Origin of the sequence: Pseudomonas sp. Y39-6, from assembly GCF_023651955.1 — a bacterium.
Classification (GTDB): Bacteria; Pseudomonadota; Gammaproteobacteria; order Pseudomonadales; family Pseudomonadaceae; genus Aquipseudomonas; species Aquipseudomonas veronii.
Map to the genome: position 1 here is coordinate 1989999 of NZ_CP069594.1, position 54722 is coordinate 2044720.

Genomic DNA, 54722 nt, shown 5'->3' on the forward strand with positions numbered 1-54722 from the left:
CGGTGCTTTAAGGCCCATAAATTCAAACTGTTCGTCAGCTGTAAAGTGCGAAGAACTCCAGTGCGGTGGATTAGCTAAGCCGAAACTCGTCCGTTTGACAGGTGTGGGGGCAGTAAAAGAACTGATTTTAGCGTAACGGTAATACAGTCGATAGAAAATCTGCTTCATCCGCAACAGTTTTACCGTATGGTAGAGCTTTAGTAGTCGATGCATTAACGTATTGCCCATGAGAACCACTTGAATAGTGAGAAGTCAGATTGATTGATTTTAGTGATGCTCATGGAAAGTTATGTTTTAGCCAGCGTTCGAAGTACAACACCTGCCATAGCTTGTAGGTGTTATTGGCGGTACCCATGAAATGGTTTTTGACCAGTTTCTCTACTTCTTCAGGTCGCAGGTAAGCATAAATACGTTCGAACTCTGACAGCAGGCGTTCTGAGCCAATGCGACGGATAATGCCATCGAGAGGGGGGTTGAATCCGGTTTTTGGACGATCGACAAGTGAGGCGGGTAGCAGGCTTTTTAATAGAGTCTTAAGTGGCGCCTTGGGATTGCCGCCTTTCAACAAATCGGCACTGGAGGTCGCCAAGCCTTTCGCAACGATTCGTTCATCCAGCAGTGGAACGCGCAGCTCAATACTGGCGAGCATGCTGGCTTTGTCAGATACGCTGAGGTTATGACTGAGAAAACCTGTCAGGTCAAAGTGTTGTGCGAATTTTACCTTGTCTGCCGGATCGCCACTGTAATCAAGGAGTACGGCGTTCAAGCGTTGTTTGTAGTGGCACTCCAGCCCCGCAAAATCGCGGAAAAAGCCCTTGAGTTCTTGGCGCGAAAAATATCCCAGCATTCGAGAATAGGCCAGAGGCCAATAGCTTTCTTCGGCATAGGAAACCAGCCGCTCAAATTTCTTGTCAAGTTGCTTGGGGAATAGCTTCAGTTTCAGCAGCGCGTTCAAGACCGGGTAGAGCAGACGGATCAACCGGTGATGCTTCAGGACCTTGTAGCGTGGGTATCCAGCAAATGCTTCGTCTCCGCCCATTCCACTGAGCATCACTGTGTATCCGCTCTTCCTGGCTTCAGCCGATAAGCGGTAGGTGGCCCAGAAGGTGTAATCGGATACCAGCTCTTCTGTATTCGCGGCGACAAAATCGATCGACTCGAAAACATCATCTTTTGAATCAAGAATCTCTGTGACGACCAGCTTTTTGTGCAGGTAATCGGCGATTTCAGCTGAAAACCTCATGTCGATGACGGAGTCATCCGTTGCTTCGTACTTTGCAAAAAAAAGATCTGCTTCACCTGTGAAACTCGCCAGTATGCTCGAATCAGCGCCACCACTGAAAAATACACCGACTGGAACGTCTGCTTCCAATTGCCGCGTGACAGCGGAGCGTACATTTTCTGCAAGGCTCTGTTCTGATGTGTAGCTCGTTATGGTCTGGTGCCGCCGCGTCCTGCAGTCGCCGGTCAATAGATCGAACTCAAGGTAAGTCCCCGGCATTAGCTTTTTGATAGCTTTGTAGCCGGTGTTCGGCTCGTAGAGGAAACCGTTGTTGAAGAACTCAAAAACGTCGTCATTGTCGATCTCAGTTACGACGTCCGAATAACACTTGAGGCCACGGATTTCGGAGCAGGCATAGATGCCATATTCGCCAGTGTAGCAATATACCGGCTTTATCCCAATCACATCCCTTACCAAGAATGTTTTCTGGCGCGGTTCGTCCAGAATGACAAATGTATACATTCCTTGCAGACGTTTGAAGGCGTGGTCCCCGTGCGCTACATACAATTGAAGGATTACCTCGGTGTCGGAGGTGCCATTGAATGTGTAGCCTTGTTCGATCAACTGGTTACGTAGTTCATGATGGTTAAAGATTTCTCCATTGAATACGATGCTAATTCCATTGCCAGTAAACATCGGTTGGCTGCCAGTTGCCGAAAGATCCAAAATGCTGAGTCTATTATGACCAAGTCCAACTTGGTGGTTGGCAATTTCGGCGAAATAGGTGCCGGAAGCGTCTGGGCCACGATGCTTGGTGGCCGCGAGACTCGCTTGCAATTGGTCTCGTAGCGCAGGAGTATCGCGTTTAACCGCAAAAAAACTTAAACCGCACATTAAACTGGTTGCTCCCTATTTTGTTGGTCAGTAACTTTATTTTTTATGGCGTATTCGGTTGCTGAACATTGGGGGGTGTTCAATTCCGTGTTTTTTGCGCTGTCACTGATTTTTTGCATAGGCCATTTTTGCGCATAAATTAATCCCCATACTGTGGCGAGCAGTATGTTGAAAGAGATCAATCGAAAGACCGCAAAAAATAATCCATATATAGCCATGGTCATGACGGTTATGCGAATAACTGTCAAATAGTTGGGCTCGGATTTTAGAGTGGTCAGTTTGTACAGGGCGGGGCCCATGATAATGAGTGTGTAGGTCAGGAGTCCTAGTACTCCACTCACCATTAGCATATACAAAGGCCAGTTGTGTATGTATCCAACAAGTTCTATAAGTGATGAGCCGTCAGGTTTTTCCCAGTGCATCTCATGCTTTACACCTATTCCATTGCCGAATACGGGGCTGCTCAAAAACATGTCCCATGCAATTTCGTATTCTTTGACTCTAGATGCTACGTTGAAATCCTCTTTCTTTTTCGTGATGGTATTTAAAACGATTATTTCCGTGTTCTCTGGGGTATTTGACGAGATGGGGGCGGTAGCCATTGGCAGTGCTGCGTCGGACAGGGAATTCAAGCGCCCCAGCCAAGATTGATCCATACCGGTGGAGAAGATGAATACCAAGCCTAATACCAGTTGAGCGGTAATGTTGGCAGAAATTTTTACACGGAGATTTTTGTGAGTGACAAAAATATAGATTGAGAATAGAGCAATGGTAGCGACGCCACTGATCAACATGCTTCTCGTTAACGTGATCAGCACAGCTGTCAGGCAAAGCAATGATATGAAGGCAGTCACCAGTGCGATATATCGGTTTCGCGTTAATGTGTTGATAACAAAACCTGCGGCCATTCCAGAAGGCAGCAGTGCATCTGTCGCCTGCGGTAACAGCATGGTTATCCGGTCCCGCAGGGGGCCTACGGTATTTGCCATATTCAGTGCGGCTTCCCGTGACAACCTTATCTGTTCTCCATCCACCAACACGGTCCAGTACGGTTGCCATATATCATATTGGAAATAGTACAAAACGATATGGCCTGCGCTCAATAAGACCAGTGCGCCGATCGAGGCGCCAATCCAATAAATGTTTTTTTGCTCACCGTTGATAAGTACGCATACGGGCATGAGCGCAAATATAAATAAAAAGGGTGTAACGCCCCTGATCCAATCTTGTACAGGGACATGATGTTTCATCGCAATCAATAAGTTGAGGCACAGTAACCCAATGCCGATCAAAAGTGGCCAGGCAAAGAAACGAAAAATGGATTTTATGCTTCGGATACGAAGAAGTCTGATAAAGGTGCTGACAAACACCGTTGCCGTGAGTGCGGCAAATATTAACTCTTGGGTACCTACGGATGGCGGCGCGGGGCGCAGCGCAAATACCAGCGGGAATAATGCCAATAAACCGTGCCATGGCGAAGCGACGGCGGCCAGCACTAGGAACAGGCCTCCTAGTATGCCGATATAAAAAAGCACACCGGCATTCTGCGTAAGTAGAATAGCAACGCAGGCTGACATTGCAATCATCAGGCTGCTTTTAAAGTAGTCACTGCCATTCATCGCGATGCTCCAATTGCCATATCAGGGGCGTATTGCCTTGTAGTCTGCGGACGTTTGTCCGACAATTCTGGCCGGAACTCCTACAACGATTGAGTTGTCAGGGATATCCTTTAGTACTACAGCTGAAGCGCCAATTTGACAGTTGTCACCGATTTTTATATCGCCAATGATCTTGGCGCCCGCTCCGATATAGCAGTTATGCCCAATGACCGGGCATCGATTGATCTCACTTGTTACATAACCTTCGGCAGCGCCAATCGTGATTCCCTGACCCAGTACACATCCGTCCCCCACTTTGGCATTCGCATGGAGCACGACCCCAATCGCACCGTAAGCGAAAATGGTGCCCTTTCCGATATTTGCCGAAACCGGGATGTACGAGTTGAACAACAGAAAGATCAGGTTGCGAACAAAGCCCGGCAAGACGGGGATTCGGCGCTGGTAGAACCAATGGCCTATTCGATATAGTTTCACTGCATTCACTGTCAAAACCTCAATGTGCGAAGATCAGCCAGTCGAAGCCGAAGTACTCCTGCTGCGATAATTGTAAGCGAACCCATATAAAGTACGCCCCAGATCAAGCTGATGTCTTTCATGATTACTGCAATTGGCGAAAGTAGTGCTACCCAGAAAACCACTGACAACCGGATTCCGGGTTGGCACATAACATGCAGAAATAACAGGTACGCCGAGAATCCTATAGCGTAAAAGAGCTCTGCCTGCTTAAGACCGTGAACAAAGAGAATCATTCCGGCCACTGCCAGGGGGGCAATGATCAGGTTGACGACGATGACCTTGCGATGAAGTCCGCAGGCCACTAGGTAGCGTTCTGTCACTACAGACCAGTAAAGCACAGGTAAGCAGGGTAGCATCGCTAAGTAGGCGGAATACTGGGGAAATAGCCAGCCGGCTGCGTAACCTGTCAGTCCTGCCAGAGCAAAGTACAGTAGCGCCGTTGACATGATGATTTTATATTGCTCCTGGCGCTGGCTGCCAGAAACGAAAGCGACGAATACTGCCCTGACATTGATGGGAAATAAACTTGTCGCCGATTGAATGATTGATACGATCACCCGGAAAAGTCCCAGATCTCGGACGGGAAGGCTTTTTGAAAGGATAAAAGGGAGGATATTGGTAAATAGATTGAATACCAGAGTGATGGATACCATTCTCGGTAGTAATACCACGACGTTTTTGCAAGTAGACAGTAGCTGTTTCCCCATGGGCAACCGTGCGCCATGACAGACCAGTACCGCAATCGCAAACAAGCAGGGCAGCAGGTTCGTCAGAATTAGCACATCAACGATGTTCAATGGCAATATTTTTTGGTAACTGATGAGAAGCGCCGAGAAAAACACACATAGGAAAATCATCAGATAGCCGACAATCCACCGTTGAAGGCGTAGGCCGAAGAGCGATAACAAGCATGCTGAACTGAGCAGCATCACGCCTAATAACAAAGGATTGCCGATGCTATCGATAAGATTCATCGCGCTGAAAAGTAGAAAAATCAACACCGCCATAAACAGTGAGGTGACGAGTATGTACTCGGCCTCCACGCTGGCAATGAGTTGTTCGTTGATGATGTCTAGAAGCTTCTGAAATAGAAATACCAGTACGTTAGCCTTAATAAAGGCGCCATAAGCTTCCAGGCCATACAGTCCTGGGATGACAAAATTGACAACTAATCCACTTAACAGTGTCAGCGCCTGAATCAGTAGATTGAACATGCTAAGACCTCGTCAACCTTATTACGACAAATGCTATTCCACGAGTACCTGATGACCGCTATTGCGTCATCGCATAAGATCTGGCGGAAACCTGTGTTTTCCGCCAGACCAGTATGTTTGAGCCTGATGCCTTCAGGCCCAGACGCCGCGGGTATCAATGACTTGTCGTGATGACAATTGGTCTTTTGAGATGTTCTTGAACGGACTGTGGTCCACAAGCAGAACAACGACATCAGCCAAGGACAGCGCGTTATCAATGTCGCTCAATGCTGCAAGACCGTTCAGGCGTTCTGGTATTTGTTCGATGTTGGGCTCCACCGCCAGCACGGTACCTGGGTGGTTTTTTGCGATTTGCACCGCAATTTCCAGGGATGGGCTTTCACGAAGGTCGTCGATGTTTGGCTTGAATGCCAGGCCCAGGCAAGCGATTGTCACATCTTTGGCTGTCTTGGAGGGATGCGCCTGCAGGAACTTACCAATCGCAAGCCTTACTTGGTCCAGTACCCATGTTGGCTTACTATCATTCACTTCGCGAGCGGTCCGGATCAGGCGCGCATCATCAGGCGTCTTACTGACAATAAACCAAGGATCGACAGCAATGCAGTGTCCGCCAACACCAGGGCCCGGTTGCAGAATGTTGACTCGCGGGTGGTGGTTGGCCAAGCGAATCAGTTCCCAAACACTAATCTCAAGTTTTTTGCAAATCATCGACAGTTCATTGGCAAAAGCAATGTTCACATCGCGGAAACTGTTTTCAGTGAGCTTGCACATTTCGGCTGTGCGTGCGTCGGTAATGATGCATTCGCCCTTAACGAATGTTTGATATAAGCGCTTTGCGGCTTCCGAGCATTTTCTGGTCAGGCCGCCGATGATCCGATCATTCTCAATCAACTCTCGTAACACGTGCCCAGGCAGGACGCGTTCTGGACAATGCGCAATACGGATATCCGATCCTTCGCCCAGCGTCTGCGGGAAGCTCAGGTCTGGCCGTGCTTGCGCCAGCCACGCGGACATTTGCTCAGTGGCTCCCACAGGAGAAGTCGATTCGAGGATTACCAGGTCGCCTCTCTTCAGTACCGGGGCGATGGATTTACTAGCCGCTTCAATATAAGAGAGATCAGGCTCGTGGTCGCCCTTGAAGGGGGTCGGCACTGCAATCAGGAACGCATCGGCGGGTTCGGCGATGGTGGTCGCCCTCAGATAGCCTTCAGTTACCGCGGTGCGTACGACGATGTCCAAATCCGGTTCGATAATATGGATATCACCGCGGTTGATCGTGGCTACCGCTTGTGCGTTGACATCGACGCCGATAACTTTTTTCTTTCTTGCTGCGAAAACGGCGGCAGTAGGGAGTCCGATGTAGCCTAGGCCGACTACAGAAATAGTTTCAAAGCTCATGGATTAGCCTTTTTTGATTTGGGAAAGAGCTTCAAGGATCCGAGCGGATGCCTTTCCGTCGCCGTAAGGGTTGTGCGCGAAGCTCATCTGGTGATAAGCGTCAGGGTCCGTCAGAAGACTGCGCAGATTATTTGTAATGACCTCAATGTCGGTACCGACCAACCTGACGGTACCCGCTTCGACGGCTTCCGGGCGCTCAGTAGTGTCGCGCATGACCAGCACAGGTTTGCCCAGTGATGGAGCTTCCTCTTGTATGCCGCCTGAGTCGCTGAGAATCAGGTGCGAACGCTCCATCAAATAGACGAATGGCAAATAATCCAGGGGCTCGATCAAATGAACATTTTGAATGCCCGCCAACAATCGATTGACCGGCTCGCGTACGTTTGGATTCAGGTGAACGGGATAGACGATCTGGACGTCAGGAAAGTCTTTGGCCGTTTTGATCAGGGCCTGGCAAATTTTCTCGAAACCGTCGCCAAAGCTTTCGCGACGGTGGCCGGTGACGAGGATGATTCGTTTTTCTTCACCCAGGAATGAAAACTGTTGGTGAAACTTCTGTTGCAGAGCGGGGCTGTTTTTGATTCTTGCCACAACCTCAAGCAGCGCATCAATGACGGTATTGCCAGTCACATGGATGCATCCAGCATCAACCCCTTCTCTCAGCAGGTTCTGCCTGGACGTTTCTGTAGGAGCGAAATGTACAGCCGCGAGTGCGCCGGTCAACTTGCGGTTGGCTTCTTCTGGCCACGGTGAGTAGAGATTGCCGGTGCGCAGACCTGCCTCGACGTGAGCGACGGGGATCTGGTGATAATAAGCCGCTAGTGTTGTCGCGAACGTCGTCGCTGTATCCCCATGCACCAAGACGATATCGGGTTTGAATTTGGCGAAGACACCTTTCATCCCTTGTAAAATGCTGCTGGTGACATCAGTTAGATCCTGGCCCGACTTCATGATATTGAGATCGAAGTTCGGAGCGATCTCAAACAGGTTGAGCACCTGATCCAGCATTTCGCGATGTTGTCCGGTTACGCAGACCTTGGCATCGAAGCGCTCGTCTGCAGCAAGTCTCAGCGCCAAAGGGGCCATTTTAATTGCTTCAGGACGCGTGCCGAACACACACAAGGTTTTCAAGATCATTGCCACACCAGTGTTAAAAATGAATTTCACCACACGCTTCTGTTAATCATGCGGCGGGGGAGTCGTAAATTTTTATAGTTCCTTGAACGTCTAAGCTTTTTTGATAACGTGTTTACTCACTTCTCTTCGCTGCTTTTTACATGACAGGGGGCGAACGCCTGCCTGTATTTTTTTCAAAAGCCCATCTAGAGCCCGTTTTGTGAGTCGACGCTGGATTCGGGGTTGCTGTAAGGGGTTTCTTACAGCTGGGTATTGCATTTGAATCAGCGCCCTCTTGTTGCACCCTTGCTGCGTTGCGCATGGACTGGCATCGTTGGCATGGCTATTCGTACAAAATGACGTTTGAGGTCACGGATGCGTCTACAACGCATGTCTATCATTTTTTTGTGACGTTTCATTGCTGAATTTCTGATGTGATTAAGATTATAGCCTTCTTTTCCAATGGTTTTTCAAGGCCGTGATATTTCTGGCGGTTGGCAGTAGGGATTTGCATGGCGTCATCTTTTTTTGCAGTCAATGTGTTTGGAGCAATCACACTGCGCCTTAGGTGTCTTTGATTAAAGTAATAAAAAATGTAAATATTTCAGTTTTTTAATCTGACCAATTTAGACACTAGCATTACAGAGACTGGGGTGTGAATCCTAGTGCGCCGATTATACTGGTTTTGTGTGACCGTCATCGGCGCGGGGGCGGGGGCGGGTAAGATTGACGAATCTCGCGAGTGTCTCTGAGTTTTCCTACGCATGGATTGGCCTGCCAACAACGTGTACGTGCGCTTCGGGTCAGCCAGTCGGTTGCCCCTGGCTCAGGGAATGCAGAGGATTTGTGGTACAACCTGAGTATCATATCGGGATTGGATCTGTGGTGAGTCGTAAGGCCCCGCCTCGTTTCTGGTTCCCGTGCCGGATGAGCCTTTTTTGTGCTTCGGGTGCCACGCCTGTATGGCGCTTGTTCAGCACCGATCAATCATCGTAAATCGATTTTTGGCGGACTCAAGGGTAGCTGTTCATTTTTTGATTTTGGAAGACTGGAGAGGTGTTCGAGAGGGTCATGGATAAGGTAAGAGTTTTTTTATTGAATCTTCCGCGCCGACACAAGCGCATTCTGCAAGTGCTTGCAGATGTGGTGCTTGTATGGCTTTCGTTGTGGATGGCTTTTGTCGTCCGTCTCGGCATTTTCGAAATGAACGAGCCTGTTCGGCATCACTTGTGGCTGTTTGTGAGTGCTCCTATCGTCGCTGTCCCGCTGTTTATCCGTTTTGGCATGTACCGGGCGGTGATGCGCTATTTCGGCAATGATGCGCTTGTCACAATCATCAAAGCAGTCAGTCTTTCCTCGCTCATCCTCGGTATGTTCGTCTATGTCTATAGCAATCATCAGATAGTTGTCCCGCGCTCGGTTATTTTTAACTACTGGTGGTTGAGCATGATTATGATTGGCGGCTTGCGCTTGGCAATGCGTCAATATTTTTTGGGGGACTGGTTTACCGGAGTGCAGCATGTTCCGTTCACTAGTCGCGATGACGGCTTGACGAAGGTTGCTATCTACGGTGCCGGTTCAGCGGGCAACCAACTGGTTGCAGCATTACGCATGGGCCGAGTCATGCGTCCTGTCGCGTTCATCGACGATGACAGGAGCATTGCCGGTCGTGTGATTTCAGGCTTGCAAGTGTTCAAGCCCAAACATATCGAGCAGATGATCGACGCCACAGGCGCACAGGAAATCCTGCTGGCGGTGCCGTCGGCAAATCGGGGGCGCAGGCGAGAAATTCTGAGCTATCTTGAACGTTTCCCGCTTCATGTTCGCAGCGTTCCGGGCTTCATGGATCTTGCGAGTGGTCGAGTCAAAGTGGACGACATCCAAGAAGTGGATATCGCCGACCTGTTGGGGCGCGACGCCGTACCTGCTCAAGAGGATCTCCTTGAGCGTTGCATCGTCGGCCAGTCGGTGATGGTCACGGGCGCAGGTGGATCAATTGGTTCGGAGCTTTGTCGCCAGATCCTTGCACTAAAGCCCACGACGCTGCTGCTGTATGAGCATAGCGAATTCAATCTTTACAGCATTTTATCTGAGCTTGAGTACCGAGTCGCACGCGAGTCATTGCCGGTTAAGCTGTTACCGATGCTGGGCTCTGTGCGCAACGAGACTAAGTTGCTTGATGTGATGAAATGCTGGCATATCGACACGGTTTACCATGCCGCCGCTTATAAGCATGTTCCGATTGTCGAGCACAATATTGCCGAAGGCGTGTTGAACAATGTCATTGGCACGCTCAATACCGCCCAGGCTGCTCTTCAGGCGGGGGTAGCTAACTTTGTACTGATTTCCACCGACAAAGCTGTTCGTCCTACCAATGTGATGGGCAGTACAAAACGACTTGCAGAACTGGCATTACAGGCGCTCAGCCGTGAGAAAGCGCCGGTTATATTCGGTGATAGGTCGGGTGTTTCCCGCGTCAACAAGACTCGCTTCACGATGGTGAGATTCGGTAATGTGCTGGGTTCATCAGGCTCCGTCATTCCGCTTTTTCACAAACAAATCAAGTCCGGCGGCCCTTTGACCGTCACTCACCCAAAAATCACACGCTATTTCATGACGATCCCCGAAGCGGCACAGTTGGTCATCCAGGCCGGCTCCATGGGGCTGGGCGGTGATGTATTTGTGCTGGATATGGGCGAGCCGGTGAAAATTGTCGAGTTGGCGGAGAAAATGATTCACCTTTCCGGCCTGAGCGTTCGTTCCGACAAAAATCCCCATGGCGATATCGCCATTGAATTCACTGGGCTGCGTCCTGGCGAAAAACTTTATGAAGAGTTGCTTATCGGCGACAACGTAGTCGCCACGCAGCATCCGATGATCATGAGTGCCAATGAAGACTTCCTGTCATGGGATGTCCTGAAAGGCAAATTGAGTGAGCTGCTTGCAGCGGTAGATGCGGATGATTACTCCCGCGTCCGCCAACTCTTGCGTGACACCGTCAGTGGTTACTCTCCCGATGGCGAAATTGTCGACCTGATCTATCAACGGCACCGGCTTGAACCCTGAATTCACACGCTGTAACGCAGCCATTTTTGACTCTCTACGCACATCACCTAAGTTAGAGAAGCAGCTTTGGAAAAGCTGCTTTCACTCATTGATGTCATGGAGCGTCACTCATGCCAAACGCTTGTTTTTCCTCCCTCGTTTTCGCCCTCCTTGCGAGCATCTCGGTAGCAACTACCGCGGCGCCTGCGATCACGCCCGAGCCCGCTACCATCCGCTCTGGCCAGATGAACCCGGTGGAGCAGTCCACCAAGGTCAATCTCAACGCTGCAGATGCTGAAGCCTTGCAACGTGATCTCCTGGGCATTGGCGCCGCAAAGGCGAGGGCTATCGTTGCTTACCGCAACAGCAACGGCCCTTTCAAGGCGCTTGATGAGTTGTTGGAGGTTAAGGGGATCGGCAAGGCACTGCTGGAGCGGAATCGCGACAGGCTAGCGATCAACTAAGGGGGCAATGTTCGCCGAGGAGGCCGGTTATTGACCGGCCTTTTTATAGTGCAATAGCTGCGCCTTCAAACGTTCACGTACCCGCCCATGATGCGCGTCGCCAATTCAGCGCTCTCGACACTTCTGCCCAGCACCCCTTCATCCTTGGATTTGAGATGTGCATAGAACCCGCCATGGGTCAGGTTCAGTGCTTTCATCAAGGGCGGCTGGCCGGTGGCGCCGACGCCATCGCGGCAAAAGCAAACGGAGGCTTCCTTGATGATACGGGTTAGAGCGTTGTGGTCGTGTGAATAGCGCGTAGCCTGCCTCGTAGACGTGCCGACATGTTAACCAAGCTGAACTTTTACCCACGGGGTGGGCGTTGGCATGAAAAGTGATTACTCACACAGGGAGGATTGTTCAACAATCGTGAGGTAACGATGACACTCAGCTTGTCCTTAGCCGACCAGATCGCCCTGGAGCTGCGTGCCGACATCATCGGTGGCCGACTGTTGCCCGGAATGGCATTGGTCGAAGCCGAGCTGGTCAAGGCCTATAACGCGTCGCGTAATACGATTCGTGAGGCATTGCACCGTCTGGGCCAGGAAGGGTTGACGCGCTACGTGCGCAACAAGGGCGTGGTGGTTCGTCGGTTGGAGCGCGAAGAGGTGCGTGATTTATTTGTCGTCCGCCGCACGCTCGAATTACAGGCCATTGCCCAGAGCGGTGCGTTCACCCAGGATCAATCCGAGCGTATGCAAAACGCCATCGAGGCCACCGCGCTGGCCCGGGAGCGTGAGGACTGGCGTGCGGTTGCGACCCACAGCCTGTTGGTGCATCAGCAGATTGTCGGGCTGATGCGCAGCCCGTTGTTCGACGAGTTTTTCGCCCAGGTGGTCGCGCAGTTGCGTCTGGTGTTTTGCGCGGCACCCGATGAGCAACGTTTCCAGGCGCCCTGGCTGGAGCGTGATCGTGAGCTGTACGACCTGCTGGTCCACGGCGACAAATCGGCGGCCGGGGAGGCGATGAGCGTGTACCTGGATGATTCAGAACGGCAGTCGTTGGCCCTGTTTACTTTCCCTTGATCGAGGATTTGCCCCATGTACAAAGACTATCCAGCCGCTTACCAGGTCAGCAAAGGTTCGGCGTTGCAGGTCGACACCGCGTTTTACGAACGTATCCGTGAGCGCAAGGATCAACGCACCTTGGTCGAACAGTTCGAGGTGCCGATTCGCACGGGCAGGGCGTGGAAGGTGCCGGCCGGGCATGTGTTCCGTGTGACTACGCCGGTGGGGCCGCAGGTGGGCGACTTCAATGTGTGGAACGCCAACGACCCGCGCGAACGCCTGTGGGCTGCGCGCACGCGTCAGTTGCAGGGCGCGCATGTCAGCACTCATGACCGGCTGTGGTCGAATCTGCCATTTCTGCGGCCGCTGGTGACGATCACCGATGACAGCCTGGCCAGCTACGGCATTGATGAGCACGGCGGGCGCCTGCATGATTTGCTCGGTACGCGCTGCGATCCGTATGTGAACCGCATGCTCACTGGTGAAGATTTCCATCATCACTGTCACTCGAACCTGACCCGTGCGGTGTTGCCTCACGGTCTGACGGAATTTGACGTGCATGACGTGCTGAACATCTTCCAATGCACCGGCCTCAATCACGACGACATGTATTTCATGAAAGCCTGTCCGGCGCAGAAGGGCGATTACCTGGAGTTTTTTGCCGAGATTGATTTGTTGTGTGCGCTGTCGACCTGCCCGGGCGGGGATCTGTCGCTGCCGATGTGGGGCCCGGATGCACAGGACCCGCTGACGGTGTGTCGTCCGCTGGGGGTTGAGATTTATCGACTGGAAGCCGAGTTGCTGAACGGCTGGAGTCAGCCGGAGCGTGCTGCTTATAAAGGGCAGCACGGTTTGCAGATTGCCAAGGCGGAATGGGAGTAGGGCAGAAGAGGGGCTGCTTCGCCGCCCGACGGGAGCAAGCGCCCTCGCCACATGGGATCAGCGGTCCTGCCCATCCTTGGCATCCGCCTGCGCATTGCGCTCGGCCACGCGTTTGCGTTGTTCGTCGGTGAGTTCCACTTTGTTGGCGCTGTCACGCAGCATCAGCAGCCCGCCGACGATCGACCCGATCGCAACCACCATAATCAACCATGCATACCACGGCATAACGCTCTCCTTGAGGCAGATTGCCGTGGGAGGTTTTTCCCACGGTAATAACTGCTTTGAGTTACAGGCTTTCTGAGTAGTTCAGTGTAGGCCTGTTCCGCCTCAAAACCTTAGAGCCCGGTCAACATTGCATCTGCCGGTGCCGCGGCGCGGTCGTGCGCGGTCATCTGGAAGTAGATGAAGCCGACCACCATGAAGCCGAGGAAGATCATGCCGATCAGCGCGTTGAACCAGGCCATGGCCACCAGGCACACCACCGCCAGCACCAGCGCGATGCCCGGCACGATCGGGTAGCCCGGAGCGCGGAAGGTGCGTTCCAGCAGCGGTTCGGTCTTACGCAGTTTGAACAGGCTGAGCATGCTCATGATGTACATCACGATGGCGCCGAATACGGCCATGGTGATCATTGCTGCAGTCAGGGTCATGCCGCCCAGGTTGATCAAACCGTCGCTGTAGATGGCGGCAATACCGACCACGCCGCCAGCGATGATTGCCCGGTGCGGTGTATGAAAACGCGACAGCTTGGCCAGGAACGACGGCAGGTAGCCGGCCCGAGCCAGGGCGAAGAATTGGCGCGAGTAGCCAAGGATGATGCCGTGGAAGCTCGCTACCAGCCCGAACAGGCCGATCCACACCAGCATGTGCAGCCAGCCGGAGCTTTCGCCTACTACGGTTTTCATCGCCTGGGGCAGCGGGTCGTTGATGTTCGACAGGGTGCGCCAGTCGCCCACGCCGCCGGCGAAGAACATCACGCCCATGGCCAGGATCACCAGGGTCAGGATGCCGCTGATGTAGGCTTTTGGAATGGTGCGCTTCGGATCTTTCGCTTCCTCGGCCGCCATGGCCGCGCCTTCGATGGCGAGGAAGAACCAGATCGCGAAGGGGATCGCCGCGAACATTCCGGCAATCGCCGGGGCCCCGAAGGTGTCGGAGCCGGCCCAGCCATTAAGGGCGAAGTTGCTGAAGCTGAACGCGGGGGCGACCACGCCCATGAACACCAGCAGTTCGGCGACGGCGAGTACGCACACCACCAGTTCGAAGGTGGCGGCGAGTTTCACGCCGAGGATGTTCAGGCCCATGAACACGATGTAGGCGCCGACGGCGGCGTGTTTCGGATCGAGTGCGGGAAACTGCACATTCAGATACGCACCGATGGCCAAGGCGATGGCGGGCGGGGCGAACACGAATTCGATCAGGGTCGCCAGGCCGGCGATCAGGCCGCCTTTCTCACCAAACGCGCGGCGGCTGTAGGCAAAGGGCCCACCTGCGTGGGGAATGGCGGTGGTCAGTTCGGTGAAACTGAAGATAAAGCAGGTGTACATCGCGGCGACCATCAACGAGGTCACCAGGAAGCCCAAGGTCCCTGCCACGCCCCAGCCATAGCTCCAGCCGAAGTATTCCCCGGAAATCACCAGCCCGACCGCGATGCCCCACAAATGCAGGGTGCCCAAGGTGGGTTTGAGTTGTGTGTTCATCGTATTGCGCTCCCTGAACCGGTTGGAATGATTCAAGGTGTTGCAGCGGCCATGCCAGCCTGAGAATCATTGTCGTAAAGCTGCGCTACTGTCGTTTGGGGGATGGTTTGGCGTTTGAAATTTCCTGTTGCTGCACCAGATAAGTGCGGCGGTGACTGTGCCGGTGCTATCGGGAGCAAGCTCCCTCCCACACTTGACCGAGTTGTCACGCCGAGCGCCGATCAACCTGTGGGAGGGGGCTTGCTCCCGATAGCGCCCGCCCAGGCACCGAAACCCCCGGTGTAAACCCCGCATAAACCCACTCTTTACGCCATCTTTACGCCCCACCCAGCCCCTCGCTCTCGTTCCTTTACACCACTCCTGCCGACAATTGCCCCACATGCGGCACTCGCCGCAAAACGGAGAGACTTCCATGAGCGTTCTGGACGGGGTGTCACTGCTATTGGCCGTGGCGCTGTTCATTTATCTGCTGGTTGCGCTATTACGCGCGGATCGGAACTAGGAGCAGGCTATGCACAGTTATGACTATTGGCTGATCATCGCCTTCTTCGCCGTGGTACTGGTGCCGGCCCCGTTCCTGGGGCGGTTCTATTACAACGTGATGGAAGGCCGGCGCACTTGGCTCACGCCGCTGCTCGGGCCCGTGGAGCGCGCGTGCTATCGCCTCTCGGGCGTGGACGCGCAACAGGAACAGAGCTGGCAGAAATACATGTTGGCGTTGCTGGCGTTCAACCTCGCCGGGTTTGTGTTGCTGTTCTCGATCCTGTTGTTCCAGGACTACCTTCCACTGAACCCGCAGAAATTGCCGGGCCAGGAATGGACCCTGGCCTTCAACACCGCGGTCAGCTTCATGACCAACACCAACTGGCAGTCCTACAGCGGTGAAGCGTCCCTCAGCTACCTCAGCCAGATGGCCGGCCTCACCGTGCAGAACTTCGTCAGTGCGGCCACCGGCCTGGCAGTCCTGGTCGCGCTGTGCCGTGGGATCGGTCGCAAATCCACCCAGACCCTGGGCAACTTTTGGGTCGACATGACCCGCGCCACGCTCTACGGCCTGTTGCCGTTGTGCCTGGTGATGGCGTTGTTCCTGGTGTGGCAGGGCGTGCCGCAAACCTTCGCGCATTATGTTGATGCCGTGACCCTGCAGGGCGTCGACCAGGTGATCCCTTTGGGCCCGGCGGCCAGCCAGATTGCGATCAAGCAACTGGGCACCAACGGCGGCGGTTTCTTTGGCGTGAACTCGGCGCATCCGTTTGAAAACCCGACGGCCTGGGCCAACCTGTTCGAGTTGTCGGCGATCATCCTGATCCCGGTGGCGCTGGTGTTTACCTTCGGCCATTACGTGAAGGATCTGCGTCAGAGCCGGGCGATCCTCGCTTGCATGCTGGCCCTGTTCCTGATCGGCGGTGCAACCTCGCTGTGGGCCGAGTACCAGCCCAACCCGACCTTGAACAACCCGGCGGTTGAGCAGACCGCGCCGCTGGAAGGTAAAGAAGCGCGCTTCGGCACCACTGGCACCGTGTTGTGGTCGGTGACCACCACCGCGGCGTCCAACGGTTCGGTCAACGGCATGCACGACAGCCTCAGCCCCCTCAGCGGGATGGTGGCACTGGTCAACATGATGGTCGGCGAAGTGATCTTCGGCGGCGTCGGCGCCGGTATGTACGGCATGTTGCTCAACGTGTTGATCGCGGTGTTCCTCGCCGGCCTGATGATCGGCCGCACTCCGGAATACCTGGGCAAGAAGCTGCAGGCCAAGGAAGTGCAATTGCTGGTCGTGACCCTGATGGTGATGCCGATCGGCGTGCTGGTGCTCGGTGCCATAGCCTCCAGCCTGCCCGGCCCGGCCGGTGCGATCAGCAACCCTGGCCCCCACGGGTTCAGCCAGTTGCTCTATGCCTACACCTCGGCCAGTGCCAACAACGGTTCGGCGTTCGGCGGCTTCAGTGCCAACACGCCGTTCCACAACTTGATGCTGGGCCTGGGCATGTTGATCGGTCGCTTCGGCTACATCCTCCCGGTACTGGCCCTGGCCGGCAGCCTGGCGATGAAGAAGACCGCACCGATTGGCCAGAACAGCTTCCCCACCCATGGTCCGCTGTTCGTGACCCTGTTGACCGTGACCATTTTGCTGGTGGGCGGCCTGACCTTCCTGCCGACACTGGCGCTGGGCCCTATTGCTGAACACCTGAGCATGGGCTTCTGAAGGATATGAAAATGAATATGCCTGCAAAAAACGCGAGCCCGGTCAAAACCCACGAACCCGCCAAAACCGCGATCTCCGCGCTGTGGCGCCCGGCGCTGGTCCAGGCGTTCGTCAAGCTCGACCCACGGCAACTGCAACGCTCGCCGGTGATGCTGGTGGTCGAACTGACCGCCATTCTCACCACCGTGCTGTGCCTGGTGCCCGACACCGCCGTGCCGACCTTCGTCGCCGCGCAAATCGCCGTGTGGCTGTGGTTCACCGTGCTGTTCGCCAACTTCGCCGAAGCCTTGGCCGAAGGGCGTGGCAAGGCCCGCGCCGACAGCCTCAAGGCCGGCAGCGAAGGCCTCAGCGCTCGGCGCAAGGAGGCCGATGGCAGCTTCAAGGTCGTGCCCGCCACCAGCCTGCGCAAAGGTGATGTGGTGCGCGTCGCCGCCGGGGAAATGATCCCCGGCGACGGCGAGGTCATAGAAGGCATCGCCGCGGTCAACGAAGCGGCGATCACCGGCGAATCCGCACCGGTGATCCGCGAATCCGGCGGCGATCGCTCGGCCGTCACCGGCAACACGCGCCTGGTCTCGGACTGGCTGCTGATCCGCATCACCGCCAACCCCGGCGAGTCCACGCTGGACCGCATGATCGCGCTGGTGGAAGGCGCCAAACGCCAGAAAACCCCCAACGAAGTGGCGCTGGATATCCTGCTGATCGGCCTGACCCTGATCTTCCTGCTGGTGGTCGTGACCCTGCAGCCGTTCGCCCACTTCGCCAATGGCAGCTTGCCCCTGGTGTTCCTGGTCGCCCTGCTGGTGACGCTGATTCCGACCACCATCGGCGGCTTGCTCTCGGCCATCGGTATCGCCGGCATGGACCGCCTGGTGCGCCTCAACGTGATCGCCAAGTCCGGTCGCGCCGTGGAAGCGGCGGGGGACGTGCATGTGTTGTTGCTGGACAAGACCGGCACCATCACCTTTGGCAACCGTCGCTGCGCGGCAGTGGTGGCGGCGCCGGGCGTGAGCGGCCGGGAACTGGCCGAGGGCGCGCTGCTGGCGTCCCTGGCGGATGACACGGCAGAAGGTAAATCCATCGTTGAATACCTGCGTGCCCTGCACCCACAGGCCGAGCCGTCGCTGGCGGAACTGACCGCCGTGCCGTTCACCGCCGAAACCCGTTTGTCCGGCGTCGACTATCAGGGCCGCGTATTCCGCAAAGGCGCCGTGGACTCGCTGCTGGCGTTTATCGGTCAGCCTCGCGGCGACCTGCAACCGGCCCTGTCGCGGGAAGTCGACAAGATCGCCCAGAGCGGCGGCACGCCGTTGCTGGTGTGCGCCGATGGCAAGTTGCTCGGTGCGATTCATCTGAAGGACGTGGTCAAGCCCGGCATCCGCGAACGGTTTGCCGAGCTGCGCAAGCTGGGGATCCGCACCGTGATGGTCACCGGCGACAACCCGCTGACAGCGGCCGCGATTGCTGCGGAAGCCGGCGTGGACGACGTGTTGGCCGAAGCCACCCCGGAGAAAAAACTCGCACGGATCCGCCACGAACAGAACGACGGCCGACTGGTGGCGATGTGCGGCGACGGCGCCAACGACGCCCCGGCGCTGGCCCAGGCGGACGTCGGCATGGCGATGAACGACGGCACCCAGGCTGCTCGCGAAGCGGCCAACATGGTCGACCTCGACAGCGACCCGACCAAGCTGCTGGACGTGGTGCAGATCGGCAAGGAATTGCTGGTGACCCGCGGCGCGCTGACCACCTTTTCCATCGCCAACGACGTGGCCAAGTACTTCGCGATCCTGCCGGCGCTGTTCGCCTCGATCTACCCGCAACTGGGCGTGCTCAACGTGATGCACCTGCAGAGCCCGCAGAGCGCGATCCTCTCGGCCATCGTGTTCAACGCGCTGATCATCGTCGTGCTGATTCCTCTGGCGCTGCGCGGTGTGCGGGTGCAGGCGGCGAGTGCGGCGGCGTTGCTGCGGCGCAACCTATTGATCTACGGCCTGGGCGGGATTGTGGTGCCGTTCGTGGGCATCAAGGCGATCGACATGTTGCTGACCGCGCTGCACCTGGTTTGACCCGATGCCTGTGGGCACCGGCAAAGCGGTGGCCACAGGTTGCACTGACCGAATCGAGGAATTTGAAATGTCCAACATCATCCGTCCGGCCTTGAGCCTGCTGGTCCTCATGACCCTGATCACCGGCGTCGCCTACCCGTTGGTGGTGACCGGCGTCGCCCAGGTTGCCTTCCCGGACCAGGCCAACGGCAGCCTGGTGCGCGACGCCAGCGGCAAGGTGCGCGGCTCCAGCCTGATCGCTCAGGACTTTACCGGCGACAGCTGGTTCCACCCGCGTCCTTCGGCAGGCGCGTTCGCGACCGTGTCCAGCAGCGCGAGCAACCTGGGGCCAAGCAATCCGGCACTGGCCACGCGCGTGTTCGATGACGCGAATAAACAGTTCGTGCCCGCGCAAGGGCCGGTGCCGTTAGCCTCGCTGACTACCTCCGGCAGCGGTCTTGATCCACACTTGCCTCCGCAGGCGATTGCCTATCAACTGGCGCGGGTAGCCGCCGCGCGGAATGTGCCGGTGGCCACCCTGCAACGCTTGCTGGATGAACACATCGAAAGCCCACTGGTGGGCCCGCCGGTGGTGAATGTGCTGGCGCTGAACATGGCCCTGGAAAAATTGTAAACAGGAGCGCCGCTATCGCGGGCAATGCATTCCAAATGTGAGAGAGGGCTTGCCCGCGATAGCGCCCTGAAAGACACCCTATAAACCCCTGAAGGAACCCCCGCGCATGAGCGACTCCGGCCGCGCCGATGCCCTGTTAGCCGATCTGCCCCGGGACGGCCGTGGCCGGCTCAAAGTCTTCCTTGGCGCCGCGCCGGGTGTGGGCAAGACCTACGCCATGCTCCAGGCCGCCCACACACAGTTGCGCCAGGGCGTCAGGTTGCTCGCTGGCGTGGTCGAAACCCACGGCCGCGCCGAGACCGAAGCGTTGCTCAGCGGCCTGCCGCAGCAACCGTTGCTGCGCAGTGAATACCGGGGCGTGATGCTCGAGGAAATGGACCTGGACGGCCTGCTCGCCGCCAAGCCGCAACTGGTGCTGGTGGACGAACTGGCCCACAGCAACGCGCCCGGCAGCCGCCATGAAAAGCGCTGGCAGGATATTCAGGAACTGCTCGCCGCCGGCATCAACGTGTTCACCACGGTCAACGTCCAGCACCTGGAAAGCCTCAACGATCAGGTGCGTGGCATTACCGGCGTGCAGGTGCGCGAAACCCTGCCCGATTGGGTCTTGCAGGAGGCCGATGAGCTGCTGCTGATCGACCTGCCATCCCGCGAGTTGCTGGAGCGCCTGCGCGACGGCAAGGTGTATGTGCCGGAACAGGCCCGCGCGGCCATCGACGCGTTTTTCACCCAGACCAACCTGATGGCCCTGCGCGAGCTGGCGATGCAAACCGCCGCCGCTCACGTCGACGACGACCTGGCCCAGGGTTACCGCCAACTCGGCCAGGCCGCGCCGGCCGTGCGTGGGCGCTTGCTGGTCGGCGTCGACGGCGATGCGCAAGCCGAGCGTCTGGTGCGCCATGCCAGCCGCGTGGCGCAGCGTCGCCATCTGCCCTGGACCCTGGTGCATATCGATAACGGCCGCGCACGCGATGAGCAAGCACGCCTGCGTCTGCAAAATGCCCAGCAACTGGCCGAACGCCTCGGCGGTGACGTGGTGCTGCTGCGTGCGGGGGAGGTGACCAAGACGTTGATCCAGCATGCCGCCGAGCGCCGCGCCAGCCTGGTGCTGGTCGGGCAGTCGCGGATGAACTGGCGACGTCGGCTGTTCGGCGGTGGCGTGGCCGAGCGCTTGATGCGCAATGCGCGCGGTCTGGAAATCAACATCCTCGACAGCGACGACGTACCTGCACCGCCGCGTCTGCCGGATGTGCGCGGGCTGGTGTGGTTCGACTATGCGCTGGCGGTGGTCGCGACGGTGATCGCGGCGGCCCTGGCCTGGGCGGTCGCCAGCGTGTTGCCGTTGCCGAATATCTCGCTGGTGTTTCTCGCGGCGGTATTGCTGGTGGCGGTGCGCAGCAGCCTGGGGCCGTCCCTGATGTGCGCGGCGCTGTCGTTCCTGACGTATGACTTCCTGTTTATTCCGCCAAAATTCTCCTTCGCCATCCAGCGTGAAGAAGACGTGCTGACTCTGTTGTTCTTCCTGCTGATGGCGGCGCTGACCGGCAACCTCGCGGCGCGCCAGCGCCGGCAGTTGCAGGCGTTGCGCGATACCCAGGAAGAAACCAGCGAGCTGCTCGACCTGTCGCGCAAACTCACCGCCGCCACCGACCGCCAGGCGGTGATCAGCGCGGCGGCGCATCACCTGGAAGGCTGGAGCGACCTGGATCTGTGCCTGGTCAACCGCGACGGCCAGGGCGGCTGGAAAGTCGAGACCGGCGGGCCGCTGACCTTCACCGAAGCCGAACGCGCCGCCGCCGACTGGGCCTGGCAGCATGATCAGCCGGCGGGCAAGGGCACCGGCACGTTGCCGTTCGGGGGCTGGTGGTGGTGGCCGCTGTCGAGCGAAGAGGGCCCGCTGGGGTTGCTCGGCGTCAGTGCAAAACCCGGTATGGAACTGAGCGGCCAGCGGCGTCGCTTGCTGATCGCCTTGAGCCAGCCGCTGGCCCAGGCGTTGGCCCGCGCGCAATTGGCGCAGGAGCTGGAGTCCGCGCGCCTGCACGGCGAGACCGAGCAACTGCGCAGTGCTTTGCTCGCCTCGGTGTCTCACGATTTGCGCACGCCGTTGACGTCGATGCGCGGCAGTATCGACAGCCTGCTGGCACTCGGCGAAGCCATCCCGCTGGAGGATCGCCGCGAGTTGCTCGAAGGCACCCGCGATGAAGCCGAGCGCCTCGACCGCTATATCCAGAACCTGTTGGACATGACCCGCCTGGGCCACGGCGCGTTGAAGCTGGCGCGCGATTGGGTCTCGCCCGGTGATATCGTCGGCAGCGCCCTCGGCCGTTTGCGCGCGGTGCTGGCGCCGTTGCAGGTGAGGATCGATGTGCCGTCTGAACTGCCGTTGCTGTATGTGCATGCCGCGTTGATCGAGCAGGCGCTGGTCAACGTGCTGGAAAACGCCGCTCGATTCTCGCCGGCCCAGGGCCATTTGCACGTCAGCGCCGGGGTGTCGGATAACCAGCTATTCTTCGCCGTGGCGGATGAGGGCCCCGGGATTCCCGAAGACGAGCGCGCGAAGATTTTCGATATGTTCTACACCGCTGCCCGTGGCGATCGCGGCGGCCAGGGCACCGGTCTGGGCCTGGCGATCTGCCAGGGCATGGTCGGTGCCCATGGCGGGCATATCAGCGTCGCCGATGGGATTGGCGGGCGGGGCACTTGCATCACGCTGTTCCTGCCTTTACCCGCACAGCCTGGCCTGGAACGCGAGGCGTGAGCTACTCTCTTTTTTCGATGGATTTTGATTGGACACCATGAGCCAGACCGCGACGATTTTGGTCATTGACGACGAACCGCAGATCCGCAAATTCCTGCGCATCAGCCTGGCCTCCCAGGGCTACAAAGTGATCGAGGCCGGCACTGGCAACGAAGGCCTGGCCCAGGCCGCCTTGAGTAAGCCGGATTTGCTGGTACTCGACCTCGGCTTGCCGGACATGGACGGCCAGCAGGTGCTGCGCGAGTTTCGTGAGTGGTCGACGGTGCCGGTGCTGGTGTTGTCGGTGCGCGCCAGCGAAGTGCAAAAGGTCGAGGCGCTAGATGGGGGCGCGAACGATTACGTCACCAAACCCTTTGGCATCCAGGAGTTTCTGGCCCGCGTGCGCGCCTTGTTGCGCCAGGCCCCAGCGGGTGAAGCCCAGGAAGCGGCGTTGTGTTTTGGCCCGCTGACGGTGGACCTGGCCTTCCGCCGCGTATTGCTGGACGGCGCCGAAGTGGCGCTGACCCGCAAGGAATACGCGGTGCTGGCGCAACTGGCGCGACATCCGGGGCGGGTGATTACCCAGCAACAACTGCTCAAGGACATCTGGGGGCCGACCCATACCGAGGACAGCCACTATCTGCGCATCGTGGTGGGCCACCTGCGCCAGAAGCTGGCGGATGATCCGACTCAGCCGCGGTTTATCGTGACCGAGGCGGGGGTGGGGTATCGGTTGTTGGGGGCTTAGGCCTGGTGGGTTTTCGTTGGCTGTCAGGGCCCTATCGGGGGCAAGTCGAATCGTCGCACCGCCCCTCCCACAGTTTGATTTGTGAACACATTTCAAAATGTGGGAGGGGGCTTGCCCCCGATAGGGCCCCCAGCCACACCGCCAATCTCAGTGCTGCTCACTCTCATACCGATCCAACGTATCACTGGCGATCTCGCGCCCCAGGGCGATCAGTTCCGGCGCCTTGTAGAACTCGAAAAACCGGCACACCCGCTTCGGCACGTTGATCAGCACATCCGGCGGGTAGCCGGCGATCTTGTATTGCGCCAGCGATGTCTGCATCACCTCGAAGCTCTGGTTGATCAGGTCCAGCAATGATGCCGGGCCGACGTTATCGATGATGAACGAACCGGTCGCCGACTTCGGCGCCCCGGCTTTTTCCGGGGCGGCGGCGGGCTGCTGGGATTCCGGTTCGGCCGACTCCAGCCACGGGTTGATCTCGGCCGCTTGGGCCTGCAAGGCTTCCTGTTCGAGCTTCATCAACTGCTCGGCCTGCTTGCGGCGAAACGGCAAGTGCGAACCCAGCGACTTCGCCAGGCTGTTGAAGCGGCTCTTGAATGCCGGCGGCCGCTGGATCACCGGCAAGTGGTAGTGTTTCTGGTTGGTCGCGTTGAGGTTGACCGCAATGATCAAGTCGCAATGGCTCGACACCACCGGCACGATCGGCAGCGGGTTGAGCAGGCCGCCGTCCACCAGCATGCGGTTGCCCTGCATCACCGGGGTGAACAGGCTCGGAATCGCCGCCGATGCGCGCATGGCCTGGTGCAGGCAGCCTTCCTGGAACCAGATTTCCTGCTGGTTGGTGAGGTCGGTGGCCACGGCGGTGTAGGGGATGCGCAGCTCTTCGATATTGATCTCGCCGACGATCTTGCGGATCTGCCCGAAGACCTTCTCGCCGCGAATCGCTCCCAGGCGGAAGCTCACATCGACCAGGCGCAGTACGTCGAGGTAATCCAGGCTTTCGATCCAGTTGCGATACTCGTCGAGTTTGCCAGCAGCATAGATTCCGCCCACCACCGCGCCCATGGAGCAGCCGGCGATACAGGCGATGTCGTAGCCGCGCCGTTCGATTTCCTCGATCACACCGATATGGGCATAGCCCCTGGCCCCACCGGAGCCCAGCACCAAGGCAACACGCTTCTTCATGGTCGATGTCCTTCGTTAAGCAGGCGCCCACAATGCACCCAATACGGGGGCGGCTTCAATCTTCGCGCCACCGCGCAATATTTTTCCAGAATAGCGGCTAGGCTCGGGTATGCTCTGGCAATCGGCGCTTTTGATTTCGGGTGGCGGACAAGGCACTTTTCTTTGTAGGCAACGTCTACACGGTACGACCGTTTTTCTTTATTTTGAGGTGTCATCGATGAAAGCCTGGATGTGTGTGCCTGTGATCATGTTGGCCCTGGCCGGTTGCGCCGGGAAAACTGCCTATCGCGACAGCTGCGGCAGCCAATTGGACGCCGCGTGGAAAGAGCTGGACCTGGCCAAGGCCGAAGGCTTTGCCGGCACCGTGAGTTACTCCAAGGCCTTGTCCCTGCTGACCGGCGCCAAGACCCAGCAGCAATTCGAAGCGTTCGAAGGCTGCGCCAACAAGGCCGAGAAGGCGCGTTTCTATATTCGTGAGTCGCGCGCCGGCCGCTGATTCGTCGCAGCTGTCGAGTGCAACCAGGCTGCGTCAGCGGTTTGAGTGATGCAGGGATTATTCGTCGTCAGTGGGGGAAAGCATGTCAGCCTTGGTAGATCAGTTAGTCGCTCAGGTCATCGGCCTGGAAGTAGGGTTACTGAGCTGCCAGGCTCGGCTCGCCGCCGTCACCGACGATGAAGCCCTGCATGATTTGCGCACCACCGTGCGGCGCCTGCGTAGCCTGTTGCGACCCTTGCGCGGCTTGCCGGGGGTCGAACAACTCGAACTGGCCGCCAGCACCGTCGGCCAATTGACCACCCCGTTGCGCGATCGTGAAGTGCTGGCCGCGCATCTGCACCAGCACGGTCACCATGCCGCCGCCGACCGTCGTCTGCGCCTGCAACCCGAGGCCTATCGCCACGTCGCCGAGGGCCCGGAGCTGGCGCACCTGCTGCAGATCCTCGATGCATTCCCGCGGTTTATCCGTGCCTCGCAACACCAGAAACTGCTCAGGGGCCTGCGCACGCGTATCGAGAAACGCCTGGCCAAGCAATGGCACAACCTCGATGACGCCCTGCAGGACCCCAGCCACGATCGCCACCGTCTGCGCTTGTTGATCAAGCGCGTGCGCTACGCCGCCGAAGCCTACCCCGAGCTGGACAAGCTGCCGGTCAAGGCCGTGTTGCGCCTCAAGCAAGCCCAAGGCGCCCTGGGCGATTGGCATGATTGCTGGCAGTGGCTGCTCCAGGCCGAGCATCAAGCCGATCTGCAGCCCTGTGTGACGATTTGGCGTCGCACCATGGCCCAGGCCGAAGGCGAGGCGGATCGGGTGCTGGACAAACTCTGCGCGGATTGTTTCTGAGCCGGTCCGGTTTTTGGCCGGAATAGGCGCTGTACCTGGTGGGTGCGCTGGTTAAGATCGCTGCTCCGGTCTTTTTGATGTGAGGTCGCCATGCGCTTCAGTGATTTGCTCGACGCCGCCCGTAACCACCCGCTGGAGGTCACCATCCCCGCCGAATGGGCGCAGGGTCGCGCGACCTTTGGTGGCCTGGTGGCCGCTTTGCAATATGAAGCGCTACGCGCCCAGGTCCCTGCCGACCGGCCGTTACGCTCGTTGGCAATCACTTTTGTCGGCCCGGTCGCCGCGGATGTGCCCGCCAGTTATCACGTCGAAGTGCTGCGCGAAGGCAAGGCGGTCAGCCAGTTGCTTGGCCGGGTGGTGCAGAACGGTGAAGTGGCGACGCTGGTCCAGGCCAGTTTCGGTGCGTCCCGTGAGTCGCAAGTCGTGGTGCCGAGCGAGCCGCCGCCGACCTTCAAGCATTGGGATGAATGCCAGGAGCTGCCGTATATCCAGGGCGTCACCCCGGAATTCATGCGGCACCTGGCGATGCGCTGGAGTGTCGGCGGCCTGCCGTTTACCGGCAATACCTCCCGCGACATGGGCGGTTGGGTGCGCTTGCGCGGCGATGTGAAGGAAGAGCCGCTGACCGAGTCGCACATCCTCGCCCTGGTGGATGCCTGGCCGCCGGCGTTGCTGCCGCACCTGCGCAAGCCCGCGCCGGGCAGTACCCTGACCTGGACCATCGAGTTTATCCAGCCGCTGCAAGACCTCACCACACTTGACTGGTGCCAGTACTACGTCAACATCGAACACGCCCGTGACGGCTACGGCCATGCCGCTGCGGCGCTGTGGAGCCCGAGCGGCGAGTTGATCGCCATCAGCCGCCAGACCGTGGTGGTCTTCGCCTGACCTTCAGTGCCGGTGGCGCTGACGCCAGGCGCGCCACCAGCCACCGCTGAGCACAAAGCGCGGGAAGCTCACGAACTGCTCGACCAACAGGCGTTGGACCGCGTCTTTGCGGTCGCTGAACGGTTCACCGGCCTGGGCTTCCAGGCTGTGGCCATGCCGCTGCAAGGCAAGGCCGGCGAGGATGCCGACAACGCCCACGGCCAAACTGGCCAGGCTCAGGCTGAACACCCCGGAAACGACCAACAGAAACCCGATGATAAACAGCGGCACCGCGATCATGTGCAACGCCAGGTTGGTCGGGTGCTGGTGGTTTTGCGGGTACTGACGCCATTGCCAGGCGGGGAGATTGGGATGACGTTTGCCCATGATGATGAATCCTCTGTCCGTTGAAACAACTTGAACAGAGTTTAGGTCGGGTCGGCTGGCGCGGCGAATCAAGGCTGGCTATGGGGGCCATAGCCTCGCCTTGTATTGCTTATAGCTTCAACTGGCCAATCGCCTTGCTCAACTCCCCGGCCAATGTGGCGAGCTGATTGCTGGTGGTGGCCGAATCCACGGTCTGCTGCACGGTGTTCTCGGTCACATCACGAATACTCACCACGGCGCGGTTCATCTCTTCGGCGACATGGCTCTGCTGTTCGGCGGCGACGGCGATCTGGGTGTTGCTTTCGCGCATCTGCGCCACGGCGCCGGTGATTTCGGCCAGTGCCGCGCCGGCTTCCTGAGCCTGTTGCACGCAGTCATCGGCCTTGAACGAGCTTTCTTGCATGAAGTCCACCGCATCGCGGGTGCCGGCTTGCAGCGCTGAGACCATGAGCGTGATTTCGTCGGTGGAGGTTTGCACGCGTTTGGCCAGGTTGCGCACTTCGTCGGCGACCACGGCGAAACCGCGGCCCATCTCCCCGGCGCGGGCGGCTTCGATGGCGGCGTTGAGCGCGAGCAGGTTGGTCTGTTCGGCGATGCTGTGGATCACGCTGACCACGCCGTTGATTTTCTGGCTGTCTTCGGCGAGTTTCTGGATCATCTCGGCGGTCTGTTGTACGCCGCTGGACAGCCCGGCGATTGAGCGTTGTACCCGATCCACCACTTCGCGGCCGCTGCCGGCGAGGGTGTCGGCGGTCTGGGACAAATCGCGGGTGGCGCCGGCGTGCTGGGCGATGTGGTGGACGGTGGCCGTCATCTCGTTGATGGCGGTGGCGGCCTGGTCGGTTTCGCTTTGCTGGCCGAGCATGCCGTGCTGCACCTCGTTCATGCTGCTGGCCAGGCGCGCCGCGCCCTCATCCAGTTGCTTGGCGGTGCTGGCCACGGTGTTGACCACTCGCTGGTAGCCGGCTTGCATGGCATTGAACGCGCTGGCCATCTGCCCGACTTCATCTTTGCAGGCCAGCGGGACGCGCGCCGACAAGTCGCCGGTTTTCTCGACGTGCAGCATTACGTCCTTGAGGGTGTTGAGCTGGCTGAGCAGGAAGCGGATCAGCAACTGCGACGCGCAGAGCATCGCCAGCATCAGGATCAGCACCGCCACCGCGTAGTTGGCGAAGCGCTCACTGAACACCTGGCTCAGGCTTGGCGCGTAAGCGAGCACGGCGACCTGTTGCCCGTCGGCGCGGGCGACCACTTCAGCGCCCATCAACGGGTTTTCGCCGAACAAGGGCAGGTGATTGAGTTCGACCCAGCCGCTGGCACTGCTCAAGTCTGACAGATCTTGATCAGCCAACTGTGGGACTTGGCCACGGGCAAACGTCAGCCACGCCTCGCCCTTGGGCAGCGCCTTGTCGGCCGGCCAGGCGCTGAGCACGCGCGCCTGGGCTTGTGCCGAGGCCTGGGACGCCTGGCTGCGCGACTGCTGTTCGAGATGCACAGCGTATAGCACCAACAGCAGCGTGGTGATAAAGGCGACCGCGTTGACGGCCCAGAATTTGTATTTCAGCGAGATATTGCTAAGCCAGGCACCCATAGAAGGTTTTTCTCTGATAGCGGAAACAGCATTGGCAAGGTGCCATTATTGTGCCGCTACTGAAAAAATACCACTTTGATATGGGTCAATACGCCACATCAAACCACAGCGGGTAGGCCAAAAAAAATACGCGCGCAGGCGGTGCTGTGCTGGGCCAGGTCTTCCAGGCTTTCGTTGCGGTGCAGGGCGACTTCGCGCAGCACCTCCGGCAGGTAGGCCGGTTCGTTGCGGCCGTTTTTCGGTTTGGGCCGCAGGGTGCGCGGCAGCAGGTAAGGCGCATCGCTTTCCAGCATCAGGCGGCCCCGAGGAATTTCTCTGACCAGCGGATGCAGGTGCGTCCCACGGCGTTCGTCGCAGATCCAGCCGGTGATGCCGATGTGCAAGTCGAGGTCGAGGTAGCTGAACAGCGCCTGCTGCTCGCCCGTGAAACAATGCACCACGGCGGCGGACAAGTGATCGCGGTAATCCTTGAGGATCTCCAGCAGGCGCTGGTTGGCGTCGCGTTCGTGGAGAAACACCGGCAGTTTCAGCTCGACGGCCAGGGCCAGGTGTTCTTCGAGGACTTTTTCCTGCTGCGGGCGCGGTGAGAAGTCGCGGTTGAAATCCAGCCCGCATTCGCCCACCGCGCGCACGCGGCTGTCGTTGAGCAAACCACGTAGGCGTTGGGCGCTGTCGCCGTTCCAGTCGCTGGCGGAGTGGGGGTGGATGCCGGCGGTGCAGAACAGTCGCTGGCCGCTTTCATCCAGCTTTTCGCACAATTGCAGGGCCTGTTCGCTGCCGTCGACACTGGTGCCGGTGAGCACCAATTGTTGCACGCCGGCAGCATACGCACGCTCGAGAACGGCCTGGTGCTTCTCGTCGAAACTTGGGTTTGTCAGGTTGACGCCGATATCAATGAGTTGCATGGTGCTATCTCCGCCTGCGGCCGGAAAGCATATCAGAGCTGTAGATTTATAAGAAAAACCTAGAACTACAACGAGTTATAGCTGTCTTTGAACGTCGCAAGTGACATTGTGGTGGGTCTATCGCCTACCCTGGTGCCGCCGTTGCGTGCCTTGTCAGCGCATAAAGCGCTCTGTTTCTGACCTCCAGCCCCTCGTTTTTCGCGAAGGTGCTGGCCAGTATTCTTTCCGGAGAGCGGATGATCCGACCCTCGGCGTTGCTTATGTTGTGCCTGACGTTATCGCTGCCCATGGCGGCGGTCGCGCGGCTGGACGGGCCGCTGGAAGTGACCAAACCGAGCAAGGTGCGCGACCTGGCCGAGATTCGCTCCAGTCGTACCCTGCGCGTACTGGTCAACCAGAGCCGCAACAGTTCCGGCGAAATCCAGGGCCAGGCCATTGGTGTCGAATACCATCGCCTGCGTGCGTTCGAGCAGTACCTCAACGACCAAGCCCGCGATGGCCAGGAAATCAATCTGAAGATCATCCCCAAGGCCAAGGACCAACTGCTCGGCGCGCTGGCACGGGGTGAAGGCGATCTGGTAGCCCCCGGGGAATTGCTGGAAGTGAAGGCCACGCACAAGATCAGTGCGAGCGACCCGATTGCCAGCGGCGTGCCGTTATGGCTGGTGGGGGTCAAGGGCGAGCGCCGGTTCACCCGGCTGGAGCAGTTGTCCGGGCGCACATTGGCGCTGACCACCGGCAGCGCGGCGGCGGATGCGATCAACCAGGTCAACCAGAAACTGGCCCTGCACAAGCAGCCGCCGATCAAGGTGGAGTGGGTCGACCCGAGCCTGGCGGTGGAGGACGTGCTGGAGATGGTCCAGGCCGGCATCTTTCACCTGACCATCGTCGAGAAGCCCATCGCCGAACGTTGGTCGAAGATCCTGCCCAAGCTGCGCTTCGACAAGCAGGTGGTGATCAATGAGCCGGGCGAAGAGTATTGGTTCGTGCGGCAGGACGCCGCGATGCTGCGGGCGAGTATTGATCGCTTCCTCAAGACCTACCGCACGCCGTCCGACCAGGACGTGGCGTTTCAGCGCATTTATCGACGCCTTTACCAAGTGCGCAACCCGCTGGCCCGCATCGACCGCCAGCGCCTGGAGAAACTGCGCCCGATCCTGCAAAAACATGCGCGCGAGCAAGGCATGGATTGGTTGAACCTCGCCGCGCTGGCCTTCAAGGAGTCCGCCCTCGACCCAAGCGCGCGCAGCAGCGGTGGCCCCACCGGCCTGATGCAGATCACGCCTTCGGCGGCGCAGCGGGTGGGCGTGAACAATATCGAAAATCTCGACAGCAACGTGCAGGCGGGCGCACGTTATCTGTCGATGATCCGCCGCAAGTTTTTCGCCAGCCCCAAGCTCAACGAGCGTGAGCGCATGGCGTTCGTGCTGGCGGCCTACAACATGGGGCCAGAACGCGTGCAAGGCATGCGTACCGAAGCCAAGCGGCGTGGGTTGAACCCCAATCAGTGGTTCTTCCAGGTGGAGCGCATTGCCATGGAGCAGGTGGGGATGAGCGGCGTGAGCTATGTGAATAGCGTCAACAAGTACTACCTGGCGTTTGATCGGGAGCGGGACTCCCTGGAGCCGTCGGCGTTGGAGCCGAAAATCGCTTCGCGCAAGTGATCGATTTTATAGATATTAATCAGGCATTTTTTCGGCTTTTATCATTGCCTAAACTGATTAATATAGCGGCCAACCAACCCCTACTCTGAAAAGGATTATCCCCATGAGCCCACTGATCAAAAGCATCCTGTCCACCCGCGCCGGCTATGGCTTGACCATTCTGCGCATTGTCGTCGGCATCATCTTCGCTGCCCACGGTTCGCAAAAACTCTTTGGCTGGTTTGGCGGCTACGGCCTGGCGGGCACCGCGCAGTGGATGGAAAGCATCGGCCTGGCGCCGGGCACCCTGATGGCCTTGTTGTCGGGCGGTACCGAGTTCTTCGCCGGCCTGGCCTTGATCATCGGCCTGCTGGCACGCCCTGCGGCCTTGGGCCTGACGATCCTGTCGCTGGTGGCGATCTTCTCGGTGCATATCCATAACGGTCTGTTCATGGCGAACAATGGTTATGAGTTCGCCCTGGCCTTGCTCGGCGGCTCCCTGGCCGTCCTGTTCGAAGGTGCCGGCAAACTGTCCGCCGACCGCGCCATCACCCACTGATCGGTCTGTAACCGCTGGAGAAGGCCCGCCATGTGCGGGCCTTTTCGTTGCGCGGGATTCTTGACACCGCCCCATCGGCTTCTCTAGGATGTTGGTTATGCGCCGATTTAAACAGCTAATTGCGGGGCGCCACTGGGACTCGATGCAGCCCGACAGAAGCCAGTTCTCATTGCAGACGCCGGCTTCGAAATACCGCTAAAGCGCTGGTTCGGTGTTGCCTCTCACCTGCCCGCAGACTTTTGAGGCAGAGACACGACACGATGAATGCACCACGCCCCCTCATACGCCTGGCTCCGATCACTGCGGAGCTGACTCAACGCAATCCGAGAATTCTCCTGGGCGGCAAGCACCAGCCGACGCTGTTGCGTTACCTGGACGGCTGGCCGCGTCGGGGCGGGCGGCCCTCGGCGTTCCTGATCCAATTTGTCGAAGATGGCGATTCCCTGGCACGCTTTGCCAGCAACAGCTTTGACCTCGCGGTGATCCAGGCGCCCAGCGCCAGTGACGCGGCTGAGGTGATCCGCCAACTGACGCGCATTGCCCGGCAAGGCTTGATCGCGCGGCGCTGAGCCCTCAATAAAACGCCGACGGCGGCACCGGCCAGCGACGACGCCGCCGCCGAAACAGCCCCCAGGCAATCAGGCACAGCAGTGCCGGCAACGGCACAATCACCAGCAGTTTTACGTTGCGTTCCAGGCGCTGCACTGGCGCGTAAAGCGTGTTTTTCAGCGTATGCAGTTCCATCGGTAGACGCAGGCGTTCCTTGTTGAGCGCTTGCAACTGGGTACTGGTATCGACCGACTCCGTGCCCAGGGCCGTGACGTCGGGGTTAAGGCGCTGCCATTCCTTTTCCGTTCGTGCCAGGCGCCGTTCCAGCTCGGCAGCCTGATCCCGATAGGCGCGTTCGGCAGCCTCGCGCCGCTTCGCCAGCAGCTTCAATGAATGGCCGGCCACCGCGCGCGGGCGAATATCCGCCAGGGCCTGCGGCGCGGCGAGGTTATCCAGTGCGTTCATGACAAACAGTTTGTTGGCATTTCGCGCGGATTCGCCGGGAGGCTCGCTCAACATATCCGTATCTGCAACCACGACCACATGGATCTGCGCCGCCTTCTGCAACCCCGGCGGCCGCCCGCCAAATCCGTCGGCAAACGCCGAATAGGCTGGCCCTTCGAGGCGGGCAGCGATCACGTGAGGCTCGCCACGCGTGGGTAACGCACTGCCCACGGCGTCTGAATCGATCAGTAACGACTGTCTGGAACTGCGCAACAGCGGCGTGAAGATGGCGCGGCTTTTATCCAGGGAGAACAGGGCGCCGCTGTTCGACACGGTCACTGTGCCCAGCTTCCAGCTGCTGACATCGCGGGTATTCATTGCTTGGCGTGGCAGGGTGAATGTGGCCGGTTGATGTTCCGACGGGGCATAGGTGGGGTCGACCAGCACTTTGTTGCTCGGCATGCTGACCCCCCAGCCGGCGAGCAAGCCGTCTAGCCGGGTGGCGGAGGACGTTGTCTTTGAGCCGCCTTTGTCGAGGGGGTCGATAAACATCAGCAGTTTGCCGCCGCCCAGGACGAACTGGTCGATCGCATACAGTGTTTTTTCCGGCAGCCCGCGTGGATGTACCAGCATCAGGGTTTTAATCCGCGAGGGCACATGATCGGCCGTCGGCTCCAGCTCCAGGAGATCGAAATGTCGGTGCAACTCCAGTACCAGCGGCTCGATGGATGCGCCGGCCGGTAACCCTGATAACAGCCCGACGATCGCGGGCTCGGGGTGCAGCAACTGGGTGATCAAGTGGCTGATTTCATACTCCAGCAGCGGCTCGTTCTCCGGGTTGAACGACTCGATGCGTTGGGCGGTTTGTCCCTCCCGAGCGCCGATAAGACCGAAGAACCCCGGTTGATCGCGCAGGCCATACAGTCCTGCTTTGTAGGCATCCTCTGAAAAGGGAGTGGGATCGATAATGTGCAGATTGATCCTGCCGTTTGCTGCGTGTTCAAACGCCCTGAGCTTTTCTTCAACGCGTTTGGCATAGTGTTTCAGGATGCTTTTTTTGGCCGGTATGCTTGAGTTGAAATAATAGAAGTCCAGTGGGCTTTCCAGTGTGGTGAGTAAGTGCAATACCGCGGGTGACAATGTATTGGTCTGTTGTTGGGAAAAGTCCTGGCGTAAATCAGGAAGTTTGACTACCCATACCAGGTTGAATGCGAGGAACAGCAGCAGTATGACGCTAAGTGTCATGCCGGTGCGCAATGGATATCGCATCGAGAGTGTTCCTTCTCAGCTGTTCTTGTAGTTGAGGATAACGGTCGTCGCAGCAAGAAAAGCAATGATCATGCTGATGAAATACGCGCCGTCCTGAAAGGTAAGTGTCCCGTGATCAATCAGGCCAAAACGCAGGAGTGGGCTGAGAGATGTCAAACTGTCGATGATCCAGATGGGGGCTTGACGCTCCAGTGCATCCAATATCGAAGACACGCCGCTGGCCAATAACAGCAGGCTCAGCGTCAATATGAAAATGGCCAGGCGCTGGCGGGTCAGTGCGCAAATAAAAACACCCACTGAGAGATAGCTTCCGCTCAATAACCAACTGGCCAGGAATTGGGATGCGATGACCCGGTTGTCCGCACTGCCCAACAAGTTGACCACCGTCACGATGGGGAATGTCAGTAATAATGCCAGGCCCGCCACGACCCAGGCGGCGAGGAACTTCCCAATAACCAGTTCGGCGGGCCGCACAGGCAGTGTTTTCATGAAATCGCCAAAGCCTGTCTCATTCTCGTCCGCCCAAAGTTGAGTCGACAGTGCAGGGATCAGTAACAGGTACAACCAAGGGTGCCATTGAAAAAAGCCCTGCAAATCGCTGCTGCTGCGCTCCAGCAGTTGGCTGGTGTGCAACCCCAGCAAGGTCGACAGCAACAGGAACAGCGCAACGCTCAGGTAGGTGGCAGGTGCCGATAGATAGCTGGCAAGCTGGCGTTTGAAAACAGATGGCAGCAGGTTCAATGGGATGCCTCCTGGCTCAGGTGGTGAACGACATCGTTCAGGCGGCCTGGCTCCAGATTCAGTGAGTGTATTTCCCAGCGTCGGTTGGCAATCAATGCGCAGATGGCGGGGTAGATGGAGTGTCCCGGCATGGCGAGAACGGTTACCGTGCCCGGGCCGTGCCGGTCTTCTTCGATACCTGCCACGCCGGGCAGTACGGCAAGTGCCAGTAAATCCAGGGCTGACTCCGCCGCCAGGGTGACCGCGCGAAAGTGCCGGGAACTGCGCTGCAGCTCGGGCATCGGGGTGTCCGCCAACAGGCGCCCGCCGCCAATGACCAGGGCGCGGGTGCAGACGCCGGCCAGTGCTTCGCAATCGCGTGAGGCAACGATGATCGTCATCTCGTCGGCCAACGACTGGATAAGCCTGCTGATCTTGCCTTGCTGATGGGGCGCCAACCCTTCGCTGGGTTCGTCCAGTAACAGCACGTCGGGGTCGTGCAGCAGGGCCTGGGCAAACGCGACTTTGCGTTTCAGGCCAGGGGGAAGGGTGTTGATCGGGTAATCGAGGACTGGCCAGAGTTCGAGTCGGCTGGCCGCGTGATCCACCCGCCTGCGTCGCTCCGCGCCTTGGAATCCCCGAAGGGTGGCGATGAAACTGAGCAGGTTCTTGACCGACAGGGTCGGGTGACTGACTCCGGATTCGGGTTGATAGCCTATTGCCTTGCGTGCGTGATAGCCGTGTGTATGTGTATCCAGCCCCAGAATCCGCACTTGCCCCGAGGAGGGTTGGATGGCGCCGGCGATCATTTTTAAAAGTGTCGTTTTACCTGCCCCCTCCAATCCAAATAAACCAAGGCACTCTTGGCGTTTGGCAGAAAATGAGACATCGCTGATTACACTCTTTTTGTTCAAGTATTTTGTGAGGTTGCTTATCTCGATCATTATGCTTTTCTGTTCGGTTGGTGAGGCAAGAAGAATGAAGAGGCAAGCGCCTTTGTTGAGTGATATAGGGCTCGGGTTTAAAAATGGTACGTTCAATGTACAGCGCTTGGAAACGCTGAAGTATCTTAATAAGAGAAGTCCTACGTTCAGTCTGTTACCTCGCTGAAACAATCGTTGAGTGATAAATGCATGTTGATGGTCGGATGTTTATCTGATGTTTATATACGCTTTGCTTGTTGTCATGAGGCCTGATTACTATGATGCTTCTACGTACCCTAGTTCTTGAACGCTCTGGTGAGGATGCGCCGGTCAACGGTGCTCTGCTCTGTGGTTTTGCTGTTCCCCAGATCGCGTCGAACTTTCTTGTGTACAGCCTGGATGAAGAAATAGAGCCGGGTAGTTCCCGGGTATATGTCGCAGCATTGCGTAGGAAAGTTGAACGCTACTTCTTGGGTGGGGTGGATGCCCAAGAGGATCTGCAAGTTGCGATGCGGGTGTTTAAACAAATACTGACCCTGGCCGCGTCCGGTACCAAGTCGGGTAGCGTCGGCGACGGCCAGATTCCCTATCACTTTGTCGACTTGAAAGGCTGCAAGTTGCCGCCCGCCAGGCCCGAAGATCATCATTCAATGAACATCAAGAAAGCCTTGGTGATGAAGGTGATTACCTTGGGCACATCGGCCCCTGCGTCAGAGGCGATTGAAAGTCCCACGCTGATTGTCCCGTCCATTCGTTTTTCTTCCAAATTGGTCTCGGCTCCCAAAGTCACCAAGGCGCCTGAAAAGGTCTTGCCCGTGGTGATCGAGGGGCTGGCTGAACCTCAGCGGCAGGTGCCCGCGGTCGTGGCGCCAAATGCTGCGCCGGTCGTCGCGGTTGCACCCAGTGCGCCGCCGGCGTCCAACGAACAGGCAGAACACAATTCACTGTTCGAGGTGGACAGCACCTTGACCAACCTCGCGCGTGTCGCCCAGGAACTGACCCAGCAAAAACTTGCGATGCAAAAGCGCGAAGAAGCACTCGAACAGCGCCAGGTTGAACTGCAGCGAGGGCTGGCGGAGCTTGAGCAAAAGCGCCAGGAACTTACCCGTCGCATGGTGCAGGAGGAGGGCGCCGTGCAGTTGCAGGCGCAGGCGTTGGAGGGGCGTGAAGCGCAGTTGGCAAATGCCGTGGTCATGCAGCAGCAAGGGCAGCGTCAAATGGATGAGCGCACCCGCGTCCTCGAAGAGCGGGCCATTCAAGTCGAGGCGCAAGAGCTGCGGGCGCGTCAGAAAGGCGAGACGTTGGCGGCGCTGCTCGTGCAGTTACCAGGGTTGCGCCAGAATGTGCATGCCATTCTCTTTGAACTCGACCAGGCGTTGGACGGCCTGGCCAGGAATGAGCTGGTTCAAGCCAGCAGCGAGCCGGGCGCAATCCAGCTGTGATGCGAGGCGTCAGAGGGTCTGGCTACTTTCCCCGGTTCATTTATCATCACCCTCTGTTCGTCGACGCCGGGGCCTGCATGCCGCGGCGTATTGGAATCAATGGACATTGCCTGGGGATGCACACGTTTGAGTACCAAGCTGATTACCAAAGAAGGTCATGAGGCGCTGAAGAAGGAGTTGGATTACCTGTGGCGCGAAAAGCGTCCGGACACCACGCGCAAGGTGACTTGGGCTGCTTCCCTGGGGGATCGCAGCGAGAACGCGGACTACCAGTACAACAAGAAGCTGCTGCGTGAGATTGACCGACGGGTGCGCTACCTGCGCAAGCGTCTGGAAGACATGCGCGTGGTGGAGTACATGCCCGAACAGGAAGGGCGGGTATTTTTCGGTGCCTGGGTCGATATCGAAAACGAGCAGGGCGAAACCAAGCGTTTTCGCATCGTCGGCTATGACGAGATCTACGAACGGATGGACTACATCTCCATCGACTCGCCGATGGCGCGGGCGCTGCTGCGCAAGCAAGTCGACGATGAGGCCATCGTGCAGACGCCGAACGGCGAGGTGTGCTGGTGGATCACCGCTATCGAGTATGTGAAATAGACAATGGTGGCCCGCGGTCTGTGACGCGCGGGCCATTGTCGTCTCAGCCTTCGCGCAATACCGCCAATGGCGTGGCATTCAGCGCGCGGCGCGTCCCGAACACCCCGGCAGCGCCGATCAGCACGCCACCGATCACCGGCAGCAACAACAACCACGGGTGTGGGTGCCAGGCCAGGTCGAAGGCATAGCGGTAGAGCACCCAGGTCACCAGCTCGGTGCCCAGCGCCGCGAGCAAACCGCTGACGGCGCCGAGCAGGCCGAACTCGATGCGTCGGGCCTTCACCAGCAGCTTGCGCTCGGCGCCCAGCGCACGCAGCAGCGCACCTTGGCGAATGCGCTCGTCCAGGGTGGCCTGCAGGCCGGAGAACAGCACCGCCATCCCTGCCGCCAGCACGAACAGCAGCACATACTCCACGGCCAGCGTTACTTGGGCGAGGATGCTGCGCAACTGTTCCAGCAGGGCCTCGACTTGCAGGATCGTGACCGCCGGGAAGGCCCGGGACAGGTCGACGATCTGCCGGTCATGGCCGGGGGCCAGATAAAAGCTGGTCAGGTAGGTGGCCGGCAGGTCTTTCAAGGTGCCAGGCTGGAAAATCATGAAGAAGTTGGGCTGGAAGTTATCCCAATTGATGGTGCGCAGGCTGGTGACCCGCGCTTCACGGGTTTCGCCCGCCACGGTGAACACCAGGTGGTCGTTGAGCTTGAGTTTCAGGCTTTCGGCAACCTTGGCTTCCACCGACACCCCCGGTATTTCATCGCCCGGTTGCTGTGACCACCAGGTACCCGCAGTCAGGGCATTGCCCGGCGGCAGGTCGGCGGCCCAGGTCAGGCTCAGGTCGCGCTGGATCGCGCGGTCGCCGCTGGAGTCCTTGCTGACGATCGCCTGCACGGGCTCGCCGTTGACGCTGATCAGCCGGCCGGGCACCACCGGATACAGCGGCGCCGATTGTGCCTGCAGTTCGAGCAGGCGAGCGCCAAAGGCGTCCTTGTCGGCGGGCAGGATGTTCAGCGCGAAGTAGTTGGGGGCGTCCTTGGGCAGCTGGTTTTGCCAGGTGTCGAGCAATTCGCCGCGCAGCAGGGCGATCAAGCCCATGGACAGCAGGATCAAGCCGAACGCCAGCGACTGGCCTGCCGCCGCCAACGGATAACGCAGCAACTGGCCCAGGCCCAGGCGCCACGGCAGGGACGCCCGGGCCAGCAGGCGGCGCAGGCTCTGCAACAGCAGCAGGAGCAGGCCACCGAGGATCAACGCCGCAACCACGCCCCCGCCGAGCAGGGCGAAGGTCAGCACCAGGTCGAGGCTCAGGCGCCACATGATCAGGCCTAGGGCAAGCAGCGCCGCGCCGTAGACCATCCAGGTGCTGGACGGGATGGGCAGCAGGTCGCGCCGCAACACGCGCAGCGGTGGGACGCGGCCCAGTGCCGCCAACGGTGGCAGGGCGAAACCGGCGAGGGCCACCAGCCCGGTGCCGATCCCGGCAATGGCCGGCAGCAGCCCGCCGGGTGGTACGTCCGCCGGCAGCAGGTCGTGGAGGAAATAGAACAGGCCAAATTGCGCCAGCCAGCCCAGCAGGGCGCCGGCCAGGCTCGCCAACAGGCCGAGTACGCTCAGTTGCAGGCTGAACAACAGCATGGTTTCACGCCGCGATAAACCCAGGCAGCGCAACAGCGCGCTGGCATCAAAACGTCGGCTGGCGAAACGGTTGGCGGACAACGCCACGGCCACACCGGCCAGCAATACCGCCACCAGGCTGGCCATGTTCAGGTAGCGCTCGGCCTTGCCCAGGGCGCCGCCGATCTGCTGGTTGCCATCCCGCGAGTCCTGCAGGCGCTGGTTGGCCGCGAGGCCCGGCTTGATCAGGTCGCGATAGGTTTGCAGTGCCGTACTTGAGGGGGCTGCGCGCCACAGCTCGCGGTAACTGACGCGGCTGCCGGGCTGGACGACGCCAGTGGCGCCCAGGTCGGCCAGGTTGATCATCACCCGTGGCGTGAGGCTGTAGAAATTGCCGGCGCGGTCCGGTTCATAGGTCAGCACACGCGCCAGGCGCAGGGACTTCATGCCCACGTCGATGCTGTCACCGACTTTCAGGTCGAGTGCGGTGAGCAGCCGTGCCTCCACCCAGGCTTCGCCGGGTTTCGGGCCGCCGCCCGCGGTTTCGTCAGCGAATGGCGCGGCTGCGCTCTTCAGTTCGCCGCGCAGCGGGTATTGTTCGTTGACCGCCTTGATGCTGGACAGCTGGATGCCGTTATCGGTGGCGATAACGCTGGAAAACTCGACGACGCGTGCGTGATCCAGGCCCAGTTCGATCCCGGACCTGATTTGCTCGGGGCGCGCGGGTGAGCTGCCCTCGAGCACCAGGTCGGCGCCGAGGAACTCGGTGGCGCGCAACAGCATGGCGCCATTAAGGCGTGCGCCGAAGTAGCCGATGGCGGTGCTGGAGGCCACGGCCACCAGCAGGGCGAAGAACAACACGCGCAATTCGCCGGCGCGGGCATCGCGCAGCAATTGGCGCAGGGCAAGGCTGAACAGGCGCAACAGCGGCAAGCGTGCCATCAAGGCTCCAGGGGCGCGACCAGCAGGCCGGCTTCAAGGCGGATCAGGCGTCGGCAACGGTGCGCCAGGCGCTCGTCGTGAGTGACCAGGACCAGGGTCGTGCCGCTTTCTTTATTCAGTTCGAACAGCAGGTCGCTGATGCGCTCGCCGGTATGGCTGTCGAGGTTGCCGGTGGGTTCGTCGGCAAACAGCACGTCCGGTTCGGCGGCAAAGGCGCGGGCGATCGCCACCCGTTGCTGCTCACCCCCGGAGAGTTGGCGTGGCGAGTGGGTCAGGCGTTGGCCCAGGCCGACCCGTTCGAGCAGGTACCTGGCGCGCTCGCGGGCGTCTTTGCGGCCGTCCAGCTCCAGCGGCAGCATGACGTTCTCCAGGGCGTTGAGGCTGTCGAGCAGTTGGAATGACTGGAAGACGAAGCCCACGTGCTCGGCGCGGATGCGCGCGCGCTGGTCTTCGTCGAGGCTGCTCAGGGCTTGGCCGGCGAGGATGACTTCGCCGCTGCTGGGCAGGTCGAGGCCGGCCAGCAGACCGAGGAGGGTGGACTTGCCGGAGCCGGAGGCACCGACGATAGCCAGGCTATCGCCCTTGTTCAGTTCCAGGCTCAGTTCGTGCAGGATAGTCAGTTCACCTTCCGCGCTGGGAACCACTTTGCTAAGGTTTCGCGCGATGAGAATGCTTGCGCCCATGGAGAATCCGATGCGAATGTGGTTTTTGAGTGCTGGCCTGGCCTTGATGTGCATGGCCCAGAACGCAGCGGCGGGTACAGTCCTGATCGTTGGCGATAGTATCAGTGCCGGTTTCGGACTGGATACCAGCAAAGGGTGGGTAGCCTTGTTGGGACAGCGGCTCAAACACGAAGGTTTCGACGATAAAGTGGTCAACGCGTCCATCAGCGGCGACACCAGCGCCGGAGGCCTCGCGCGGCTGCCGGCGGCGCTTGCGGAGCATAAGCCCAACCTGGTGATTATCGAGCTGGGCGGCAATGACGGCCTGCGTGGACAGCCGCCCGCGCAATTGAAACAAAATCTTGCGTCGATGATCGAGCAGTCCCAGGCGGTCGGCGCCAGGGTCCTGCTGCTGGGCATGCAGTTGCCGCCTAACTACGGTCCGAAATACACCACGGCATTTGCCGGGGTCTACGCGGCCCTGGCCAAGGAGAAGAGCGTGCCGTTGGTGCCGTTTTTCCTCGACGGCGTGGGCGGACATCCCGAGCTGATGCAGGCCGATCAACTGCACCCGGCGGTCGGCGCCCAGGGTAAGTTGCTGGAAAATGTCTGGCCGACGCTAAAACCGCTGTTATGACGCTTTTCTACCGGCAGGCTTTCGGCTAAGGTGGCGCCCCCCCGATTTGGAGCCCTCGATGTCGCGTCCTGCCTGGTCCCTGTTTAATTACCAACTGATCGAGCCGGACGAGCAGCTGGATCTGTTCGCCTGCCAGGAAGTCCGGGTGCATCTGGTCACGCGTCAATTGGAGCTGGGCGGCACGATCGATCGCACGCTCTGCGGCACGTTGTTGCCGGCTCAGCCACGCTGGTCGGCGGTGGATCGCTCGATTTTCCAGGATCAGCGCCTGTGCCCCCTGTGCCGTGCCATCTTGGAGTCGCAAAAGCGTGGCACGCCGCCGATCTGGCCGGAGCTGCGCTTCGAGTGGTGAGGGGCGCTACGAGCTTGCAGCTTGAAGCCCGCATCGCGTATACAATCGCTTTTTACCTACACGTTGTTCTGCGAAGGATTTTCCGGATGTTGTCGCGCCTTTCCGCCGTCACCTGCTGCCTGTCTCTTGCCGCCCTGTGTGCGGCGGGTTCCGCGGCGGCCTTGCAGTTGCCCTTGCCACCCCCGGGCGAAGACATCGTCGGCCAGGTCCAAGTGATCAAGGCCAAGTACGAAGATACGTTTGCCGACCTGGGTACCACCTACGACCTGGGCTACTCGGAGATGGTCGCCGCCAACCCGGGCGTCGATGCCTGGTTGCCGGGGGCGGGCACCGAGATCGTCCTGCCGACGCGGTTCATCCTGCCGCCGGGCCCCCGCGAAGGCATCGTGATCAACCTTGCCGAATACCGGCTCTACTATTTCCCCAAGGGCCAGAACGTCGTCTACACCTTCCCGCTGGGGATTGGTCGTGAAGGCTGGGGCTCGCCGATCGCCCATACCAGCATTGTCGCGAAAACGCCGAACCCGACCTGGACGCCACCCGCTTCGATCAAGGCCGAGCACGCCGCCAACGGCGATCCGTTGCCCAACGTGGTACCGGCCGGCCCGGACAACCCGCTGGGGCCGTTCAAGTTCACCCTGGGCACGCCGGGCTACCTGATCCACGGCTCCAACATGAAGTTCGGTATCGGCACGCGTACCAGCCACGGCTGCTTCCGCATGTTCAACAATAACGTGCTGGAAATGGCCGGCATGGTACCGGTGGGTACTCCGGTGCGTATCATCAACGATGCCTACAAGTTCGGCAGCAGTGGCGGCAAGGTCTACCTCGAAGCGCATACGCCGCTGAACGACGATGGCACGCCGTCGGTGGTCGACAAGCACACCGCGGTGATCAACGCGCTGCTCAAGCGTGAAGACCTGGCCAATCACCTGCGGGTGAACTGGGATCAGGTGCGCGACGTGGTCGCGGCGGAAGATGGCCTGCCGACTGAAATCGGTGTGCCGGCTGCGGCGTCGATGGTCTCGAACGCGCCGCTCGATCCGTTGCAATAAGCCGGTTCGATCAATCGCCCGCCACGGCCTTGGGCTGCGGCGGGCTTTTTATTGCCCGTGATCCGGGACCGAATCGCAGGCAATAAAAAGCCGGTCCAAGAATGGACCGGCTTGGTAACAACCCCGAAGGACTATTACTTGCGGCTAGCTTTTTCAAGCATGCGCAGAGCGCGCTCGTTAGCTTCGTCAGCAGTCTGTTGTGCTTTTTGAGCAGCAGCCAGAGCTTCATCAGCTTTACGGTAGGCTTCGTCTGCACGAGCCTGGGAGCGAGCTGCTGCGTCTTCAGTTGCAGTCAGACGAGCTTCGGTTTCTTTGGAGACGCTGCTGCAACCGGTAGCCAGAACTGCGGCCAGAGCCAGAGCAGAGAATTTCAGAACGTTGTTCATCGTGTTCCCCTTCAAGGACTTTCTATAAGATAGCTACTATCTCAGAGTGAGCTAATAGCCGGCGTACATACTACTCATTACTTGTAGTAAGTAAACTGACGTAGCGCAAGAAGCAAAAAAAAATTTCTGTGCTGAATCTATTTTGGCTAATCTTTTGGGAAATTGTATAAAAAGCGTTCAATTTTTAGCAGTCTGCTGAAGAATGGATGCGCCCTGAAAGGGCCGGCCAGCATGTGTCAAGCCTTGTAAGTAGATGAAAATTTATATACTGAAGCTAACACTTTTGTACAGGTTGACTTTGCCAAACCCTGTATCTTTTGCGCATGTAGAGGTGACTTTAACAGCGCCTGTTCGTCTCAAGCTTCAACTGCCGGCAATGTTCAGGCTTTCGGTCACCGATTGATCGAGGCCCTTTCTATATCCGCCAGCCCCAGGGATGACGAGTGCGTCTTGAGCAATTTCAGGATTGCCGCCTACTATTCTCTACGTGCTGGTTGTGAGCGCTCACGGTTTTCTCGTTGTCGAAACCGGCACGGGGTGGCGTAGATGTTCCTTCGCCGGAAAAACATCGGTAAGGTAGGGGTCAGAATCCAAGACCCGCAAGGAGTAGTGATGAGCGAGGCGTTGTCCATCCACCATGACCAGGCTGGTCATCAGTTCGAGACCAATGTGGACGGTCATCGTGCCTACCTGACCTATATGGACCTCGGGAAGCAGACCTTGGACATCTATCGGACCTTCGTGCCCAACGCACTGCGAGGTCGCGGTATCGCGGCTGCATTGACCGAGGAAGCCTTGAAGTTCGCCGAAGAGGCCGGCTACACGGTGATCCCGTCGTGCTCTTACGTCGAGCGCTACATGGAGCGCCACCAGCGCCATGCGGCCAAGCTGTAAGGCATGAACTGCAACATGAAAAACGCCGGGCTTAGCCCGGCGTTTTTGTGTGCGCTGATCAGGATCAGACTCAGCTGCGCTTGCGCAGGGGCAACACGTCCTTGAGCTTGGCGTGCATGCTGCGCAGGGTGTTCTCGGTGGTCGCCCAGTCGATGCAGGCATCGGTGATCGACACGCCGTACTGCAAGTCGGCCAGGTCTTTGGGGATCGCCTGGCAGCCCCAGTTCAGGTGGCTTTCGACCATCAGGCCGATGATCGACTGGTTGCCTTCCAGGATCTGGTTGGCGACGTTTTCCATCACCAGCGGTTGCAGGGCCGGGTCCTTGTTGGAGTTGGCGTGGCTGCAATCGACCATGATGTTCGGCTTGATCTTGGCCTTGTTCAGCGCCTGTTCGCACAGGGCAACGCTGACCGAATCATAGTTGGGCTTGCCGTTGCCGCCGCGCAATACCACGTGACCGTAGGCGTTGCCTTTGGTGGTGACGATGGAGACGCCGCCTTCCTGGTTGATACCCAGGAAGCGATGAGGGCTGGAGACCGACTGCAGCGCGTTGATCGCCACGGTCAGGCCGCCGTCGGTGCCGTTCTTGAAGCCCACGGCCGAAGACAGGCCGGACGCCATTTCGCGGTGGGTTTGCGATTCGGTGGTGCGCGCGCCGATGGCCGACCAGCTGATCAGGTCCTGCAGGTACTGCGGGGAGATCGGGTCGAGGGCTTCGGTGGCGGTGGGCAGGCCCATTTCGGCCAGGTCCAGCAGCAACTTGCGACCGATGTGCAAGCCGTCCTGGATCTTGAACGAGTCGTCCAGGTACGGGTCGTTGATCAGGCCCTTCCAGCCGACGGTGGTACGCGGTTTCTCGAAATAGACGCGCATGACCAGATACAAGGTGTCGGACACTTCTTCGGCCAGCGCCTTGAGACGCTCGGCGTATTCGTGGGCCGCCTTGAGGTCGTGGATCGAGCATGGCCCGATTACCACGAAGAGGCGGTGGTCGGTGCCGTCGAGAATGTCACGAATGACTTCGCGACCCTTGGTGACGGTCTGCAGGGCAGCGTCGCTCAGGGGGATTTCGCGCTTGAGCTGATCGGGCGTGATCAGGGTCTCGTTGGATTCGACGTTCAGGTCGTTGATCGGTAAATCAGCCATCGTGTTACTCGTCAGGGTCACGGGTGCCGGCCGCCAGCCATCCCCGTGCGGCGGAGCACAGCATGATTTGAATGCAGGGGGGAGGAACCTTAGCGCGTAACACGGGCCCGCGACAATGGGCAAAGCCCGCTTTAATCCAGTGCCGGCGCTACAAACGCCTCATGGGAGAATTCACCGGCATGCCGCGCCACCCACTCGCGGGCCATGGTTTCGAACTGCTCGGGCGTCGACTCGGCGTCTTCGTGCTGGCGGCAGTAGCGCTCTATCCGGCATGCTTGCTCACCCATGCGTGCGCCGAACAACGCATGTTCATCGGTAAACGAGATGCCGACGCGATAGCCGTCTTCTACCTTGCGGCACCATGCCACATAGCCCGGGTAGCGGGCCCCGGCGCCCAGGGACGGGATATGCAGGTCAACCGCTGTACCCTGGCGCCAGGCACGCGGGCAATTGCAGGCGATGCCGCCCAGGCCGATAGTGTGCAGGCGTTGGCGGGGAATGGGGGGAGAGGGACGTTGGATCAACAGGGCAGCGACATCATCAGGATGAGGTAAAAAACGACCCATGTACACGGACTCCGAGCACCGTCCAGTCGACGGCGGTGGCAGCAGTATAGTGAAGGAGCAGGCATTGACCGACCTGGATATTGACCAGCAACTGCTGGGATTACCAGGCATTTCGCTCGTGCTGTTTACCAGCGTGGGCTGTTCCGGTTGCCGTTGGGCGCATCAGCAGCTACCGGGCTGGCAGTTGCCGGTGGATCGGTTGTGCTGGGTGGATGCCGGGCACAACGGCGGCGCGGTGGAACGTTATCAGGTCTTTCATTTGCCGGCGCTGTTCGTGGTGTGCGAGGGTCAATTCTTCGGGCAGATACAGACACGTCTTACACCTTCCGAGCTTACCGACGCTATTCATCAAGCGCTTACCCGCACTCCAGAGGATTTGCCATGACCGCATTGTCGCCACGCATTGGCATTATCGGCACCGGCGCCATCGGTGGTTTCTACGGCCTGATGCTGGCGCGCGCCGGCTTCGATGTGCATTTCCTGCTGCGCAGCGAATACGCAGCGGTCAGTGAGCGTGGCCTGCGCCTCAACAGCAGCGTGCATGGCACCTTGCACCTGAACCCCGTGCAGGCCTACGCCCACGCCGCCGACATGCCACCGTGCGACTGGCTGCTGGTAGGCACCAAATCCACGGGCAATGTCGACCTGGCCCCGACCATCGCCCAGGTCGCGGCGCCCGACGCCAAGGTGGTGTTGCTGCAAAATGGCCTCGACGTCGAAGACAGCCTGCGCGAGCACTTGCCGGCGTCCCTGCATCTGCTCGGTGGGTTGTGCTATATCGGCGTACACCGTTCCGCCCCCGGCGTTGTCGAGCATCAGGCGTTGGGCCGGGTCAACCTGGGTTATCACAGCGGCACTGCCGCCAACGACGAAGCGCGCCAGAAGGCGATTGTCGAGGCAGGCGCCGCGTTGTTTCATCAGGCCGGCATCGAGTCCCAGGCCATGGCCAACGTACACCTGGCGCGCTGGCACAAGCTGGTGTGGAACGTGCCTTATAACGGTCTCTCCGTGCTGTTGGGCTGTGGCACCACGGCGATGATGGCGGACGAGTCCAGCCGCGAACTGATCCAGGCGCTGATGGCCGAAGTGGTGAAGGGCGCCCACGCCTGCGGTCATGAGATTCCGGCCAGCTATGCCGAGCAGATGTTTACCATGACCGAAAGCATGGACGACTACCTGCCTAGCATGTACCACGACCATATCCATAAACGCCCGCTGGAACTGGCGGCGATCTACGCTCGCCCACTCGCCGCCGCCAAGGCCGCCGGCTGCGAGCTGCCGCGCATGCAGGCGTTGTATCAGGCCTTGAGTTTTATTGATCGGCATAACCGCTGATTGGGGGGAACCACCATGGCAAACGGATTGGGCGACAAACTGGTGCTGGCGATTTCATCGCGGGCCCTGTTCGACTTGAGCGATAGCCACAAGGTCTACCTGGCCCAAGGCGTGGAGGCCTACCGCAAATACCAGATCGAGCACGAAGAAGAAACGCTCGAGCCGGGCGATGCCTTCCCGCTGGTCAAAAAGCTGCTGAGCCTCAACGCCAGCCTGGGCCGGGCCCGGGTCGAAGTGGTGCTGGTGTCGCGCAACAGTGCCGACACCGGCCTGCGCGTGTTCAATTCGATCCAGCATTACGGGTTGGACATTTCCCGCGCCGCTTTCGTAGGAGGGCGTAGTCCATATCCTTATTTGGCGGCGTTTGGTTGCCATCTGTTTCTTTCGACCCATGCTGACGATGTGCGCAGTGCGCTCGATGCCGGGTTCGCCGCGGCGACGATTCTGTCGGGCGGCGCGCGCCGTGCATCGAGCGAGGAGCTGCGGATCGCATTCGATGGCGATGCGGTGTTGTTTTCCGACGAGTCGGAGCGCGTTTACCAACAGGGCGGGCTGGAAGCGTTCCAGGCCAGCGAACGCGAATCGGCGCGCCAGCCGTTGCATGGCGGCCCCTTCAAGGGCTTCCTCGCGGCGCTGAACCTGTTGCAGCGTGAGTTTCCGGACGCGGCCTGCCCGATCCGCACTGCCCTGGTCACCGCCCGGTCGGCGCCGTCCCACGAGCGGGTGATCCGTACCCTGCGCGAGTGGGATATCCGCCTGGACGAGTCGTTGTTCCTCGGCGGCCTGGAGAAATCCGCGTTCCTGGAGGCGTTCGCCGCCGACGTATTTTTCGACGACCAGGCCGGCCATTGCGAGAAAGCCAGGGAGGTGGTGGCCACCGGGCATGTGCCCCATGGCATCAGTAATGAGGTGAAGGTTCAGACGCCGAGCTAAGTCAGTCGAAATCCCCGAGGCGCTGCTAAGCTCATTCAATCTCCGCCATCCTGGCAGTCCAGGAGGTTTTATGATCCGTTCGATGCTGTATGCCACGGACCTTGGTCTGTATGCGCCTTATGTGATGCAACATGCGCTGGCGCTGGCGCGAACGTTCAAGGCTGAGCTGTCGGTGATTCATGTGGTCGAACCCATCGGGCTGTTCGCCGAATCGGTGTTGCAAAGCTACCTTGATGAAAAGGCCCTGAACGAATGGCAGAGCCAGGGCCTGAGCACAGTGATGGCGACGATCGAGCAGCGGGTCCTTGAGAGTTTTCGCGAGGAGCTGGGGGACGGCGCGCAAGACTTGCAACTGATCCACTCGGTGCGGGTGATCCAGGGTGACCCGTGCGAGGTGATTCTCGACCAGTTGCGTAAACTTTCCGTGGATTTGTTGATCGTAGGCAGTCATAGCCACGCAACGGCCGCGGCCACACCCCTTGGGCGCACTGCCGCGCGGGTGTTGCAGCTGTCTCCGGTGCCGGTTTACCTGGTGCCATCGTTACAACGTCGACGCAGTGATGACGTGTGAGGGGGAGTGATAGATAAAAAGTTCTAGATTTATCCGTCTAACCTTTAATATAGTTATATACCGTCGCTGATACCCGTGGCGTCTATCTGCTTTGAGGGATACATATGAAGCTTCAACAACTGCGCTACATCTGGGAAGTGGCGCACCACGATCTCAACGTTTCCGCTACCGCTCAAAGCCTGTACACCTCGCAACCGGGTATCAGCAAACAGATCCGCCTGCTCGAAGACGAGCTGGGTGTCGAAGTGTTCGCCCGCAGCGGCAAGCACCTGACCCGCGTCACCCCGGCCGGTGAGCGCATCATCACCACCGCCGGCGAGATCCTGCGCAAAGTCGAAAGCATCAAGCAGATCGCCCAGGAATTCTCCAACGAGAAGAAGGGCACCCTGTCGATCGCGACCACCCACACCCAGGCGCGGTATGCGTTGCCGCCGGTGATCCGTGATTTCATCAAGCAATACCCGGACGTGGCCCTGCACATGCACCAGGGGTCGCCGATGCAGATCGCTGAAATGGCCGCCGACGGCACCGTCGATTTCGCGATTGCGACTGAGGCGCTGGAGTTGTTCGGCGACCTGGTGATGATGCCGTGCTATCGCTGGAACCGTTGTGTGGTGGTGCCGCAAGGCCACCCGCTGGCCAAGCTGCCGAAGCTGACCCTGGAAGCCCTGGCGGAATACCCGATCGTGACTTATGTGTTCGGCTTTACCGGCCGCTCCAAGCTCGACGAAGCCTTCAGCCACCGCGGCCTCACGCCGAAAGTGGTGTTCACCGCCGCCGACGCCGACGTGATCAAGACTTACGTTCGCCTGGGCCTGGGCGTGGGGATCGTCGCCAAGATGGCGGTCGACACCCAGCTCGATAAAGACCTGGTCGTGCTCGACGCCAGCGAGTTGTTCGAGTCCAGCGTGACCAAGATCGGTTTCCGTCGCGGCACGTTCCTGCGTGGTTTCATGTGCGACTTCATCGAGAAATTCGCCCCGCACCTGACGCGCGAAGTCATGGCCAAGGCGATCCAGTGCCACAACAAGCAGGAACTGGAAGAGTTGTTCGACGGCGTAGAACTGCCCGTCCACTGAGTGGTTTCAGCGGGCCTCGGTCACCGTAAAGTGTTGCCGGGCGCCCGCCACCAGGATTTCCACCTCATCGCCTTCGAACTTGCCCAGCAGGCTGTGGCCCAGGGGCGAGCGCGGGGTGATGACGGTGACCGGTTGCCCGACCACATCGACTTTCAAACCCGCAGCATCCGGCGCCAGGAACAACCATTGCTGGCGACCGTTTTCGTCCTCCAGGCCCACTAGCGCGCCGACTTCTATGCCCCGTTGCTCATCGTATGCACGCAGCTGCAGTTGCAGGTTCTGGCACAGCGCCAGCGACTGCTTGATTTCTTCCACCCGCTTGGCCTGCCCGGCCGCCAGGTAAGACGCTTCCAGGCCGAGGGTGTCGTATTTGTTTTCGGCGATGTTTTCTTCGTGGGTCGCGGTTTCGTAGGCGGTCTGCGCGGCGCGCTGGGCGATGTCGAGGTCGACGCTGAGTTTTTCCAGGATCAACTGGAGGACGGCGTGTTTATTCATGGTTGGGCTTGATCATTCGCAAAATTGCAGGACATTCGCCTTGCTCTTTTCATTGGGCGCGTTCTGGTCCTGTTGCAGCCAGAACTGGCATTTGGGGTTGGACAGGTTGCGCGCCTGATCCAGGCTCTGCCGTTGTTCCTGCTTGCGCAGGTTCTCTTGATACTGCTCGAACAGGCGGTTCGGCGGTTCCACCGCGACCGGCGCGGGCTTGCCGAGTTGCTCGACGGCCTGGGCGACCGGCGCCAGGCTCTGCGGGAACAGATAGCGCGACGCCAGCCAGGTGGTCAGCGCAATCGCGATAAACCCCAGCCACACGCCCAGGGCGATAGCGAGACAAAGCTTGAACAACGACAGCGGACGGTCAGACATGGCGGCCTCCTGGCAGGCATTTACGGCGTAGCGGCGATTGTCGCACAGCCACCGTGCAGAATAATCGCGATCAAGCCTTCTGCATCGGGGCATTTATGCGGACAATCGAGCCTTTGAGCGTGGGAGCCCGGAATGAAAGCCCGCTGGGATATTTTTTGCAGCGTCGTCGACAACTACGGCGACATTGGCGTGACTTGGCGCCTGGCCCGGCAATTAGTGGTGGAGCACGCCTGTGACGTGCGCTTGTGGGTCGATGACCTGCGGGCCTTCGAACGCATGTGCCCGGAGATTGATGTGCAACGGGAGCAGCAATGGCAAGAGGGCGTCGACGTGCGCCATTGGCCGGCGCAATGGTCGGCCACGCCATCGGCGGATGTGGTGATCGCCGCGTTTGCCTGCCAGTTGCCGCCTGACTACATGGACGCGATGGCCGCGCGCGAGCACGCGCCGTTGTGGATGAACCTGGACTACCTGAGTGCCGAGGACTGGGTGGTGGGGTGCCATCGTCTGCCGTCGGTGAAGTTCAAGGGGGTGCAGAAGTACTTCTTCTTTCCCGGCTTCCGGCCCGGCACCGGTGGCCTGTTGCGTGAGGCGGGGTTGCTGCAACAGCGTCAGGCGTTTCAGCAGGATGCTGGCGCGCAGAAACATTTCCTGCAAAGCCTGGGCGTATTTCCCGCAACCGGTGCGCGGCTGATGTCGCTGTTTGCCTACGAAAATGCCGCGCTTGCCGGTTGGCTGGACGTGTTGGCGACGGACGGGCGCGCCACTCATCTGCTGGTGCCGGAAGGGCGCATCCTCGGCGATGTGCAGCGCTGGCTCGGCGTGGACCGGCTGGCGGCGGGCGATACTCATCAGCGCGACGCCCTGACCGTGCAGGTGCTGCCGTTCGTGCGCCAGGAGCAATATGACCGCCTGCTGTGGTGTTGCGAGTTCAACGCCGTGCGCGGCGAAGACTCGTTCGTGCGGGCCCAATGGGCCGGGCGCCCGTTGCTGTGGCATATCTATCGCCAGGACGAAGACATCCACCTGGACAAGCTCGACGCCTTTCTGGAGCTGTACACCGCAGCCCTCTCGCCGGCGGCAAAAGCCGCGGTGGTAGCGCTTTGGCAGGCCTGGAACACCGAGGGCGATATGGCCCAGCCGTGGAAAAAACTGCTGGAACACTGGCCGGAAGTGGCTGCACACGCCGAAACATGGTGTCTGGAACAGGCCTTGCAGGCGGATCTTGCGACGGCGCTGGTACAGTTTTATGAAAGTTGGATATGATACGCCACCTTGATTTTTGTAAACCCCATCCAAATTTCGGATATACGCAATGAAAACTGGTAAAGAACTGAAACCCGGTATGGTAATCCGTATCGACAACGATCCTTGGTTGATTCAGAAAGCTGAATTCACCAAGTCGGGCCGTAACAGCGCGATCATGAAGACCAAGCTGAAAAACCTGCTGACTGGTTACAAGACCGAAACCGTTTACGGCGCCGATGACAAGCTGGACGACGTGATCCTCGACCGTAAAGAAGCGACCCTGTCCTTCATCAGCGGCGACTCTTACACGTTCATGGACACTACCGACTACACCATGTACGAGCTGAACGCTGAAGATATCGAAGCCGTTCTGCCGTTCATCGAAGAAGGCATGACCGACGTCTGCGAAGCCGTTTTCTTCGAAGACCGCCTGGTTTCCGTAGAGCTGCCGACCACTATCGTGCGTAAGGTTGCCTACACCGAAGGTTCCGCTCGCGGCGACACTTCGGGCAAAGTCATGAAGCCTGCCAAGCTGGCTAACGGTACCGAACTGCAAGTGGCCGATTTCATCGAAATCGACGACTTGATCGAGATCGACACCCGTGAAGGCGGTTCGTACAAAGGTCGCGCCAAGAAGTAATTCTGGCCCCACCGGTACGAAAAAAGCCCGACCTTGAGTCGGGCTTTTTTGTGGGCGTTTACCTGTCACTTCAAGTATTGCCTCAGCTCATCCGATGCTTGCCGCAACGCCGGCACGTGGCTGGCGGCGTGTCGTTGGCGAGCCGCGCGGGTTAGACGGTGACGTGCAGACGCACATCGACGTTGCCGCGGGTGGCGTTGGAGTACGGGCAGACTTGGTGGGCAGCGTCGACCAGGCTTTGCGCGTCGTCCTGGGCCAGGCCCGGCAGGCTGATGTGCAGGTCGATATCCAGACCGAAGCCACCCGGGATCTGACCGATGCCGACATGGGCAGTGATCGACGCATCATCCGGAATTTTGCGTTTGGTCTGGCTGGCGACGAATTTCAGTGCGCCGATAAAGCAGGCCGAGTAGCCGGCGGCGAACAGTTGTTCCGGGTTGGTGGCCTGACCGCCGGCACCGCCCAGTTCCTTGGGGGTGGAGAGTTTGACGTCGAGGATGTTGTCGTTGGAAACGGCGCGACCATCACGGCCGCCGGTGGCGGTGGCTACTGCGGTATAGAGCGTTTGCATGGTGTTGCCCTCTTGGTGTTTTGCGCTAAATGTTTGCGCGCTAAGTAGTTGGTGAGATGAATGTATAGCGCTAATGTTTAGTGCGCAAGATAATTTTCAGGATTTTTTCGTAAGGGCACCTCAAAACCACCTGTGGGAGGGGATTGCCCCCTCCGCAGGTATTGGGCTTGGGTGTGTTTAGACCGCGCCTTGCAGATTGCCCCGCAACGCAATCAAATCAGCTTGCAGCTTGCGCAGTTGCTCCAGCTCCAGGCCGCTGGCGCCGAGGATGCACTGAGGAATCCCCTTGGCCTTGTCTTGCAAGGCACGGCCGGCGTCGGTCAGTTCCACCACCACCACCCGCTCGTCTTCGCGACTGCGCGTGCGGCTGAGCAGGCCCTCGGCTTCCAGGCGCTTGAGCAGGGGGGTCAGGGAGCCGGGATCGGTCAGCAGGCGGCTGCTGATTTCGCCGACAGTCAAGCCATCCTCTTCCCACAGCACCATCATGGCCAGGTACTGCGGATAGGTCAGGCCGAGGGCTTGCAGCAGCGGCTTGTAGACCTTGGTCATCAGCAATGAAGTGGAGTGCAGGGCGAAGCACAGCTGGTTATCCAGCAACAGGGATTGGCAAGGATCGGGATTTTTGCTCATGGTGCTGCCTCAAAAAAAGCGTATCTGGGCTGGAATCTAGCGGGCAAATCTTTAATGCGCCAGGTAATTCTGTCCGGGGGGTCAGACCAATCCGCTTTGCAGCGCCAGGTCCCAGGGCGGCACTGGGCTGAAGCGCGATTTCAGGTATTCGAGCAACAAGCGGCTACGTGCGTTCGGCTGTTGTTCCAGGCGCAGCGCATAGATGCCGGTGGTTTCCGGGCTGGGCAGGCCGTTTTCGCAAAACAGGGGCAAGAGTTCGCCGCGGACCAGGTATTCACTCGCCAGCCAGGTGGGCAGGTGCGCGATACCCAGGCCGGCCAGGGCACCGGAGAGCAGGGCTTCGGCGTTGTTGGCGCTCATGCGGATGCGTTGCGGGCGATAGGTGGCGCGACGCCCGTCCAGTTCGAAGCGCCAGGCGAAGATCGGCGCCAGGCCATCCCAGTCCAGGCCGTCGTGTTCGCTGAGGTCTCGCGGATGGGTCGGCGTGCCACGGTTTTTCAGGTAGGCCGGGCTGGCACAGGCAATTCGCACGATGCTGGCCAGCGGCGTGGCGATCAGCCGGGTGTCGACGATATGCCCGGCACGCAGCACCAGATCGACCTTGCCCAGGTGCGCGCCCTGCATGTCCACGAAGCTGTCGATCAAATGCAGGTGTACATCCAGCCCCGGGTAGACGTTCAGGAAG

At 59.3% G+C, this 54722-nt stretch carries 55 protein-coding genes and 1 pseudogene (2 of these 56 cut by a window edge); 29 read left to right on the top strand and 27 right to left on the bottom strand.

All coding sequences use genetic code 11. From position 1 onward, the window contains the following. The 7 genes from JN756_RS09100 to wecB form a co-directional block, all read right to left on the bottom strand. Positions 1 to 228: the start of a heparinase II/III family protein gene (locus JN756_RS09100; protein WP_236255093.1), read on the bottom strand. Its footprint begins 1419 nt before the window's first position; 228 of the gene's 1647 nt are visible here — the first part of the coding sequence; its start codon is at positions 226 to 228; the stop codon falls past the left edge of the window. A gap of 49 nt (positions 229 to 277) precedes the next feature. Continuing rightward, positions 278 to 2116, bottom strand: coding sequence for an asparagine synthase (glutamine-hydrolyzing) (gene asnB, locus JN756_RS09105; protein WP_201022041.1), 1839 nt, complete (start codon positions 2114 to 2116; stop codon positions 278 to 280). Beyond that, on the bottom strand, positions 2116 to 3735 hold the full coding sequence (locus JN756_RS09110; protein ID WP_201022042.1) for an O-antigen ligase family protein: 1620 nt from the start codon (positions 3733 to 3735) through the stop codon (positions 2116 to 2118). The genes asnB and JN756_RS09110 overlap by 1 nt, the downstream gene beginning before the upstream one ends. 21 nt (positions 3736 to 3756) lie before the next feature. Then, complete coding sequence (locus JN756_RS09115) at positions 3757 to 4218, bottom strand: serine O-acetyltransferase (RefSeq protein ID WP_158683860.1); 462 nt, start codon at positions 4216 to 4218, stop codon at positions 3757 to 3759. A 2-nt stretch (positions 4219 to 4220) separates the two neighbouring features. After that, positions 4221 to 5465, bottom strand: coding sequence for a hypothetical protein (locus tag JN756_RS09120; RefSeq protein WP_104903659.1), 1245 nt, complete (start codon positions 5463 to 5465; stop codon positions 4221 to 4223). A 132-nt stretch (positions 5466 to 5597) separates the two neighbouring features. Further along, a complete protein-coding gene (wecC, locus tag JN756_RS09125) occupies positions 5598 to 6863 on the bottom strand; it encodes a UDP-N-acetyl-D-mannosamine dehydrogenase (RefSeq protein ID WP_201022043.1) in 1266 nt (421 codons plus the stop codon). A 3-nt stretch (positions 6864 to 6866) separates the two neighbouring features. Then, positions 6867 to 8000: a non-hydrolyzing UDP-N-acetylglucosamine 2-epimerase gene (wecB, locus tag JN756_RS09130; protein ID WP_158683908.1), complete on the bottom strand. Its 1134-nt coding sequence runs from the start codon at positions 7998 to 8000 to the stop codon at positions 6867 to 6869. Positions 8001 to 9050: 1050 nt separating this feature from the next. On the opposite strand from wecB, the gene JN756_RS09135 reads away from it, so the two are divergent. Both JN756_RS09135 and JN756_RS09140 read left to right on the top strand, forming a co-directional pair. Further along, positions 9051 to 11045, top strand: coding sequence for a polysaccharide biosynthesis protein (locus JN756_RS09135; protein ID WP_201022044.1), 1995 nt, complete (start codon positions 9051 to 9053; stop codon positions 11043 to 11045). Positions 11046 to 11155: 110 nt separating this feature from the next. Further along, on the top strand, positions 11156 to 11488 hold the full coding sequence (locus JN756_RS09140) for a ComEA family DNA-binding protein (RefSeq protein ID WP_201022045.1): 333 nt from the start codon (positions 11156 to 11158) through the stop codon (positions 11486 to 11488). Positions 11489 to 11625: 137 nt separating this feature from the next. Here JN756_RS09140 and JN756_RS09145 read toward each other — a convergent pair. After that, a pseudogene (locus JN756_RS09145) lies at positions 11626 to 11751 on the bottom strand (TetR/AcrR family transcriptional regulator); the annotation flags it as partial. Positions 11752 to 11907: 156 nt separating this feature from the next. Here JN756_RS09145 and JN756_RS09150 point away from each other — a divergent pair. Both JN756_RS09150 and JN756_RS09155 read left to right on the top strand, forming a co-directional pair. Next, entirely contained in the window at positions 11908 to 12552 is a 645-nt protein-coding gene (locus tag JN756_RS09150) for a GntR family transcriptional regulator (RefSeq protein ID WP_108524391.1), read from the top strand. 15 nt (positions 12553 to 12567) lie between these two features. After that, on the top strand, positions 12568 to 13416 hold the full coding sequence (locus JN756_RS09155) for an urea carboxylase-associated family protein (protein WP_046384258.1): 849 nt from the start codon (positions 12568 to 12570) through the stop codon (positions 13414 to 13416). Positions 13417 to 13473: 57 nt separating this feature from the next. Here JN756_RS09155 and JN756_RS09160 read toward each other — a convergent pair whose 3' ends face one another. After that, on the bottom strand, positions 13474 to 13641 hold the full coding sequence (locus JN756_RS09160) for a DUF2897 family protein (RefSeq protein ID WP_079443146.1): 168 nt from the start codon (positions 13639 to 13641) through the stop codon (positions 13474 to 13476). A gap of 110 nt (positions 13642 to 13751) precedes the next feature. Further along, positions 13752 to 15116, bottom strand: a complete 1365-nt coding sequence (gene eat / locus JN756_RS09165) for an ethanolamine permease (protein WP_017848825.1) — start codon at positions 15114 to 15116, stop codon at positions 13752 to 13754. A 412-nt stretch (positions 15117 to 15528) separates the two neighbouring features. Here eat and kdpF point away from each other — a divergent pair, with 412 nt between their 5' ends. The 6 genes from kdpF to JN756_RS09195 all read left to right on the top strand — a co-directional run bounded on the left by kdpF (position 15529) and on the right by JN756_RS09195 (position 23489). Beyond that, positions 15529 to 15618 carry a K(+)-transporting ATPase subunit F gene (gene kdpF / locus JN756_RS09170; RefSeq protein WP_003218754.1) on the top strand — a complete coding sequence of 30 codons (90 nt, stop codon included), beginning with the start codon at positions 15529 to 15531 and terminating at the stop codon, positions 15616 to 15618. Between the two features lie 9 nt (positions 15619 to 15627). Further along, positions 15628 to 17322 (top strand): potassium-transporting ATPase subunit KdpA, encoded by a 1695-nt coding sequence (kdpA, locus tag JN756_RS09175; protein ID WP_057003737.1) that lies wholly within the window; start codon positions 15628 to 15630, stop codon positions 17320 to 17322. Positions 17323 to 17333: 11 nt separating this feature from the next. Beyond that, positions 17334 to 19391, top strand: coding sequence for a potassium-transporting ATPase subunit KdpB (gene kdpB, locus JN756_RS09180; protein ID WP_026140253.1), 2058 nt, complete (start codon positions 17334 to 17336; stop codon positions 19389 to 19391). A gap of 67 nt (positions 19392 to 19458) precedes the next feature. Then, positions 19459 to 20004, top strand: a complete 546-nt coding sequence (gene kdpC / locus JN756_RS09185; protein WP_026140252.1) for a potassium-transporting ATPase subunit KdpC — start codon at positions 19459 to 19461, stop codon at positions 20002 to 20004. Positions 20005 to 20110: 106 nt separating this feature from the next. Beyond that, complete coding sequence (locus JN756_RS09190; protein WP_057003736.1) at positions 20111 to 22762, top strand: DUF4118 domain-containing protein; 2652 nt, start codon at positions 20111 to 20113, stop codon at positions 22760 to 22762. Between the two features lie 37 nt (positions 22763 to 22799). Next, a complete protein-coding gene (locus tag JN756_RS09195; RefSeq protein WP_026140251.1) occupies positions 22800 to 23489 on the top strand; it encodes a response regulator in 690 nt (229 codons plus the stop codon). A gap of 147 nt (positions 23490 to 23636) precedes the next feature. Here JN756_RS09195 and JN756_RS09200 read toward each other — a convergent pair whose 3' ends face one another. After that, a complete protein-coding gene (locus JN756_RS09200; RefSeq protein WP_017848819.1) occupies positions 23637 to 24674 on the bottom strand; it encodes a patatin-like phospholipase family protein in 1038 nt (345 codons plus the stop codon). A 217-nt stretch (positions 24675 to 24891) separates the two neighbouring features. On the opposite strand from JN756_RS09200, the gene JN756_RS09205 reads away from it, so the two are divergent. From JN756_RS09205 to JN756_RS09215, 3 genes are all read left to right on the top strand, one after another. Then, entirely contained in the window at positions 24892 to 25170 is a 279-nt protein-coding gene (locus JN756_RS09205) for a hypothetical protein (protein WP_017848818.1), read from the top strand. Positions 25171 to 25252: 82 nt separating this feature from the next. Next, positions 25253 to 26014 (top strand): CHAD domain-containing protein, encoded by a 762-nt coding sequence (locus tag JN756_RS09210; RefSeq protein ID WP_128192174.1) that lies wholly within the window; start codon positions 25253 to 25255, stop codon positions 26012 to 26014. A 90-nt stretch (positions 26015 to 26104) separates the two neighbouring features. Next, positions 26105 to 26902, top strand: coding sequence for an acyl-CoA thioesterase (locus tag JN756_RS09215; protein WP_046384252.1), 798 nt, complete (start codon positions 26105 to 26107; stop codon positions 26900 to 26902). A 3-nt stretch (positions 26903 to 26905) separates the two neighbouring features. Here the strand turns inward: JN756_RS09215 and JN756_RS09220 are convergent, their stop codons facing one another. From JN756_RS09220 to JN756_RS09230, 3 genes are all read right to left on the bottom strand, one after another. Continuing rightward, positions 26906 to 27268: an Mpo1-like protein gene (locus JN756_RS09220; RefSeq protein WP_017848815.1), complete on the bottom strand. Its 363-nt coding sequence runs from the start codon at positions 27266 to 27268 to the stop codon at positions 26906 to 26908. A 109-nt stretch (positions 27269 to 27377) separates the two neighbouring features. Then, positions 27378 to 28859: a methyl-accepting chemotaxis protein gene (locus JN756_RS09225; protein ID WP_046483459.1), complete on the bottom strand. Its 1482-nt coding sequence runs from the start codon at positions 28857 to 28859 to the stop codon at positions 27378 to 27380. 98 nt (positions 28860 to 28957) lie between these two features. Continuing rightward, on the bottom strand, positions 28958 to 29764 hold the full coding sequence (locus tag JN756_RS09230; RefSeq protein WP_046483457.1) for a TatD family hydrolase: 807 nt from the start codon (positions 29762 to 29764) through the stop codon (positions 28958 to 28960). A 236-nt stretch (positions 29765 to 30000) separates the two neighbouring features. On the opposite strand from JN756_RS09230, the gene JN756_RS09235 reads away from it, so the two are divergent. The 3 genes from JN756_RS09235 to JN756_RS09245 all read left to right on the top strand — a co-directional run bounded on the left by JN756_RS09235 (position 30001) and on the right by JN756_RS09245 (position 32535). Continuing rightward, a complete protein-coding gene (locus JN756_RS09235) occupies positions 30001 to 31428 on the top strand; it encodes an MltF family protein (RefSeq protein ID WP_057003735.1) in 1428 nt (475 codons plus the stop codon). A gap of 103 nt (positions 31429 to 31531) precedes the next feature. Further along, positions 31532 to 31966, top strand: a complete 435-nt coding sequence (locus JN756_RS09240) for a DoxX family protein (RefSeq protein WP_017848811.1) — start codon at positions 31532 to 31534, stop codon at positions 31964 to 31966. A 260-nt stretch (positions 31967 to 32226) separates the two neighbouring features. After that, a complete protein-coding gene (locus JN756_RS09245; protein WP_017848810.1) occupies positions 32227 to 32535 on the top strand; it encodes a hypothetical protein in 309 nt (102 codons plus the stop codon). A gap of 4 nt (positions 32536 to 32539) precedes the next feature. On the opposite strand, the gene JN756_RS09250 is transcribed toward JN756_RS09245, so the two are convergent. From JN756_RS09250 to JN756_RS09260, 3 genes are read right to left on the bottom strand one after another with little or no spacing between them, the layout of a single operon-like run. After that, the gene (locus JN756_RS09250; protein ID WP_057003734.1) at positions 32540 to 34228 is read right to left on the bottom strand and encodes a Gldg family protein; all 1689 of its coding nucleotides are present in this window, start codon (positions 34226 to 34228) and stop codon (positions 32540 to 32542) included. Positions 34229 to 34243: 15 nt separating this feature from the next. Then, positions 34244 to 34969, bottom strand: a complete 726-nt coding sequence (locus JN756_RS09255) for an ABC-2 transporter permease (RefSeq protein WP_046384248.1) — start codon at positions 34967 to 34969, stop codon at positions 34244 to 34246. Next, the gene (locus tag JN756_RS09260) at positions 34966 to 35892 is read right to left on the bottom strand and encodes an ABC transporter ATP-binding protein (RefSeq protein ID WP_057003733.1); all 927 of its coding nucleotides are present in this window, start codon (positions 35890 to 35892) and stop codon (positions 34966 to 34968) included. Before JN756_RS09260 ends, JN756_RS09255 begins: the two co-directional genes overlap by 4 nt. Before the next feature lie 257 nt (positions 35893 to 36149). Between JN756_RS09260 and JN756_RS09265 the strand changes: the two genes are divergently transcribed. Both JN756_RS09265 and greB read left to right on the top strand, forming a co-directional pair. Then, positions 36150 to 37313, top strand: a complete 1164-nt coding sequence (locus JN756_RS09265) for a hypothetical protein (RefSeq protein WP_046384246.1) — start codon at positions 36150 to 36152, stop codon at positions 37311 to 37313. Between the two features lie 126 nt (positions 37314 to 37439). Next, positions 37440 to 37913, top strand: a complete 474-nt coding sequence (gene greB / locus JN756_RS09270; RefSeq protein WP_026140354.1) for a transcription elongation factor GreB — start codon at positions 37440 to 37442, stop codon at positions 37911 to 37913. Between the two features lie 43 nt (positions 37914 to 37956). Here greB and JN756_RS09275 read toward each other — a convergent pair whose 3' ends face one another. Continuing rightward, complete coding sequence (locus tag JN756_RS09275) at positions 37957 to 40467, bottom strand: ABC transporter permease (protein ID WP_057003731.1); 2511 nt, start codon at positions 40465 to 40467, stop codon at positions 37957 to 37959. Continuing rightward, entirely contained in the window at positions 40467 to 41150 is a 684-nt protein-coding gene (locus JN756_RS09280) for an ABC transporter ATP-binding protein (RefSeq protein WP_017849531.1), read from the bottom strand. The genes JN756_RS09275 and JN756_RS09280 overlap by 1 nt, the downstream gene beginning before the upstream one ends. A 10-nt stretch (positions 41151 to 41160) precedes the next feature. Between JN756_RS09280 and JN756_RS09285 the strand changes: the two genes are divergently transcribed. The 3 genes from JN756_RS09285 (at position 41161) to JN756_RS09295 (ending at position 43173) form a co-directional block, all read left to right on the top strand. Next, a complete protein-coding gene (locus tag JN756_RS09285) occupies positions 41161 to 41766 on the top strand; it encodes an arylesterase (protein ID WP_128192177.1) in 606 nt (201 codons plus the stop codon). A 58-nt stretch (positions 41767 to 41824) separates the two neighbouring features. Further along, positions 41825 to 42118 carry a hypothetical protein gene (locus JN756_RS09290; RefSeq protein ID WP_017849529.1) on the top strand — a complete coding sequence of 98 codons (294 nt, stop codon included), beginning with the start codon at positions 41825 to 41827 and terminating at the stop codon, positions 42116 to 42118. Between the two features lie 86 nt (positions 42119 to 42204). After that, positions 42205 to 43173, top strand: a complete 969-nt coding sequence (locus tag JN756_RS09295) for a L,D-transpeptidase family protein (protein WP_017849528.1) — start codon at positions 42205 to 42207, stop codon at positions 43171 to 43173. A 134-nt stretch (positions 43174 to 43307) separates the two neighbouring features. Here the strand turns inward: JN756_RS09295 and oprI are convergent, their stop codons facing one another. Beyond that, entirely contained in the window at positions 43308 to 43559 is a 252-nt protein-coding gene (gene oprI / locus JN756_RS09300) for an outer membrane lipoprotei OprI (RefSeq protein ID WP_003172710.1), read from the bottom strand. A 612-nt stretch (positions 43560 to 44171) separates the two neighbouring features. Here oprI and JN756_RS09305 point away from each other — a divergent pair. Beyond that, positions 44172 to 44453 carry a GNAT family N-acetyltransferase gene (locus JN756_RS09305; protein ID WP_003189869.1) on the top strand — a complete coding sequence of 94 codons (282 nt, stop codon included), beginning with the start codon at positions 44172 to 44174 and terminating at the stop codon, positions 44451 to 44453. Positions 44454 to 44523: 70 nt separating this feature from the next. Here the strand turns inward: JN756_RS09305 and JN756_RS09310 are convergent, their stop codons facing one another. Together JN756_RS09310 and JN756_RS09315 are read right to left on the bottom strand one after the other, a co-directional pair. Beyond that, positions 44524 to 45600 carry a 3-deoxy-7-phosphoheptulonate synthase gene (locus tag JN756_RS09310; RefSeq protein ID WP_017849526.1) on the bottom strand — a complete coding sequence of 359 codons (1077 nt, stop codon included), beginning with the start codon at positions 45598 to 45600 and terminating at the stop codon, positions 44524 to 44526. A 131-nt stretch (positions 45601 to 45731) separates the two neighbouring features. Beyond that, positions 45732 to 46166: a PilZ domain-containing protein gene (locus JN756_RS09315; protein ID WP_017849525.1), complete on the bottom strand. Its 435-nt coding sequence runs from the start codon at positions 46164 to 46166 to the stop codon at positions 45732 to 45734. On the opposite strand from JN756_RS09315, the gene JN756_RS09320 reads away from it, so the two are divergent. The 5 genes from JN756_RS09320 (at position 46165) to cysB (ending at position 50084) form a co-directional block, all read left to right on the top strand. Next, on the top strand, positions 46165 to 46551 hold the full coding sequence (locus JN756_RS09320; protein ID WP_017849524.1) for a YbbN family protein: 387 nt from the start codon (positions 46165 to 46167) through the stop codon (positions 46549 to 46551). The genes JN756_RS09315 and JN756_RS09320 overlap by 2 nt on opposite strands. After that, the gene (locus JN756_RS09325; protein WP_046384244.1) at positions 46548 to 47501 is read left to right on the top strand and encodes a putative 2-dehydropantoate 2-reductase; all 954 of its coding nucleotides are present in this window, start codon (positions 46548 to 46550) and stop codon (positions 47499 to 47501) included. The genes JN756_RS09320 and JN756_RS09325 overlap by 4 nt, the downstream gene beginning before the upstream one ends. A gap of 15 nt (positions 47502 to 47516) precedes the next feature. Next, positions 47517 to 48434 carry a 5'-nucleotidase gene (locus tag JN756_RS09330; protein WP_046384243.1) on the top strand — a complete coding sequence of 306 codons (918 nt, stop codon included), beginning with the start codon at positions 47517 to 47519 and terminating at the stop codon, positions 48432 to 48434. A 70-nt stretch (positions 48435 to 48504) separates the two neighbouring features. Continuing rightward, a complete protein-coding gene (locus tag JN756_RS09335; RefSeq protein WP_046384242.1) occupies positions 48505 to 49005 on the top strand; it encodes a universal stress protein in 501 nt (166 codons plus the stop codon). A 104-nt stretch (positions 49006 to 49109) separates the two neighbouring features. Further along, positions 49110 to 50084 carry an HTH-type transcriptional regulator CysB gene (gene cysB / locus JN756_RS09340; protein WP_017849520.1) on the top strand — a complete coding sequence of 325 codons (975 nt, stop codon included), beginning with the start codon at positions 49110 to 49112 and terminating at the stop codon, positions 50082 to 50084. Between the two features lie 6 nt (positions 50085 to 50090). Here the strand turns inward: cysB and JN756_RS09345 are convergent, their stop codons facing one another. Together JN756_RS09345 and JN756_RS09350 are read right to left on the bottom strand one after the other, a co-directional pair. After that, entirely contained in the window at positions 50091 to 50579 is a 489-nt protein-coding gene (locus tag JN756_RS09345; RefSeq protein WP_046384241.1) for a GreA/GreB family elongation factor, read from the bottom strand. Positions 50580 to 50591: 12 nt separating this feature from the next. Then, positions 50592 to 50948 (bottom strand): alpha-amylase family protein, encoded by a 357-nt coding sequence (locus JN756_RS09350; protein WP_201022046.1) that lies wholly within the window; start codon positions 50946 to 50948, stop codon positions 50592 to 50594. 132 nt (positions 50949 to 51080) lie between these two features. Here JN756_RS09350 and earP point away from each other — a divergent pair, with 132 nt between their 5' ends. Next, entirely contained in the window at positions 51081 to 52214 is a 1134-nt protein-coding gene (earP, locus tag JN756_RS09355) for an elongation factor P maturation arginine rhamnosyltransferase EarP (RefSeq protein WP_169863990.1), read from the top strand. Between the two features lie 49 nt (positions 52215 to 52263). Continuing rightward, complete coding sequence (locus tag JN756_RS09360; protein WP_201022047.1) at positions 52264 to 52836, top strand: elongation factor P; 573 nt, start codon at positions 52264 to 52266, stop codon at positions 52834 to 52836. A gap of 151 nt (positions 52837 to 52987) precedes the next feature. Here the strand turns inward: JN756_RS09360 and JN756_RS09365 are convergent, their stop codons facing one another. The 3 genes from JN756_RS09365 to JN756_RS09375 form a co-directional block, all read right to left on the bottom strand. Continuing rightward, the gene (locus JN756_RS09365) at positions 52988 to 53407 is read right to left on the bottom strand and encodes an organic hydroperoxide resistance protein (protein WP_010211852.1); all 420 of its coding nucleotides are present in this window, start codon (positions 53405 to 53407) and stop codon (positions 52988 to 52990) included. A gap of 177 nt (positions 53408 to 53584) precedes the next feature. Further along, positions 53585 to 54037 carry a MarR family winged helix-turn-helix transcriptional regulator gene (locus JN756_RS09370; RefSeq protein ID WP_026140352.1) on the bottom strand — a complete coding sequence of 151 codons (453 nt, stop codon included), beginning with the start codon at positions 54035 to 54037 and terminating at the stop codon, positions 53585 to 53587. A gap of 81 nt (positions 54038 to 54118) precedes the next feature. Beyond that, positions 54119 to 54722, bottom strand: the 3' portion of a protein-coding gene (locus tag JN756_RS09375) for a LysR family transcriptional regulator (protein WP_046384239.1). It continues 347 nt past the right edge of the window; 604 of the gene's 951 nt are visible here — the last part of the coding sequence; its start codon lies off the right edge, out of view; it ends in the stop codon at positions 54119 to 54121.

What these genes read in the sequence shown, in the direction of transcription:
- asnB (WP_201022041.1), bottom strand. Translation starts at nt 2,116, where the DNA reads ATGTGCGGTTTAAGTTTTTTTGCGGTTAAACGCGATACTCCTGCGCTA.
- JN756_RS09110 (WP_201022042.1), bottom strand. Translation starts at nt 3,735, where the DNA reads ATGAATGGCAGTGACTACTTTAAAAGCAGCCTGATGATTGCAATGTCA.
- JN756_RS09120 (WP_104903659.1), bottom strand. Translation starts at nt 5,465, where the DNA reads ATGTTCAATCTACTGATTCAGGCGCTGACACTGTTAAGTGGATTAGTT.
- wecC (WP_201022043.1), bottom strand. Translation starts at nt 6,863, where the DNA reads ATGAGCTTTGAAACTATTTCTGTAGTCGGCCTAGGCTACATCGGACTC.
- wecB (WP_158683908.1), bottom strand. Translation starts at nt 8,000, where the DNA reads ATGATCTTGAAAACCTTGTGTGTGTTCGGCACGCGTCCTGAAGCAATT.
- JN756_RS09135 (WP_201022044.1), top strand. Translation starts at nt 9,051, where the DNA reads ATGGATAAGGTAAGAGTTTTTTTATTGAATCTTCCGCGCCGACACAAG.
- JN756_RS09140 (WP_201022045.1), top strand. Translation starts at nt 11,156, where the DNA reads ATGCCAAACGCTTGTTTTTCCTCCCTCGTTTTCGCCCTCCTTGCGAGC.
- JN756_RS09150 (WP_108524391.1), top strand. Translation starts at nt 11,908, where the DNA reads ATGACACTCAGCTTGTCCTTAGCCGACCAGATCGCCCTGGAGCTGCGT.
- JN756_RS09155 (WP_046384258.1), top strand. Translation starts at nt 12,568, where the DNA reads ATGTACAAAGACTATCCAGCCGCTTACCAGGTCAGCAAAGGTTCGGCG.
- JN756_RS09160 (WP_079443146.1), bottom strand. Translation starts at nt 13,641, where the DNA reads ATGCCGTGGTATGCATGGTTGATTATGGTGGTTGCGATCGGGTCGATC.
- eat (WP_017848825.1), bottom strand. Translation starts at nt 15,116, where the DNA reads ATGAACACACAACTCAAACCCACCTTGGGCACCCTGCATTTGTGGGGC.
- kdpF (WP_003218754.1), top strand. Translation starts at nt 15,529, where the DNA reads ATGAGCGTTCTGGACGGGGTGTCACTGCTATTGGCCGTGGCGCTGTTC.
- kdpA (WP_057003737.1), top strand. Translation starts at nt 15,628, where the DNA reads ATGCACAGTTATGACTATTGGCTGATCATCGCCTTCTTCGCCGTGGTA.
- kdpB (WP_026140253.1), top strand. Translation starts at nt 17,334, where the DNA reads ATGAATATGCCTGCAAAAAACGCGAGCCCGGTCAAAACCCACGAACCC.
- kdpC (WP_026140252.1), top strand. Translation starts at nt 19,459, where the DNA reads ATGTCCAACATCATCCGTCCGGCCTTGAGCCTGCTGGTCCTCATGACC.
- JN756_RS09190 (WP_057003736.1), top strand. Translation starts at nt 20,111, where the DNA reads ATGAGCGACTCCGGCCGCGCCGATGCCCTGTTAGCCGATCTGCCCCGG.
- JN756_RS09195 (WP_026140251.1), top strand. Translation starts at nt 22,800, where the DNA reads ATGAGCCAGACCGCGACGATTTTGGTCATTGACGACGAACCGCAGATC.
- JN756_RS09200 (WP_017848819.1), bottom strand. Translation starts at nt 24,674, where the DNA reads ATGAAGAAGCGTGTTGCCTTGGTGCTGGGCTCCGGTGGGGCCAGGGGC.
- JN756_RS09205 (WP_017848818.1), top strand. Translation starts at nt 24,892, where the DNA reads ATGAAAGCCTGGATGTGTGTGCCTGTGATCATGTTGGCCCTGGCCGGT.
- JN756_RS09210 (WP_128192174.1), top strand. Translation starts at nt 25,253, where the DNA reads ATGTCAGCCTTGGTAGATCAGTTAGTCGCTCAGGTCATCGGCCTGGAA.
- JN756_RS09215 (WP_046384252.1), top strand. Translation starts at nt 26,105, where the DNA reads ATGCGCTTCAGTGATTTGCTCGACGCCGCCCGTAACCACCCGCTGGAG.
- JN756_RS09220 (WP_017848815.1), bottom strand. Translation starts at nt 27,268, where the DNA reads ATGGGCAAACGTCATCCCAATCTCCCCGCCTGGCAATGGCGTCAGTAC.
- JN756_RS09225 (WP_046483459.1), bottom strand. Translation starts at nt 28,859, where the DNA reads ATGGGTGCCTGGCTTAGCAATATCTCGCTGAAATACAAATTCTGGGCC.
- JN756_RS09230 (WP_046483457.1), bottom strand. Translation starts at nt 29,764, where the DNA reads ATGCAACTCATTGATATCGGCGTCAACCTGACAAACCCAAGTTTCGAC.
- JN756_RS09235 (WP_057003735.1), top strand. Translation starts at nt 30,001, where the DNA reads ATGATCCGACCCTCGGCGTTGCTTATGTTGTGCCTGACGTTATCGCTG.
- JN756_RS09240 (WP_017848811.1), top strand. Translation starts at nt 31,532, where the DNA reads ATGAGCCCACTGATCAAAAGCATCCTGTCCACCCGCGCCGGCTATGGC.
- JN756_RS09245 (WP_017848810.1), top strand. Translation starts at nt 32,227, where the DNA reads ATGAATGCACCACGCCCCCTCATACGCCTGGCTCCGATCACTGCGGAG.
- JN756_RS09250 (WP_057003734.1), bottom strand. Translation starts at nt 34,228, where the DNA reads ATGCGATATCCATTGCGCACCGGCATGACACTTAGCGTCATACTGCTG.
- JN756_RS09260 (WP_057003733.1), bottom strand. Translation starts at nt 35,892, where the DNA reads ATGATCGAGATAAGCAACCTCACAAAATACTTGAACAAAAAGAGTGTA.
- JN756_RS09265 (WP_046384246.1), top strand. Translation starts at nt 36,150, where the DNA reads ATGATGCTTCTACGTACCCTAGTTCTTGAACGCTCTGGTGAGGATGCG.
- JN756_RS09275 (WP_057003731.1), bottom strand. Translation starts at nt 40,467, where the DNA reads ATGGCACGCTTGCCGCTGTTGCGCCTGTTCAGCCTTGCCCTGCGCCAA.
- JN756_RS09280 (WP_017849531.1), bottom strand. Translation starts at nt 41,150, where the DNA reads ATGGGCGCAAGCATTCTCATCGCGCGAAACCTTAGCAAAGTGGTTCCC.
- JN756_RS09285 (WP_128192177.1), top strand. Translation starts at nt 41,161, where the DNA reads ATGCGAATGTGGTTTTTGAGTGCTGGCCTGGCCTTGATGTGCATGGCC.
- JN756_RS09290 (WP_017849529.1), top strand. Translation starts at nt 41,825, where the DNA reads ATGTCGCGTCCTGCCTGGTCCCTGTTTAATTACCAACTGATCGAGCCG.
- JN756_RS09295 (WP_017849528.1), top strand. Translation starts at nt 42,205, where the DNA reads ATGTTGTCGCGCCTTTCCGCCGTCACCTGCTGCCTGTCTCTTGCCGCC.
- oprI (WP_003172710.1), bottom strand. Translation starts at nt 43,559, where the DNA reads ATGAACAACGTTCTGAAATTCTCTGCTCTGGCTCTGGCCGCAGTTCTG.
- JN756_RS09305 (WP_003189869.1), top strand. Translation starts at nt 44,172, where the DNA reads ATGAGCGAGGCGTTGTCCATCCACCATGACCAGGCTGGTCATCAGTTC.
- JN756_RS09310 (WP_017849526.1), bottom strand. Translation starts at nt 45,600, where the DNA reads ATGGCTGATTTACCGATCAACGACCTGAACGTCGAATCCAACGAGACC.
- JN756_RS09320 (WP_017849524.1), top strand. Translation starts at nt 46,165, where the DNA reads ATGTACACGGACTCCGAGCACCGTCCAGTCGACGGCGGTGGCAGCAGT.
- JN756_RS09315 (WP_017849525.1), bottom strand. Translation starts at nt 46,166, where the DNA reads ATGGGTCGTTTTTTACCTCATCCTGATGATGTCGCTGCCCTGTTGATC.
- JN756_RS09325 (WP_046384244.1), top strand. Translation starts at nt 46,548, where the DNA reads ATGACCGCATTGTCGCCACGCATTGGCATTATCGGCACCGGCGCCATC.
- JN756_RS09330 (WP_046384243.1), top strand. Translation starts at nt 47,517, where the DNA reads ATGGCAAACGGATTGGGCGACAAACTGGTGCTGGCGATTTCATCGCGG.
- JN756_RS09335 (WP_046384242.1), top strand. Translation starts at nt 48,505, where the DNA reads ATGATCCGTTCGATGCTGTATGCCACGGACCTTGGTCTGTATGCGCCT.
- cysB (WP_017849520.1), top strand. Translation starts at nt 49,110, where the DNA reads ATGAAGCTTCAACAACTGCGCTACATCTGGGAAGTGGCGCACCACGAT.
- JN756_RS09345 (WP_046384241.1), bottom strand. Translation starts at nt 50,579, where the DNA reads ATGAATAAACACGCCGTCCTCCAGTTGATCCTGGAAAAACTCAGCGTC.
- JN756_RS09350 (WP_201022046.1), bottom strand. Translation starts at nt 50,948, where the DNA reads ATGTCTGACCGTCCGCTGTCGTTGTTCAAGCTTTGTCTCGCTATCGCC.
- earP (WP_169863990.1), top strand. Translation starts at nt 51,081, where the DNA reads ATGAAAGCCCGCTGGGATATTTTTTGCAGCGTCGTCGACAACTACGGC.
- JN756_RS09360 (WP_201022047.1), top strand. Translation starts at nt 52,264, where the DNA reads ATGAAAACTGGTAAAGAACTGAAACCCGGTATGGTAATCCGTATCGAC.
- JN756_RS09365 (WP_010211852.1), bottom strand. Translation starts at nt 53,407, where the DNA reads ATGCAAACGCTCTATACCGCAGTAGCCACCGCCACCGGCGGCCGTGAT.
- JN756_RS09370 (WP_026140352.1), bottom strand. Translation starts at nt 54,037, where the DNA reads ATGAGCAAAAATCCCGATCCTTGCCAATCCCTGTTGCTGGATAACCAG.